The 57,671-nt window shown below is 34.2% G+C and carries 60 protein-coding genes, 4 tRNA genes, 2 other RNA genes and 1 pseudogene (2 of these 67 cut by a window edge); 23 read left to right on the top strand and 44 right to left on the bottom strand.

Translation table 11 applies throughout. The features are described 5' to 3' along the window. The 3 genes from carB to ABWU65_RS04875 all read right to left on the bottom strand — a co-directional run. Positions 1–2,107: the 5' portion of a carbamoyl-phosphate synthase large subunit gene (gene carB / locus ABWU65_RS04885; RefSeq protein ID WP_264684878.1), read on the bottom strand. The gene continues 1,169 nt to the left of window position 1, outside the view; only the first 2,107 of its 3,276 coding nucleotides appear in the window; its start codon is at positions 2,105–2,107; the stop codon falls past the left edge of the window. 116 nt (positions 2,108–2,223) lie between these two features. Further along, a complete protein-coding gene (locus ABWU65_RS04880) occupies positions 2,224–2,988 on the bottom strand; it encodes an SDR family oxidoreductase (RefSeq protein ID WP_006013430.1) in 765 nt (254 codons plus the stop codon). After that, positions 2,975–3,790 (bottom strand): YihY/virulence factor BrkB family protein, encoded by an 816-nt coding sequence (locus ABWU65_RS04875; RefSeq protein ID WP_254229992.1) that lies wholly within the window; start codon positions 3,788–3,790, stop codon positions 2,975–2,977. Before ABWU65_RS04875 ends, ABWU65_RS04880 begins: the two co-directional genes overlap by 14 nt. A gap of 128 nt (positions 3,791–3,918) precedes the next feature. On the opposite strand from ABWU65_RS04875, the gene ABWU65_RS04870 reads away from it, so the two are divergent. Further along, entirely contained in the window at positions 3,919–4,239 is a 321-nt protein-coding gene (locus tag ABWU65_RS04870; RefSeq protein ID WP_264684879.1) for a TrbC/VirB2 family protein, read from the top strand. Between the two features lie 20 nt (positions 4,240–4,259). Beyond that, entirely contained in the window at positions 4,260–4,613 is a 354-nt protein-coding gene (locus tag ABWU65_RS04865; protein ID WP_214303143.1) for a TrbC/VirB2 family protein, read from the top strand. 735 nt (positions 4,614–5,348) lie between these two features. Here the strand turns inward: ABWU65_RS04865 and purF are convergent. Further along, positions 5,349–6,734 carry an amidophosphoribosyltransferase gene (gene purF, locus ABWU65_RS04860; RefSeq protein WP_264684880.1) on the bottom strand — a complete coding sequence of 462 codons (1,386 nt, stop codon included), beginning with the start codon at positions 6,732–6,734 and terminating at the stop codon, positions 5,349–5,351. A 249-nt stretch (positions 6,735–6,983) separates the two neighbouring features. Here purF and ABWU65_RS04855 point away from each other — a divergent pair, with 249 nt between their 5' ends. Next, positions 6,984–8,216, top strand: a complete 1,233-nt coding sequence (locus ABWU65_RS04855; protein WP_064085594.1) for a hypothetical protein — start codon at positions 6,984–6,986, stop codon at positions 8,214–8,216. 131 nt (positions 8,217–8,347) lie between these two features. On the opposite strand, the gene ABWU65_RS04850 is transcribed toward ABWU65_RS04855, so the two are convergent. From ABWU65_RS04850 to def, 3 genes are all read right to left on the bottom strand, one after another. Continuing rightward, complete coding sequence (locus ABWU65_RS04850; RefSeq protein WP_179943898.1) at positions 8,348–8,887, bottom strand: demethoxyubiquinone hydroxylase family protein; 540 nt, start codon at positions 8,885–8,887, stop codon at positions 8,348–8,350. Between the two features lie 498 nt (positions 8,888–9,385). Further along, positions 9,386–10,159 carry a uracil-DNA glycosylase family protein gene (locus ABWU65_RS04845; protein ID WP_010403847.1) on the bottom strand — a complete coding sequence of 258 codons (774 nt, stop codon included), beginning with the start codon at positions 10,157–10,159 and terminating at the stop codon, positions 9,386–9,388. Further along, positions 10,149–10,688: a peptide deformylase gene (def, locus tag ABWU65_RS04840; RefSeq protein ID WP_007302315.1), complete on the bottom strand. Its 540-nt coding sequence runs from the start codon at positions 10,686–10,688 to the stop codon at positions 10,149–10,151. The genes ABWU65_RS04845 and def overlap by 11 nt, the downstream gene beginning before the upstream one ends. Before the next feature lie 137 nt (positions 10,689–10,825). On the opposite strand from def, the gene ftsA reads away from it, so the two are divergent. Together ftsA and map are read left to right on the top strand one after the other, a co-directional pair. Continuing rightward, entirely contained in the window at positions 10,826–12,064 is a 1,239-nt protein-coding gene (gene ftsA / locus ABWU65_RS04835; RefSeq protein ID WP_007302316.1) for a cell division protein FtsA, read from the top strand. 117 nt (positions 12,065–12,181) lie between these two features. Beyond that, entirely contained in the window at positions 12,182–12,964 is a 783-nt protein-coding gene (gene map / locus ABWU65_RS04830) for a type I methionyl aminopeptidase (RefSeq protein WP_007302317.1), read from the top strand. A 30-nt stretch (positions 12,965–12,994) separates the two neighbouring features. Here the strand turns inward: map and ABWU65_RS04825 are convergent, their stop codons facing one another. Continuing rightward, a complete protein-coding gene (locus ABWU65_RS04825; protein WP_353280383.1) occupies positions 12,995–14,206 on the bottom strand; it encodes an MFS transporter in 1,212 nt (403 codons plus the stop codon). 205 nt (positions 14,207–14,411) lie between these two features. Between ABWU65_RS04825 and rsmH the strand changes: the two genes are divergently transcribed. Continuing rightward, the gene (rsmH, locus tag ABWU65_RS04820) at positions 14,412–15,296 is read left to right on the top strand and encodes a 16S rRNA (cytosine(1402)-N(4))-methyltransferase RsmH (protein ID WP_007302319.1); all 885 of its coding nucleotides are present in this window, start codon (positions 14,412–14,414) and stop codon (positions 15,294–15,296) included. A 966-nt stretch (positions 15,297–16,262) separates the two neighbouring features. Here rsmH and ABWU65_RS04815 read toward each other — a convergent pair. Then, complete coding sequence (locus ABWU65_RS04815) at positions 16,263–16,562, bottom strand: ETC complex I subunit (RefSeq protein ID WP_007302320.1); 300 nt, start codon at positions 16,560–16,562, stop codon at positions 16,263–16,265. 142 nt (positions 16,563–16,704) lie between these two features. Here ABWU65_RS04815 and ABWU65_RS04810 point away from each other — a divergent pair, with 142 nt between their 5' ends. Beyond that, positions 16,705–17,316, top strand: a complete 612-nt coding sequence (locus ABWU65_RS04810; protein WP_007302321.1) for a 50S ribosomal protein L25/general stress protein Ctc — start codon at positions 16,705–16,707, stop codon at positions 17,314–17,316. Then, positions 17,316–17,879: an aminoacyl-tRNA hydrolase gene (pth, locus tag ABWU65_RS04805; RefSeq protein ID WP_007302322.1), complete on the top strand. Its 564-nt coding sequence runs from the start codon at positions 17,316–17,318 to the stop codon at positions 17,877–17,879. Before ABWU65_RS04810 ends, pth begins: the two co-directional genes overlap by 1 nt. Positions 17,880–17,913: 34 nt before the next feature. Here the strand turns inward: pth and recA are convergent, their stop codons facing one another. Further along, on the bottom strand, positions 17,914–18,981 hold the full coding sequence (recA, locus tag ABWU65_RS04800) for a recombinase RecA (RefSeq protein WP_019236843.1): 1,068 nt from the start codon (positions 18,979–18,981) through the stop codon (positions 17,914–17,916). Between the two features lie 114 nt (positions 18,982–19,095). Here recA and truA point away from each other — a divergent pair, with 114 nt between their 5' ends. Further along, positions 19,096–19,833: a tRNA pseudouridine(38-40) synthase TruA gene (gene truA / locus ABWU65_RS04795; protein WP_353280381.1), complete on the top strand. Its 738-nt coding sequence runs from the start codon at positions 19,096–19,098 to the stop codon at positions 19,831–19,833. Between the two features lies 1 nt (position 19,834). Here the strand turns inward: truA and dnaN are convergent, their stop codons facing one another. The 7 genes from dnaN to ffs all read right to left on the bottom strand — a co-directional run bounded on the left by dnaN (position 19,835) and on the right by ffs (position 25,822). After that, the gene (gene dnaN, locus ABWU65_RS04790) at positions 19,835–20,986 is read right to left on the bottom strand and encodes a DNA polymerase III subunit beta (protein ID WP_019236841.1); all 1,152 of its coding nucleotides are present in this window, start codon (positions 20,984–20,986) and stop codon (positions 19,835–19,837) included. A gap of 111 nt (positions 20,987–21,097) precedes the next feature. Continuing rightward, positions 21,098–21,595: an invasion associated locus B family protein gene (locus ABWU65_RS04785; protein WP_019078627.1), complete on the bottom strand. Its 498-nt coding sequence runs from the start codon at positions 21,593–21,595 to the stop codon at positions 21,098–21,100. Further along, positions 21,588–22,481, bottom strand: a complete 894-nt coding sequence (locus ABWU65_RS04780; RefSeq protein ID WP_012481951.1) for an RNA polymerase factor sigma-32 — start codon at positions 22,479–22,481, stop codon at positions 21,588–21,590. Before ABWU65_RS04780 ends, ABWU65_RS04785 begins: the two co-directional genes overlap by 8 nt. A 283-nt stretch (positions 22,482–22,764) precedes the next feature. Continuing rightward, positions 22,765–23,451: a P44/Msp2 family outer membrane protein gene (locus ABWU65_RS04775; RefSeq protein WP_007302328.1), complete on the bottom strand. Its 687-nt coding sequence runs from the start codon at positions 23,449–23,451 to the stop codon at positions 22,765–22,767. A gap of 336 nt (positions 23,452–23,787) precedes the next feature. After that, positions 23,788–24,102 carry a YbaB/EbfC family nucleoid-associated protein gene (locus ABWU65_RS04770; protein WP_006013488.1) on the bottom strand — a complete coding sequence of 105 codons (315 nt, stop codon included), beginning with the start codon at positions 24,100–24,102 and terminating at the stop codon, positions 23,788–23,790. Positions 24,103–24,123: 21 nt separating this feature from the next. Next, a complete protein-coding gene (gene dnaX, locus ABWU65_RS04765) occupies positions 24,124–25,707 on the bottom strand; it encodes a DNA polymerase III subunit gamma/tau (protein WP_007302330.1) in 1,584 nt (527 codons plus the stop codon). A gap of 16 nt (positions 25,708–25,723) precedes the next feature. Further along, positions 25,724–25,822: signal recognition particle sRNA small type (gene ffs, locus ABWU65_RS04760), an RNA gene on the bottom strand. 121 nt (positions 25,823–25,943) lie between these two features. On the opposite strand from ffs, the pseudogene ABWU65_RS08155 reads away from it, so the two are divergent. Further along, positions 25,944–26,051: pseudogene (locus ABWU65_RS08155) on the top strand (WPE palindromic element domain-containing protein); the annotation flags it as partial. Between the two features lie 206 nt (positions 26,052–26,257). Continuing rightward, the gene (locus ABWU65_RS04750) at positions 26,258–26,911 is read left to right on the top strand and encodes a glutathione S-transferase family protein (protein ID WP_007302332.1); all 654 of its coding nucleotides are present in this window, start codon (positions 26,258–26,260) and stop codon (positions 26,909–26,911) included. Here ABWU65_RS04750 and ABWU65_RS04745 read toward each other — a convergent pair. Further along, positions 26,883–27,560, bottom strand: a complete 678-nt coding sequence (locus ABWU65_RS04745) for an O-methyltransferase (RefSeq protein WP_006013497.1) — start codon at positions 27,558–27,560, stop codon at positions 26,883–26,885. The two genes, ABWU65_RS04750 and ABWU65_RS04745, sit on opposite strands and share 29 nt — an antisense overlap. A gap of 250 nt (positions 27,561–27,810) precedes the next feature. Between ABWU65_RS04745 and ABWU65_RS04740 the strand changes: the two genes are divergently transcribed. Then, positions 27,811–28,089: a DUF2671 domain-containing protein gene (locus tag ABWU65_RS04740; protein WP_010403908.1), complete on the top strand. Its 279-nt coding sequence runs from the start codon at positions 27,811–27,813 to the stop codon at positions 28,087–28,089. Between the two features lie 28 nt (positions 28,090–28,117). Here the strand turns inward: ABWU65_RS04740 and ABWU65_RS04735 are convergent, their stop codons facing one another. The 3 genes from ABWU65_RS04735 to ssrS form a co-directional block, all read right to left on the bottom strand. Beyond that, positions 28,118–28,849 carry a DsbA family protein gene (locus tag ABWU65_RS04735; RefSeq protein ID WP_264682779.1) on the bottom strand — a complete coding sequence of 244 codons (732 nt, stop codon included), beginning with the start codon at positions 28,847–28,849 and terminating at the stop codon, positions 28,118–28,120. A gap of 14 nt (positions 28,850–28,863) precedes the next feature. Further along, positions 28,864–29,325, bottom strand: coding sequence for a type II toxin-antitoxin system RatA family toxin (locus tag ABWU65_RS04730; protein WP_006013504.1), 462 nt, complete (start codon positions 29,323–29,325; stop codon positions 28,864–28,866). 17 nt (positions 29,326–29,342) lie between these two features. Next, positions 29,343–29,504: non-coding RNA, 6S RNA (gene ssrS / locus ABWU65_RS04725), on the bottom strand. Between the two features lie 117 nt (positions 29,505–29,621). Here ssrS and ABWU65_RS04720 point away from each other — a divergent pair. Further along, complete coding sequence (locus tag ABWU65_RS04720; RefSeq protein ID WP_007302336.1) at positions 29,622–30,206, top strand: phospholipid-binding protein MlaC; 585 nt, start codon at positions 29,622–29,624, stop codon at positions 30,204–30,206. Further along, a complete protein-coding gene (locus ABWU65_RS04715; protein ID WP_353280379.1) occupies positions 30,203–31,501 on the top strand; it encodes a bifunctional folylpolyglutamate synthase/dihydrofolate synthase in 1,299 nt (432 codons plus the stop codon). The genes ABWU65_RS04720 and ABWU65_RS04715 overlap by 4 nt, the downstream gene beginning before the upstream one ends. Here ABWU65_RS04715 and ABWU65_RS04710 read toward each other — a convergent pair. Then, positions 31,489–32,409: a molecular chaperone DnaJ gene (locus ABWU65_RS04710; RefSeq protein WP_254229974.1), complete on the bottom strand. Its 921-nt coding sequence runs from the start codon at positions 32,407–32,409 to the stop codon at positions 31,489–31,491. The genes ABWU65_RS04715 and ABWU65_RS04710 overlap by 13 nt on opposite strands. A 495-nt stretch (positions 32,410–32,904) precedes the next feature. Between ABWU65_RS04710 and ABWU65_RS04705 the strand changes: the two genes are divergently transcribed. Together ABWU65_RS04705 and ABWU65_RS04700 are read left to right on the top strand one after the other, a co-directional pair. Then, positions 32,905–33,381 (top strand): transposase, encoded by a 477-nt coding sequence (locus tag ABWU65_RS04705; RefSeq protein ID WP_019236989.1) that lies wholly within the window; start codon positions 32,905–32,907, stop codon positions 33,379–33,381. Positions 33,382–33,488: 107 nt separating this feature from the next. Then, positions 33,489–33,845, top strand: coding sequence for a transposase (locus ABWU65_RS04700; RefSeq protein ID WP_007301972.1), 357 nt, complete (start codon positions 33,489–33,491; stop codon positions 33,843–33,845). Between the two features lie 426 nt (positions 33,846–34,271). Here the strand turns inward: ABWU65_RS04700 and ABWU65_RS04695 are convergent, their stop codons facing one another. Next, positions 34,272–34,742: a hypothetical protein gene (locus ABWU65_RS04695; RefSeq protein WP_353280378.1), complete on the bottom strand. Its 471-nt coding sequence runs from the start codon at positions 34,740–34,742 to the stop codon at positions 34,272–34,274. A gap of 61 nt (positions 34,743–34,803) precedes the next feature. Next, a tRNA-Leu gene (locus ABWU65_RS04690) sits at positions 34,804–34,888 on the bottom strand. A gap of 62 nt (positions 34,889–34,950) precedes the next feature. On the opposite strand from ABWU65_RS04690, the gene tldD reads away from it, so the two are divergent. Then, on the top strand, positions 34,951–36,381 hold the full coding sequence (gene tldD, locus ABWU65_RS04685; protein WP_007302340.1) for a metalloprotease TldD: 1,431 nt from the start codon (positions 34,951–34,953) through the stop codon (positions 36,379–36,381). 450 nt (positions 36,382–36,831) lie between these two features. Here tldD and ABWU65_RS04680 read toward each other — a convergent pair whose 3' ends face one another. From ABWU65_RS04680 to ABWU65_RS04650, 7 genes are all read right to left on the bottom strand, one after another. Further along, positions 36,832–36,990, bottom strand: a complete 159-nt coding sequence (locus ABWU65_RS04680) for a hypothetical protein (RefSeq protein ID WP_353280377.1) — start codon at positions 36,988–36,990, stop codon at positions 36,832–36,834. A 366-nt stretch (positions 36,991–37,356) separates the two neighbouring features. Continuing rightward, positions 37,357–37,956 (bottom strand): ubiquinol-cytochrome c reductase iron-sulfur subunit, encoded by a 600-nt coding sequence (gene petA / locus ABWU65_RS04675; RefSeq protein ID WP_006014178.1) that lies wholly within the window; start codon positions 37,954–37,956, stop codon positions 37,357–37,359. Between the two features lie 94 nt (positions 37,957–38,050). After that, positions 38,051–40,753, bottom strand: a complete 2,703-nt coding sequence (gene gyrA, locus ABWU65_RS04670; RefSeq protein WP_007302341.1) for a DNA topoisomerase (ATP-hydrolyzing) subunit A — start codon at positions 40,751–40,753, stop codon at positions 38,051–38,053. 51 nt (positions 40,754–40,804) lie between these two features. Further along, positions 40,805–40,877 (bottom strand) — tRNA-Val (locus ABWU65_RS04665). Positions 40,878–40,941: 64 nt separating this feature from the next. Beyond that, complete coding sequence (locus ABWU65_RS04660; protein WP_012481956.1) at positions 40,942–41,808, bottom strand: tetratricopeptide repeat protein; 867 nt, start codon at positions 41,806–41,808, stop codon at positions 40,942–40,944. A gap of 68 nt (positions 41,809–41,876) precedes the next feature. Further along, the gene (locus ABWU65_RS04655) at positions 41,877–42,275 is read right to left on the bottom strand and encodes a DUF1284 domain-containing protein (protein WP_007302343.1); all 399 of its coding nucleotides are present in this window, start codon (positions 42,273–42,275) and stop codon (positions 41,877–41,879) included. Beyond that, positions 42,272–42,799, bottom strand: a complete 528-nt coding sequence (locus ABWU65_RS04650) for a biotin transporter BioY (RefSeq protein WP_264336415.1) — start codon at positions 42,797–42,799, stop codon at positions 42,272–42,274. The genes ABWU65_RS04655 and ABWU65_RS04650 overlap by 4 nt, the downstream gene beginning before the upstream one ends. 96 nt (positions 42,800–42,895) lie before the next feature. Here ABWU65_RS04650 and ABWU65_RS04645 point away from each other — a divergent pair, with 96 nt between their 5' ends. Then, positions 42,896–43,468, top strand: coding sequence for a nitroreductase family protein (locus ABWU65_RS04645; RefSeq protein ID WP_026097255.1), 573 nt, complete (start codon positions 42,896–42,898; stop codon positions 43,466–43,468). Here the strand turns inward: ABWU65_RS04645 and ABWU65_RS04640 are convergent. Further along, complete coding sequence (locus ABWU65_RS04640) at positions 43,444–44,589, bottom strand: glycoside hydrolase family 5 protein (protein WP_353280375.1); 1,146 nt, start codon at positions 44,587–44,589, stop codon at positions 43,444–43,446. The genes ABWU65_RS04645 and ABWU65_RS04640 overlap by 25 nt on opposite strands. Positions 44,590–44,661: 72 nt before the next feature. Here ABWU65_RS04640 and dapF point away from each other — a divergent pair, with 72 nt between their 5' ends. Further along, the gene (gene dapF, locus ABWU65_RS04635; RefSeq protein ID WP_012481958.1) at positions 44,662–45,456 is read left to right on the top strand and encodes a diaminopimelate epimerase; all 795 of its coding nucleotides are present in this window, start codon (positions 44,662–44,664) and stop codon (positions 45,454–45,456) included. A gap of 6 nt (positions 45,457–45,462) precedes the next feature. Here dapF and sucD read toward each other — a convergent pair whose 3' ends face one another. The 10 genes from sucD to hemF form a co-directional block, all read right to left on the bottom strand. Next, a complete protein-coding gene (gene sucD / locus ABWU65_RS04630) occupies positions 45,463–46,344 on the bottom strand; it encodes a succinate--CoA ligase subunit alpha (protein ID WP_007302348.1) in 882 nt (293 codons plus the stop codon). A 3-nt stretch (positions 46,345–46,347) separates the two neighbouring features. Next, positions 46,348–47,508, bottom strand: coding sequence for an ADP-forming succinate--CoA ligase subunit beta (gene sucC / locus ABWU65_RS04625; protein ID WP_254229962.1), 1,161 nt, complete (start codon positions 47,506–47,508; stop codon positions 46,348–46,350). Positions 47,509–47,538: 30 nt separating this feature from the next. After that, the gene (gene rpsU / locus ABWU65_RS04620; RefSeq protein ID WP_007302350.1) at positions 47,539–47,739 is read right to left on the bottom strand and encodes a 30S ribosomal protein S21; all 201 of its coding nucleotides are present in this window, start codon (positions 47,737–47,739) and stop codon (positions 47,539–47,541) included. A gap of 198 nt (positions 47,740–47,937) precedes the next feature. Continuing rightward, positions 47,938–48,011 (bottom strand) — tRNA-Pro (locus ABWU65_RS04615). Between the two features lie 122 nt (positions 48,012–48,133). Further along, on the bottom strand, positions 48,134–48,829 hold the full coding sequence (locus tag ABWU65_RS04610) for a 16S rRNA (uracil(1498)-N(3))-methyltransferase (RefSeq protein ID WP_007302351.1): 696 nt from the start codon (positions 48,827–48,829) through the stop codon (positions 48,134–48,136). A 32-nt stretch (positions 48,830–48,861) separates the two neighbouring features. Next, positions 48,862–48,933 (bottom strand) — tRNA-Glu (locus ABWU65_RS04605). 60 nt (positions 48,934–48,993) lie between these two features. Further along, positions 48,994–49,266 (bottom strand): hypothetical protein, encoded by a 273-nt coding sequence (locus ABWU65_RS04600; RefSeq protein ID WP_353280374.1) that lies wholly within the window; start codon positions 49,264–49,266, stop codon positions 48,994–48,996. Between the two features lie 122 nt (positions 49,267–49,388). Beyond that, positions 49,389–49,823, bottom strand: coding sequence for a hypothetical protein (locus ABWU65_RS04595; protein WP_353280372.1), 435 nt, complete (start codon positions 49,821–49,823; stop codon positions 49,389–49,391). 3 nt (positions 49,824–49,826) lie between these two features. Continuing rightward, positions 49,827–50,075, bottom strand: coding sequence for a hypothetical protein (locus ABWU65_RS04590; protein ID WP_353280371.1), 249 nt, complete (start codon positions 50,073–50,075; stop codon positions 49,827–49,829). Between the two features lie 141 nt (positions 50,076–50,216). Next, complete coding sequence (gene hemF / locus ABWU65_RS04585; RefSeq protein ID WP_353280369.1) at positions 50,217–51,041, bottom strand: oxygen-dependent coproporphyrinogen oxidase; 825 nt, start codon at positions 51,039–51,041, stop codon at positions 50,217–50,219. Positions 51,042–51,200: 159 nt separating this feature from the next. Between hemF and ABWU65_RS04580 the strand changes: the two genes are divergently transcribed. The 3 genes from ABWU65_RS04580 to ABWU65_RS04570 all read left to right on the top strand — a co-directional run bounded on the left by ABWU65_RS04580 (position 51,201) and on the right by ABWU65_RS04570 (position 55,473). Then, on the top strand, positions 51,201–53,681 hold the full coding sequence (locus tag ABWU65_RS04580; RefSeq protein ID WP_007302355.1) for a response regulator: 2,481 nt from the start codon (positions 51,201–51,203) through the stop codon (positions 53,679–53,681). 86 nt (positions 53,682–53,767) lie between these two features. After that, positions 53,768–54,610 (top strand): ParA family protein, encoded by an 843-nt coding sequence (locus tag ABWU65_RS04575; protein ID WP_006014513.1) that lies wholly within the window; start codon positions 53,768–53,770, stop codon positions 54,608–54,610. Then, positions 54,607–55,473, top strand: a complete 867-nt coding sequence (locus ABWU65_RS04570; RefSeq protein WP_007302356.1) for a ParB/RepB/Spo0J family partition protein — start codon at positions 54,607–54,609, stop codon at positions 55,471–55,473. The genes ABWU65_RS04575 and ABWU65_RS04570 overlap by 4 nt, the downstream gene beginning before the upstream one ends. A gap of 84 nt (positions 55,474–55,557) precedes the next feature. Here the strand turns inward: ABWU65_RS04570 and ispD are convergent, their stop codons facing one another. Continuing rightward, on the bottom strand, positions 55,558–56,763 hold the full coding sequence (gene ispD, locus ABWU65_RS04565) for a 2-C-methyl-D-erythritol 4-phosphate cytidylyltransferase (protein WP_264376683.1): 1,206 nt from the start codon (positions 56,761–56,763) through the stop codon (positions 55,558–55,560). A 277-nt stretch (positions 56,764–57,040) separates the two neighbouring features. Continuing rightward, on the bottom strand, positions 57,041–57,187 hold the full coding sequence (locus tag ABWU65_RS04560; RefSeq protein ID WP_019236829.1) for a hypothetical protein: 147 nt from the start codon (positions 57,185–57,187) through the stop codon (positions 57,041–57,043). On the opposite strand from ABWU65_RS04560, the gene ABWU65_RS04555 reads away from it, so the two are divergent. After that, a protein-coding gene (locus tag ABWU65_RS04555; RefSeq protein WP_052264976.1) for an alpha/beta hydrolase crosses the window boundary here: on the top strand, positions 57,186–57,671 show its 5' portion. The gene runs 81 nt beyond the window's last position; only the first 486 of its 567 coding nucleotides appear in the window; the start codon lies at positions 57,186–57,188; its stop codon lies beyond the right edge, outside the window. The two genes, ABWU65_RS04560 and ABWU65_RS04555, sit on opposite strands and share 2 nt — an antisense overlap.

Here is a 57,671-nt window from a genome sequence, read left to right as displayed (position 1 = left end):
GGTTTTTAAACCTCATGCGATCTTCTGCAAGGTCAATAGAATCAAACGAAGTTCCCAGAATTTTGAAACCTCTCTCGTTAAGCACTTTGGCTAACTTTAAAGGTGTTTGACCACCTATTTGAACTATTACACCAACCAGTGTGCCATTTTCTTGCTCTTTGCTTAGTATTTCAAGCACATCCTCTGCAATCAGTGGGGCGAAATATAAACGATCAGCGGTATCATAATCAGTTGAAACGGTTTCTGGATTACAGTTAATCATTATTGTTTCATACCCCATTTCTTTGGCGGCAGAAGCTGCATGTACGCATGCATAATCAAACTCAATACCTTGACCAATGCGATTTGGACCACTTCCTAAAATGACAACCTTTTCTCGGTCAGAAACATCTGCTTCGCACTCCATTCCCTCTGTCATCCGAGTAGCTGACACTGGGATCCATTCTTCCTTATCTCTAGTCACACGCTGGATTGTGTTACTCTCATAACAGCCATACATATAAGCAGTGCTCGATTCAAATTCAGCTGCACAGGTGTCTACACGCTTATAAACTGGATTAACATCAAATTTTTTCCTTATTGCTTCAATTTGTTCTACTTTCTTATTGCTTAATTTTGCCAATCTTGCATCTGAAAACCCCATTTTTTTCAGCTCTAACATTTCATATGCAGTTCCAGGAAGGCCGTTTTCCTTGATTTTTTGTTCAGCCAAGATGATTTGCTGTATATTTTGCAGAAACCATAAGTCATATCCTGTAATCGAATTTATTTCTTCTATGCTAATTCCGTGACGCATTGCGTCAGCAGCAATCAGTAATCTGTTTGGCAGCAATTTTGCTAATTGAGATTTAACATCTGTGTCTTCAGAAAACACTTCATCAAGTCCCGTGAGCCCTGTTTCAAGTGAGCGAAAAGCTTTCTGTAGTGACTCATTAAAAGTGCGGCCTATAGACATTACTTCTCCCACTGATTTCATGGAGGTTGATAGTTCACAATTCGTCCCCTTAAATTTCTCAAACTCAAATCGAGGAATTTTAGTGACGATATAATCAATCACTGGTTCGAATGCAGCAGGTATAACTGGAGCACAGTCGTTACATATTTCATCGAGCGAATAGCCAATAGCAAGTTTAGTTACAACTTTTGCAATAGGATAGCCTGTTGCTTTCGAAGCAAGTGCAGAGGAGCGAGAAACCCTTGGATTCATTTCAATTACAACGAGGCTTCCATCTTCTTTAGGATTCACTGCAAACTGAACATTTGCACCACCGGCGCTAACATCAATTTCTCTCAACACTGCTATAGATGCATTTCTCATTTGTTGATATTCAGCATCACGCAGAGTCAAAGCAGGAGCAACTGTGATACTATCTCCGGTGTGCACTCCCATTGGATCAATATTTTCTATTGAACACACTATTATACAGTTATCCTTGCAGTCACGGATAACTTCCATTTCATATTCCTTCCAGCCCATAATTGATTCATCTATCTGAACTTCATTTATTGGTGAAATTTTTAGAGCACTTTCTGCAATATTGAAAAACTCCTCTTTATTGTATGCTATGCCGCTACCTGCGCCACCAAGAGTGAATGATGAACGGATGATTGCTGGTAATCCAATGTAATCCAAAGCCTTTTTTATTTGTTCTTGATTTTTTATAATGATACTTTTGGGGTATTTTAGACCTATTTTATCCATGGATTGGCGAAATAATTCTCTATCTTCCGCTTTTTTTATTGCTTCTCTATTTACTCCTATTAATTCTACGTTGTATTTGTCTAACACTCCATCATCTGCAAGTTTTATTGCGCAATTGAGTGCTGTTTGCCCGCCCATTGTTGGCAATATTGCATCTGGCATCTCCTTAATTATAATTTTCTCTATGATTTCAGGTAGCACCGGCTCAATATAAGTTGCATCAGAGAATTCAGGATCTGTCATTATAGTTGCGGGGTTGGAGTTAACTAAAATGACTTTATAACCTTCACTTTTTAATACTTTACAGCTTTGCGTTCCAGAATAATCAAACTCGCATGCCTGACCTATAACTATTGGGCCTGCTCCTATTACTAATATAGATTCTATATCTGTGCGTTTTGGCATAATTACAATAATAGTCTCGACTCAAATAATGTTACCAATCTTTCCTGTGTATGTGAATTTTTATTAAACCTAACTACCTTTAGGCTTAACAGTATCTTTGCAGATACTATGGTAATTTACTCGGGAGATTTGCTAAGTGGTAAGATTTGTCCTGATATGCTACAATCTTCAGAAGCAAGTTCTACAAATTTGTCTGTCAGTTTATCAGGTGGCACCAATTCAGATATATCTTTTCCCGAAAATGCTTGCTTATACATTTCACTATCGATAGGCCCTTCCGAATACACGGCATTTATGCATAAGTTCGTATGTTTTGTCTCAGATGCATATATCTTCACCATTGCTTCTAGTGCAGCCTTACTTGCAGCATATGGTACCCAATATGGATAAGAGGAAGGAGAAAGTGTTATCTCTGAGGTCATGAATATCGCTCTTCCAGCATTAGACTTTTTTAGTATTGGACCCAAATTTTTTAGCAAGTACCAACTGGCAGTAAAATTTGTATTCATTACGTTCTGTAGATCTTCAAGCTCACAATCATGAACAGAGCTCAACTTACCTAAAATTTCAGTGCATGCAATCAGTATATCAAGTGTTCCAGATTCTGATAATTTTGGGCTTTCTATCATATTTGCCAGTTTTTCTACGTTTTCAAAGTCTAAAAGGTCAAGCTGAATTAGTTTCACAGAGCCTTCTTTCAGCTCTTCAATTTCGTTATACAATGGCTTGAGATTATCAAGAGATCTGGAAATCAGAATTACACATGCACCTTCTTTTACAAATCTTTTTGCAACAGAAGAGCCTATTCCACCTGAAGCTCCGGTAATTAAAGCTATTTTACCTTCTAAGTCACCCATTTCTTTCTCCTTAGCAAGATCCATTGAAATATTTTAGCTGAAAATTAAATTTTGCTCCATATATAAAAATCAAACTTAGCACATAAAAAAATAGTAACGATACTATCACACCACCTAAACTTCCATATATCAAATTCAGTTGGTCAAAGGAAGCTTTTAAGTATTGCTTGAAAGCTGAAGCAGAGATCGTCCAAAGAATAACAGCTACACAAGATCCGGGAAATACGTCTGATAAGTTTTGTTTTATGTTTGGCAATGTAAAATATAGCCAAGATACTATAGTAAAAAGCAAAAACTCAATAAGTAAATATCTAGTATAACTTAGCCCTTGGTAAGAAAAATCAATTAACATTGGCACTAATGTAAAAAATACTATAGTCAGAGTTGTAACAAGCGTAATTGCTAAAAATTGTAATATACTGAGCACCCTTCTCCATATATAAGGCGATGAAACCGGAACTTTATAGGCCTTATTCAATATCGTTCTAAATCCTTCAATTGTCGATGAGGCAGTCCAAACAGCGCCTACAATTGCCAAGGTTAATAAGCTTTGCGGAGGGCCTGATATTATCTCCCTAATACGTGGCATCAAAGATGATAAAATATCCTGTGGCATGTTATCAATAATAAATGCCCAGCCGACATTGTATTGATCTAAGAAATTTGCGAACGTTGATGCCATGGCTATTAAAACAATAAGAAAAGGAAATATTGATAACAGGATTAAAAATGATAGATACCCTGCATGCTCCACTCCATCATTATAAATTGTGTCAATTAAAGCACGATAAAGGCAATAAACGATACTATAAAATTTCTGTAGCACTTGTAATATAAATAAACTAAGAAAAGTATTCTAAATGAAATAAAGCATACTTTTAAGCAAAAAATCCTCACCGTTTACTTAAATTTAATCAAAATGATAGATAATCCAGCGTTAAATACGGAGGCATAATGAAAAATTTTCTTCTACTTGTAGCTTTAATTCTTTCCTTTGCATTTGATGCAAATGCTAAAAATACTTTTGTTGATAAAAATGATACAACATCATCAGTGATATGCAAGATAATAGGCTATACTCACGGCATAGGTGGACCGATGATCACAATAGTGATAATTGGTGCAGCTTTGCTTGCGATATTCGGCAGAATGCCATGGCCAGCGCTTTTTGCACTCGGTGCGTTCACTGCTGTGTTTTTTGGCGCTCCTGTAGTCGTTTCAAAAATAACACCAGAAGGTGTGATTTGTAAAAACGGTGCAGTAGCGGATAAGTAATAGAAATTACTGGAGGCATAATGAAAAATTTTCTTCTACTTGTAGCTTTAATTCTTTCCTTTGCATTTGATAATGCTTTTGCTGCTGCTGTTACTGATGATGCAACAACCAATACAATATGCAAAATAGTAGGCTATACTCACGGTATAGGCGGGCCTATGATTACAATAGTGATAATAGGTGCAGCATTGCTGGCAATATTTGGCAGAATGCCATGGCCAGCGCTTTTTGCACTTGGTGCATTTACTGCTGTGTTTTTTGGTGCACCTGTAGTTGTTTCAAAAATAGTACCAGGTGGTGTGATTTGTAAAGATGGTGCAACTGCTTGCCCTGATGGTAAAAGATGGGATGCAACAAAAAATACATGCGTATAATAAGCATTAAAGCTTCAAAACATTAGCAAATGGTGCTTCTTAAAGAAGCACCATCATTGCACGAACTTGTGATTTAAGAGCAATTTTTGCCAGTTCATCCAAGTACTGGTTTACTTTATGACGGTGTCATCCCAGTGCTTGACACTGGGATCCAGGAAATTTGATTGGATATTAAGTTTATGAGCATAAAAGCAGTTAATTTTATGTTAAAACACAACATTTTTGATGAGGCTGTATTAAGAGATGGATCCCAGTATCAGCTACTCGGATGACACCATTTGCTACGCAATTTACTTTCAAAAATGAATGCTCGTACAGCTGTGTGTCAGCTACTTACATAACACCTCTCGAAAATTACTTTAGTTGCAAATATTAAGAAATTTACCAAATGAAGAAAAAAGGCAAAAGAATCCCCGTGTGACAAGTTTTATAATGTAAATTGATAATGTGCTAACAAGCGCGTTTTGGCTGAATGTAGAAAAAATAAAAAAAGCCGCTATAATTTTTGTGTAATTTGCCAATAAATATTTGAGTTTTTTACTGATTTTGTAATTGAGCCTGCAGGTCAAAAATAAGGATAAATATTCTTGGTATCATAGTAAAGGGAATGACGAAATTTGTAAAGTAGTTTTCACTCAAATGACGCCCAGGCAAAAACTATATGGTTATGCAAAAAATCTATTTTTAAAACTGTTAATATAACATAGAAAAAACCTCACCTTTATTAATAATAGATTACTTACCAATTGGGTAGTCACCAGTGAAACAAGCATCACAATATTGCGGTGTAGCGTTGTTACGTTTTTCTTCTTTAACAGCCCTGTATAGGCCATCAATACTCAAGAAGGCTAGGCTATCTATTCCTATAACTTCCTTAATTTCCTCTACAGATTTATTTGCAGCAATTAAATCTTTGCACTCTGGCGTATCTATTCCATAAAAACAAGAGTGCTTAATTGGTGGACATGAAATCTTTAGGTGAATTTCTTTTACTCCTGCATCTTTTAACATAACTATTATACTTCTGAGCGTGCTACCACGCACTATACTATCGTCTATTAAAATTATGTTTTTACCCTTTAAAATATGCTTATTAGCATTGAATTTTAATTTTATTCTAACCTTACGTATTTCAGGGGTTGGCTGTATAAATGTTCTTCCTATATAATGATTACGAATTATCCCCAGTTCCATAGGTAATCCTGAATGCTTTGCATATCCAATAGCTGCAGGTATTCCAGAATCAGGTATTGGTACAACCATATCTACATTGTTTTTTGGTGGGCTCTCTTCTGCAAGTATTCTTCCTATTTCTTTTCTTATATCATATATGGACCTATTCTCCATTATGCTGTCTGGTCTCGAGAAGTAAACGTATTCAAAAATACAAAAACTTGATTTTTGCTTTGGGAAAGGAAACATTGAGGCTAGCTTACTATCCGAACTGATGGTAACTAATTCGCCTGGTTCTATTTCTCTAATAAACTCTGCATTTATTATATCAAGAGCACAAGTTTCAGATGCAAGAACGTAAGAACCGTTTAACTTTCCTAAAACAAGAGGCCTGATTCCAGATGGATCACGTACTCCAATAACTACTTCTTGATTGATTGCCACAAAAGAATAAGCACCTTGTATTTGCTTTAATGCATATATAAAACTCTCTAAAAAGCTATCTTTTTCACCGCTTGCTGTCAGATGCACTACTACTTCTGTATCAATATCTGACTGAAAAACACACTCTTGTTTAATTAATTGTTCGCGTATCGGAGAAATATTAATTAAATTACCATTATGTGCTATGGCGAAATCTCCAAATTTGCCACTTTTGCCAAACATGGGCTGCACTCCAAATTTACTACCACTGGTTGAGTATCGAACATGACCTATTGCACAATCTCCAGGTAAGGATTTCTTTATTTCATCTATATCATCAAATACGCTGCTCACTTGACCTTGAAAGTGATAAGAGAGCAGCTTATCGTTGTTACTGGTTACTACACCAAAAGACTCTTGACCTCTATGCTGCAAAGCGTGGAGAGCAAGTATAGAGTTAAAAGCAGCACTTTGGTTGCAACTTATGCCAAATACCCCACACTCCTCATGTACTTCATCAAGCATGAAAAATATTAAATAAAGCCTGATTGTACTTTAGTAGAGGTAAAGTACAAGAATTTTATTTGTTAATCCCTTTCAAAGTTGAAGCTTTCTACGGTAGTTTTGATGTATACCAGAAAGTAGATTATATGCAATTAACCAATTTTGAGATTTTTGACAATTTTTTAGCACTGAAGAGAAAAAGATATTTTTATTGACTTATCTATGTATTGAAGTAATCACTAAAAAGTTTTATTGGTTATGGTATATAATATGTCTAAGCAAGTAGGTAAACAAGGTGAAAGTAATCTTATTTTAGAGCCTGAACAGTTCTCTAACAGCTTCTTCAATAGTCAACAGAGTAGTTCATCAAATCCAAAATTACCGACTATAAGTCGTAAAGATAGGCATATGGATTTAATCAAGAAAAGGTACGCAAAAAACAAAGATGTTGCAGAATATCTAAGAAGTTATGACTTTATTAAAAGAGCAGAAGAATTGTCAATAATTTATCTTTTTGAGCGAGACTCATCTTCTACGAAATTGCAAATACCATTGACTACAGATGAACAAATTCTAGTTAAAAAATTTTGTGATGAGATGATAAAAGGTATAACAGAACACGATGAGCAAGAAAGCGTTTTAAAGTACATGGAACGCATAATAGAGGGTTATTTAAATCAAGGAATAAGATTAAACTCATATTACGGTAAGGATAATAAGACTGTAACAAATTTTATATTTGAAAAAATGGAAGAATTAATTAATCGCTTTCATGCAAATCCACACAATTCAACTACAAAAAATATCATACAAAAGATCACTCGTAATTTAGTGTTAAAAGGTGGGGTAGAAAAAGGATTATCTTTTTATAGCGATATTGAAGGAGGATATTACGGCTCTAATTATTTAAATGATCTTAACGAACAATGTAAGAGTAAGAAAAAAATGCTAGAGGGTCTAGCATATGAAGGTATTGTGAAAGAAAATAACAAGCAAATTGATAAATATGATCTTGAAGTAGAAGTAGATAATAAATATTTTTATATTAAGTATCCACAAGGTAGTATTGTTGAAACTGCGAGAACTTTAAATAATGAAAAAGCTAAGGATTTAGAAGTTGGCATATTTCAGATTGAGGAAAGTATAGTAAAAGTTGAAATTACAGAAGATGGAAAAAGAAATTACACAGATATCTTAAAAGGTGGTATTGAAATATTTTTTACTACTAAAATAGGAGAGATTAGTATTTATCTACGGAAAGATGGTAACAAAATGGTAGTAGAAATTGATGAGAAAAGCAAAATAAGGTTTAGCAAGTTAGAAAACAAATCAAGCTTTGGAGGGAATTGTCTTATACAGGGGAAAAGTGTTTTAGAAGTTATGGGCAAGAGTTTTGAAAATATTCCTGAGGAGTTAACTCAGACTATTAAAAACGTTCCATCTACTAGTCTTATGCAAACATGTTTACAACAACAAGAAAACTCTAATAGGGAATTAAATTAATGTATTTTTAAGATAATAATTAAGAAATTAATTATAAACATTCATACGCATTCGATTGTAGTAGAGGATATGGGGCAGCAATTAGCACAAGAACTAAAGGCAAATGTGGTTGGTTGTCAAATAGTGATTGATTAAATCAATTTAGAGAGGTAAATAGCAGCTTTGCAGCTTGTTTTTATGAACAAAGATAAAACGTTGTAGCCAAGTGCGCTTTCGGCATTGTGCTGAATTGCAATATCTCTGTGCTCTAATTCCTCATCGCGAAATTTACTTATAGTTTCTCTTAATTCCCCATCTTCTAAATGTAAGACTTGCTCCTTGTAGTGCTCTCCGATCACTTCTTCAACTGCAGCAGTGCAAGCCATAGCGGCTTTTTTACCCATCATGGCAGTTACAACACCAAGTGATACCCCTAAAGCACCCCAAACTGGCAACAAAACAGTAGGACGAACTCTTTGCTCCTTGATTTTCTCATTAAAATAGTGGAAATGTTTTTTTTCCTGCTCCTCCATTTCAATTATTTTGTCAATTATGGAAGATTTTTTAAGAATAAATTTTTGACCAGAATAAATGCAAATGGCTCCATATTCGCCAGCATGATTTACTCTAATTGCTTGTTCTAAAAAATTTCCTTTCAATTTTTTTATATTGCTTTCCAATGTTTCCTCCATTTATTTCTGCATTAGTACTACTATAAACCAACATATTATAGAGTAAATAAAATTCCATGCATACATTGCACCAACATTGTGATTACAGGAACTCAAGTAGCAATAGCAAAAGTTACTTGACAGACTCTCCCACTTTCCCTTATCATATCAATAAGAGTATTTATCCTTGTTTTTAATCTCTGCAGATTTAACAACAAAATTCAGTAAAAAACTCAGGTATATATTGGCAGATTACATAAAATTATAGCGGCTGCATGTCTTTTTTATTTTTTCTACATTCAGCCAAAACACGCTTTAAATAAGCGTTAGCACATTATTACAATGCCAATTTACATTATTATAGGGTCAAAACTCACTACTGGGGGATTCTTTTGCCTTTTTTTTGTTTAGTAAATTTCTTAATATCTATAACTAACATGAACTAGGCAGTGTGTCAATAGGGTGTCATTCTAGTCTGGAATGATAGGAGAAGGTACTGCGATGACAACAAGTAGTAAGCTAAACGTCCGTGTGGTTATTGGTATTATCAAGATATTCTCTAATCTTCTTTAAATCTTCCCAAGCTAAGCGTTTTTGTGCTGGTTGACGAAGTAGATAGGCTGGATGAAATATAGCGGCTGTGGTAATTGCATGAGATAAATATTGGTTAGTATAAGTATGAAATTTGCCACGCAAGTTCGATATAGTCTTTGTGTTATCAAGAAGGCTATAACATGCGATTCCTCCAACAAAAATCAGAATCTGCGGTAAAACAAGAGCAATATGCTTCTCAACAAATGGTCTGCACATATCAAGCTCTAGATCAGTTGGTTTTCTATTACCTGGTGGACGCCAAAACACGGTGTTGCTTATATATACCTTAGTGCGGTCCAGATTAATTGCACCGAGCATCTTATCGAGCAGCATTCCGCTTGCACCACAAAATGGTATGCCTTTCAGGTCTTCATTTGCTCCTGGTGCTTCACCAACAAGCATGATTTTTGCATTTGGATTACCATCGGAAAAAACAGTATTAGTTGCAGTTTTTTTTATTTCACAACCCTCAAATGACTTAACTGCACTTCTTAGTTCATCTACACTACCACATTCACTTGCAAGCTTCCTTGCTTCAATGATCCAATCACTTGGGAACATGGCTTTTTTCTGCTCGATGACAGAAGACTGTGCAGCTCTCTCATTTTCCACTTTTTTTTCCTCTTCACCTTCAGTTAGCGTGCAGTCAACACCCACTTCATGATAGAACTTCAACAATTCTAGATCTTCATTGTTCATAGTGCCTCTTAACCTTTTGAGCTTTTTTCATAGCCATATCGTACTTCAATTTAGACAAATGTCTAACGTATAATATACCATTTAAATGATCTAACTCATGCTGAATACACCTTGCAAGCCAACCACTAGCTTTTAGCGTCTGTTCTTCGTTATTTAAATTTTTATATTTCACAGTTAAATATTTTGGACGCTTAATTTCATGGCTTTGCTCTGGAATTGAAAGGCACCCTTCTTTGAGAATTACTTGTTCACCCGATAATTCTGTAATTTCAGGGTTAATCATGCAAAATTTGCCAGTTGATTCATATCCTGCTGGCCCATCTTCAGCCTTCTCTGGCTGAACGTCCATGATAAAAATTCTCTTCAGCACTCCAACTTGTACTGCAGCAAGACCAAGACCTTCTGCATAGTACATAGTTTCGAACATGTCGTTTACTAATTCTTTAATTTTATCGGTTATATCTATTACTTCACTGGCACGTGTAGTTAACCTTTCATCAGGGGCAATTACAATTGGCAATTTAGACATAAAATTAAAATTTTATGTTTTATTTTTTCCTTTGTACAGTATTTTGGGTATATTAAAATGTTGCTGTATTTTTAATAGAAATATAAATTATTAAAGGAAGCTACAATTTGAATGGAATTGTGTCATAAGGTCAACTAATGTACTCTGCAGTAATAATAAAACCAAAGCGAAATGTTTTTGCCGTTTTAGACGTAGGTACAACAAAAATTATCTGTCTCATTGTTAAGATCAATAGCAACTTCAGCTATAAAATAATAGGAACGGGTTATAAAAGTGCAGAAGGTATAAGCGGTGGATCAATAACTGATGCAAAGCATGCAAGTTACTCTATTTCATCAACTATAGGTTTAGCTGAGCAAGTATCAGAAGAGACTATAGACCAGATATATGTGAATGTAGCCGGATGTGGAGTCTCATCTTTTAACGTATATAACGAAATTATTGCAGCTAATCACGAAATTTCAGACCGAGACATAAAACGTGTAGTCTTTCAGACATTTGAGAAATATATCGAAGAAAATGTCATCATTCACAATATACCACTGAAATATCACTTAGATGATATGACTGACATAAAGGAAGTCAGTGGATTATATGGAAAAAGATTATCTGCTGATGTTAATGTTGTCACTGCTTCGCGTCCAGCGCTTACCAATATCGAAAATTGTATAACTAATAATAGTGGGATAAGTATGTCTGGTTGTGTTGCTTCTGCATATTCTGCAGGCCTTGCCTGTCTAAGTAAAGATGAAAAAGAGCTAGGAACTGCCGTTGTTGACATAGGAGGTGGATGCACTGCAATTGGAATTTTTAAGAGAGGAAAACTTGTGTACACAAGCAGCATTCCAATTGGTGGCATTCACATTACCCGAGATATAGCTTATGGACTATGCACAAGTATAGAGCATGCTGAACGCATAAAAATACTATACGGTAGCACTATTGTAACTTCAATAGATGAGAATGAATGTATTGCAGTGCAAAGTAATGAAAGCGATGAACCAACTCAAGTGTTTAAGTCTGAACTTGTTAACATCATAAGACCAAGGGTTGAGGAAATACTTGAGCTGATAAGAGAACAATTTCAAGAACAGAAAGATCCAATTAATAAAGTAGTGATCACAGGTGGAACCAGTCAACTCACAAGCATGAAAGAAATTGCAAGCTATATATTCAATAAACAAGTCCGTATCGGATGCCCTGAATCTTGTAGCGGTCTTGATGGCGAATACGACAAAAATCCTGTATTTTCTGCTGCTTTAGGCTCTATAAAGCTAATAGTTGACACCTTTTATAGAAATAATTCTGGAATGCTTGGTCACGATGGCAAAATAAGTAAGTTATACCATTGGGTTAAATCAAAAGTCACAGTCTAGATTTTTGTCTTTATCTCTTAATATACAAATGGCTTGATCTAAGAGCTTATTTTTATAGTATTATTACACTGATGTATCCGTAAGAGAAGCAGAAAATTACAATAAAACGTAAGAAACATGAACATAACTATACATTCACAAGAAGATTTTGACTTTATGCGTAAAGCTGGCAGGCTTGCAGCTGAAACCCTTGATTTTATTGCACCACACGTCAAAGTAGGCGTAACAACTAATGAATTAAATGATCTATGTCATGATTTTATAATCAATGCAGGTGCAATTCCAGCACCACTGAATTATAAGGGATATCCGAAATCAATTTGTACTTCGAAAAATGCTGTTGTATGTCATGGTATTCCTGATGATAAACCTCTTAAAGATGGAGATATTTTAAATATTGACGTTACAGTGATTTTAAATGGCTGGTATGGTGACACAAGTCGCATGTTTTGGGCTGGTAAACCCTCAATAAAAGCAAAGCGTTTGTGTAATGCTACTTATAATGCGCTAATGGAAGCAATAAAACAAGTCAGGCCAGGCAATAAGTTAAATAAAATAGGACTTACTATAGAAAAATATATTGAAGATTTTGGATATTCTATCGTACGCAATTATTGTGGACATGGCATAGGAAAGGTTTTTCATGCTCCACCAAATGTTGTACATTTTTATGATGAAGGTGAGGATCTTATCTTAAAAGAAGGCATGTTTTTTACGGTAGAACCAATGATCAATGCTGGAAAACATGAAACTCTGCTCAGCAAGCTAGATGGCTGGACAGTGACAACACGTGATCTTTCACTTTCTGCACAGTTTGAGCATACGCTTGGAGTCACAAAAGATGGAGTTGAAATATTTACACTATCACCTAAAAATTGGCATTTTCCACCTTATGATTAGATTTTTTAAACACTTGGTTTTTGAAAAAATCTAACTCTTAACTTGTGATATAGCAACTAACCCAATTAATGCACAGAAAATCATGTAAAAACTTGCTAAAGTTCCTTGTCCTGTAACTTTGATAATAGTTGTGCATATAAATGGTGCAAGACCACCAAAAAATCCCGAAGCTATATTTCTTGATAAACCAAATCCACTGTATCGTACCTTTATTGGGAATAATTCACACATAAACGCGCTAACAGGACCAAGAGAAGCAGCTATTGGGATTATAAAAAGAACGTGCGCCATTATGGTGAGCAAATTATTACCACTTAGTATCATTGAAAAAACTGGATAACTTACTACTATAAAAGTCACAAATGCAAATTTCATGACTCTTTCTCTCCCTACCTTATCAGAAAGTATTGCAAATAGTATAGTCAATCCTCCAAGTGCAACCTGATTCAATATTTCTACTGCGTGATTAAAGTGAGTGTTTATTGTTGATGCAAGTAGATTAAAAAACACTAAATATATGTAAAGAGATGCATTCTCAACTATGTCAACTCCAATTGATATTAGAAAAGGTTTTTTATAGCCATTTAACAGTTCTTTTAACGGTAATTCATGTGGCTTTTCCTGCTTTTTATATTCTGGGCTTTCATCGAGTATATATCTCATATATATACTGATTAATCCTATTACAAAACTGAAAATAAAAGGCAATCTCCATCCCCAAGATTCAAAATCGGATACTTTTTTGCATATAAGCACCACTATAAGACTTAATATTGAGCCAAGAATTGCGCTCAATACTTCAATACTGCCAAAGAATCCTCTTTTATTTTTAGGAGCATGCTCTATTAAAAATGGGGCATTTCCTGCCTCTCCTCCAAGAGATATACCCTGCAATAATCTTAAACATACCACCAGTACTGATGCGAGTACCCCAATGTTCTGATAGCCTGGAACAAATGCAATAAGTACGGTTGATAGAGTCATCAATATGATAGAGAGAAATAGAGCAATCCTTCTTCCATATTTATCGCCAATGTGGCCAAATATAGCAGCACCAATTGGTCTTATTAAGAAACCCACTGCAAACACTCCAAAAGCTTTAAGTATGCTGACTAATTTGTCGTCTGATGGAAAAAACACATCTCCGATTATGCTTATTAGATGGCTGAAAAGCATGTGATCATACCACAACAAAGTGTTACAAATTAAACCTGATAGTATTACTTTTGTTATTTGTTGCACGAAATCTTCCGTAATTTGTTTGATATTATAGTAATATTACTTACTTTTTCAAACGTGAATTATGTAAATGTTATATTAATAATATTATCTTATTAAATTTTTATATCGTTGATTATATTTAAATATTCTTATACTATACCTATATATTTCCATATATTTTTTGGCGAGAAAGTTATTTTAATTTAAGTGCACAAAGTCTCTTGATATGACACATATTCCAGTTTTGTTGAAAGAGATGCTACTGCAATTGTCACCACACAGTGGTGGTATATATGTGGATGCCACGTTTGGAGCTGGAGGATATAGCAAAGCAATATTGGAATCCGCTGATTGCAAAGTGTATGCAGTTGATAGAGATGAAACAGTTACTAAATTTTATGATGATCTAAATGTTAAATACCCTAATAGAATAAAGTTATTTATTGAAAAGTTTAGTAATATCAAAAATTTATTAGATAGTAATAATATTAAAGGTATCAATGGAATAGTTTTCGACGTTGGAGTTTCATCTATGCAGCTTGATAATGGAGATAGAGGATTCTCATTTCTACGTGATGGCCCACTTAACATGAGCATGGATAACTATTCTCATATGAATGCTTCGACGTTTGTTAACGCTTTACGTGAAGAAGAGATTGCGAACACTATATATAATTATGGGGGTGAGCGTCATTCCCGCAGAATCGCAAGAGCGATAGTAAATGCGCGGAAGAAGAAAATTATCAAAACTACATTTGAACTTGCGGATATTGTACGTTCTGTAGTGTTTCGTGGAAAAAGCAAGATTGACCCTGCAACTAGGACATTTCAGGCAATCAGAATATGGGTAAATGATGAGCTAGGAGAGCTTGAAAAGGGTATTAAAGCTGCATCTGAGATTTTAAGTGAGAACGGCAAATTAATTGTAGTTACTTTTCATTCTTTAGAAGATCGTATAGTCAAAACTGTTTTTAAAGATTTATGTGAACCAGGATCTACTAAAACATTCTCCCTTTTAAATAAAAAAGTGATCAAAGCAAGTTCAGAAGAAATAAATGTAAATCCACGCGCGCGTTCAGCAAAACTGAGAGCTATACAAAGGTTATCATGAGGACCTTTCATGCCATTTCAATAATTATATTTTTATTGTAGGGTTATTTAAGGTAAAATTACACGTTCAATCACTAAATAGAGAACTAGCATGAATAAAGCATAAAATTAATTTAGTGCAAAGCGACATAAAAGTCCTGCAAGCAGAATGGAGTTATTTGAGTAATCTAAAAAAACTTGCAGTCTTACGGAGAAATACCTAAAAAATAACCCTTTGATACTAGCTAGCCAGATTCGACTCTCTGTAGTGTGTTAGCACAACTTAAAACCCAGAATAACAATTAGAACCTATCTTGAAAGGGAAAAAAATAAGATGAGGTAAGCAAAAAATAGGAGGGTAACGAGTGATAAGGCCAAATGTTGCACAAGGGGCGATAACAATTATTAATGCAATGAAATATATAATGAGGGAGTTTAATATAGTTATGCAAGAGGCCTAATTTGAAATATTAACATGAAAAATTGCTTGCGCATATTTCAAATCTGATTATAATTACAATTAGAGATATTTTAAGAGCTCAAAATCTATCTTTGTCTGCAGACTTTTTCTATTAAACAATCAAACTCATTAAATGTAGTGTGTCTTCTTCAGTGTATACACGTATACTTAATCTCTGTCGTATGTGCACTGCATTTTTTTCTAATCTTTTTTACACAGGAGGATTTTATGTCCAGAATTCCAGATATTTGACTTTTACTTTAGCTAAAAACCAATAGGCGCCTATTGTTTAACGCTAATTAAAATAAAAATTTTTCTAATATATAGAAGAATCACTGTTTACTGAAAATGGGATACGATTGCCAAGAAAGCTGCGAATGTCAAAGAATTTTAGGTAAACATTATTTGCTTGACGTATGAGCGTGCTCTCCTTACTGCAAGAACTCTTTAATATATGCTTAACCACTTAAGTCCTTTCAAGATATGTTCTTAGATTTAAGCTTTTAGGTAAACATACTACAATAAAATTTACTTTAGTATAAAATTATTTGCATAAGATTTTGGCAGTCTTTTAACATCTTTTGGCATTTCAATTGTGTACTTTGTGTTGTGTTTCTTTGCGTAAGATATTGCTTTTTCAAGAGAATCAAACTTTAATACAATCTGTTTTTGGGGATCTTTTGAGCCAACCCATCCCATCAAAGGTTCAATATAGTAAGAACAAGGCTCAATTTTTAGGTACCAGAATTTTGTATTACCTAAGCCAGATTGTGTTGCAGTTTTTGTTGGCTTATAAATCTTAAAAACTACTTGATCGTTAATACTCATAGTCCTTACTACGTAATCTTAAGTATATATCTAAATAAATTTTTCCACAAAGAATTAGTGTGAAAGAATGAAGTTTGAAATAAATATTTTTATGTTATATTATTAAATTATATAAAAAGGATTAGCTGAATAGGAGTAATCGATGGCACAGCAAGAAATGGTAACAATTAATGCAGAGTTACGTGATGTAAAAAAAAAGAAAGCGATGCAGGCTCTGAGGGAGAAGGGAAGTATACCTGCAGTTATATATGGTAAAGGGCATGATAACGTAAATTTGACATTGTCTGCAAAGGAATTTACTAAACAATATAAATCAGGTGCTCTTTCTGCACATTTAATAGAACTAGATATTTCAGGGAAAAAAGAATATGCTCTTGTTCGTGATATTCAATGGCATGTAGTAAAGGATACTGTGCAACATGTTGATTTTCAGTTTGTTGATAAAGGTAGTGAAATTAAAATAGATATACCTTTATCATTCATCAATGAAAGTAAATCACCAGGAATCAAATTAGGTGGAGTGCTTAATGTTCTGTGTCGTTCTATTACTGTCAAATGCTCTCCTGAGAAAATACCTCAAGTCATAGAAATTGATTTGTCTGGCAAAATGATTGGTCAGTCTATACATATCAATGATGTAAAATTGCCAGAAGGTGTTAAATTTGTAGCTCATGAGGAAGAAAATTTCACCATTGTAACAATCTCTGCTGCCGATAGTGATGTTGAAGAGACTCAAACAAAAACAGAGGAGTAGTGCATTTAATAGCTGGGCTTGGTAATCCTGGTAGTCAATATGAGTTAACTCATCATAATATTGGTTTTATCGTTATTGACGCAATCTACAAATATTGGAATTTTCAGTCATTTTCTAAGAAAGCCGATTACTTGATAACCTCTGGCATAATTAACAATAATAAAGTTATGCTAATAAAGCCTTATTCGTTTATGAATAATTCAGGTATTCCTGTTGCAAAAATAAAAAATTTTTACAAATTATCGCTAGACAATATTGTTGTCATACATGATGATGCTGACTTGAAATTTGGAAGAATAAAAGTAAAAAAAGGTGGTAGTTCTGCTGGACATAATGGACTTAAGTCTATAGATAGCTTTATTGGTAATGATTATTGGCGTTTAAGATTTGGAGTAGGCAGGCCTGAAGGTCAGAAAAGCTTAGCAGACTATGTGTTATCAAAATTTGAAAATTTTGATAACGTTATCCTCTTAGTGGAAAAAATAGCAAAAAATATACACCTAATGCTGCAAGGAGATACCACAGCTTTTATCAACTCGGTTGAGAGTGAAACTTTAGTATAGCAAACGAATACTGCCCAATACAAACTAATTTAGATTAGAATACTGATTCTTCTAGAAGTTGTTCGCGTTCCTCTTCTATTGCAATGGAATTATCATGATTTTTAAATAAATCTCTGATTTTTGTTTCTATTTCACTTGCAATTTCTTTGTTTGCCTTGAGGTAACTTTTTACATTTTCTCTTCCTTGGCCAAGACGCGTATTGTTATATGAATAATAAGCACCTGCCTTTTCAAGTACACCAAGTTTTGCTCCTATATCTATTATTTCTCCAAGTTTTGATATGCCTTCATTGTACATTATATCAAATTTTGCCTCTCTAAACGGAGGAGCAACTTTATTTTTTACAACTTTAACTCTCGTTTCATTACCCGTAATATTCTCTTTATCCTTTATCGCACCAACTTTTCTTATATCAAGTCTTATAGAAGTATAGAATTTTAACGCATTTCCACCAGTGGTAGTTTCAGGATTTCCATATACTACTCCTATTTTCATACGAATTTGGTTGATAAATATCAATATACAGTTTGCTTTTGAAACTGCAGAGGTGAGCTTTCGTAGCCCATGACTTAGAAGTCTTGCTTGTAGTCCCATGTGCTGGTCGCCCATATCTCCTTCAATTTCAGCTCTTGGAGTTAGTGCTGCAACAGAGTCAATAACTATTACATCAACTGCACCAGAACATACTAAATACTCAACAATATGCAACGCTTGTTCTCCAGTGTCTGGTTGTGAAATCACTAAATCATCGGTGTTTACTCCAAGTTTACGAGCATATATAACATCCAGTGCGTGCTCCGCATCGATAAATGCACATAAACCTCCTTTTTTCTGTGCTTCAGCAATTACATGCAAAGCAAGGGTAGTTTTACCAGAACTCTCAGGGCCAAATATCTCAATTATACGTCCTTTTGGCAATCCCCCAACACCCAGAGCTGAATCAAGTGCAATCGACCCTGTAGATATCGTGTCTATTTTTTCTACAGGGTTTTGCTTTAGCTTCATTATTGCACCTTTACCGAATGCTTTTTCAATTTGACTTATTGCATTATCTAGTGCTTTTTGCTTATCATTATTTCTTTCTTCTGGATTATGTGCCATGGATCATTTATTAACTTGTATAGTCTCCATGGTAATTGAACGCAACCAATCTGCCAAGGGTTTTTTAATAACGAAGAACGTTAGTTACCTAAAATTAGATAGATAGACTTTGTAGTGCGATACAAAATAACGATAGAATACAATGGTAGTAGTTTCTCTGGCTGGCAAAAGCAACAACACTCTGCTAACTCAATTCAGGAAACCATAGAAAACGCTATATTTAATTTCAGTGGCGAGAGAGTCTCTTTGCATTGTGGTGGCAGAACTGACACAGGGGTTCATGCTTTAGAGCAAGTTGCTCATTTCAATATGGAAAGGCAATTTGAGCTTTACAGAATAAGAAATGGAATAAACTATCACTTAAAAGCGATTCCTATAGTTGTGCTTAGTGCAGAAGCTGTAGATGATGCATTTCATGCACGATTTTCAGCAAAAAAAAGATATTATGAATATAGAATAATTAATCGCTACGCTCCTGCAGCTCTAGAAATCGGTTATGTGTGGCAAGTATTTAACCCACTTGACGTAAACATCATGCGTGAAGCTGCTAGACACCTGCTTGGAAAACATAATCTTTCAAGCTTTCGCTCAAAAGATTGTCAAGCTACAAATCCGGTCAGAACAATCGATGATATTGATATAGTACAAAACGGAAGTCACATATACATCAAAATATCTGCGATTTCCTTTTTACATAACCAGGTGAGGATTATTGTTGGTACTTTAGTTGAATTTGGAAAAAATAGAACTAATCCACAAGAAATGCTAAACATATTAAGTCAATGTAAAAGAAACGCCGCTGGGGTCACTGCGCCGTCTCACGGCTTATACTTAGTAAAGATAGATTACTAGCTTAAGTCCTCATTGGCATTACTATATATAGTGCACTTGGATCATCTTCATCAGTGATAATTGTAGCGCTATTACCATCTGATAGGCTGACCTTACATTTGTTTTTTATACAAGATAAAGCATCAAGCAAATAACGAGAATTAAATCCTACTTCCATAAGAGCTCCATCGTAATCCACCTCTATAGACTCAGTCGCATCACTGCACTCTTGGGAATTTGAATGTAGAGTTAATAAATTCTCTTGCAATGAAAATTTAATTGATTTTATTTTATCGGACACAACAACGGAAACTCGGTCTATAACACTAGCAAGTTTGCTACTCTCAACAATCATTTGTTTATCTTGAGACGTTGGAATAACGGCTTTGTAATCTGGAAAAGTTCCATCTATCAATTTTGATATTAGAATATACTCACCACATGTAAATTTGATTTTTCTATCTGAAAGTTTTATATTTATCTCATTACAATCATCCAATACTTTCAACAGTTCCATGATAGTTTTACGTGGAATGATCACCCCAAATTCTCCGTTGATATCTTCAGGTTTAGGCCTTTTTATACATGATAAACGGTGGCCATCAGTTGCAACGCAGTACAGAAATTGCTCATCTGTATGCAGATATATCCCATTCAAATTATACCTTGTATCATCTAGCGACACAGCAAACTTCGTTTTAGTCAACAAGTCTACCAAATCTGCACTTAGTAGAGTGAAATCGTATTGATGATCACCTTCTTCAAGAACAGGGAAGTTATTTGAAACTACGTTCGGTAAAGAAAAATTTGCATTTCCACAGGATATCAATAATTTTCCTTGATTATTCATTTCGAAATTGACATCCAAATTAGTTGGCAATTTTTTCACTATATCATGTAAAGTATGTGCTGAGATTTTCACTTCTCCTTCTGCTGATACATTTGCAGTAAGTGAGGCAAATATTGAAATGTCAAGATCAGTAGCCTTCAATTTTATGCTACCATATTGTGCTTTGATATTTATACACGCTAAAACATCTATCGCGTTGCGCCTTTCAACCACTCCACTTACCCTGGATAGCGTATTTAAAAGGCTTGCACGACTTACACTAAAACGCATTTGTTCACACACAGAACTTTGTTCTTTGATTCCTATATCTACAATTTTTGACATATTAATTCTCAAAAATATATTTTAAATGATATTCATATTCTATGTAAAGTGATATCCATATTTTTGTCTGAGAGACAAAACAGCCTATCTTATACTTTAGTGATCAATAATTTACTTTGTATGGCATAAGTCATGCATTTTTTGGTACGCTTTTTGAAAGCCAAGCAAGGAATAAGTATCATCAACATTTGCTGTTTTTACTTTTCCATTAACTACCATTGATAATCCCTGCTTCATTTTTAGAATCAAATCTTGGTCCATTTTTGTATCATCTGTCCACGCAAGACTTCCCTGTATTATTGGCAATTGATATTTAATTTTTTTATCGATATTGAGAACTACAGGCTCATTATTATACTGAAAGCCAGAAGTGACGCTCACCTCATCTGCTTTTTTATCAACGTAACTGACCATTACATACGGCTTGCGATCGGCTGTATAATGTTCACTTTTTTTCTTAGGATGAGATACAATATAACACACTTTTTCACCATCTTCCAATGCAGTATACACAAACCAGTCTTTATATTTTTCGCTCAGTTGTACATTACTAACCGATGCAAGAGTGTCTATTGAAAGAAATATTAGAAATACGAAAAGACTACGCATGTAAACCGAATTTCAAACTCTCTGATTTTATATGTTGTTTTACCTTACTCATCGCTTGCTCAGCCAGCTGTCTTATTCTTTCTCTTGAAACACAATATTTTTTGCTAAGCTCATCCAAAGTCTGAGTATTCTCAGATAAATATCTGCTAATGAAAATGTCTCTTGATCTTTCATTAAGACTTGCCAGCGCATTGCTTAAAATTGTTTCTTTTAATGCCTTTTCTTCATGATTCTGGTAAGCTACTTCTTGACTAACTAAATTACACGGAATCATATCTTGTAACTCCTTTTTAGAGTCATCACCTATTTTTATACAATTATTTAACGACTGATCCTTACAAGCCAGACGATAGCTCATCTGTACAACATCTTCTTCAGATACAGAAAGCTCATTTGATATTGCTTTTATTTCTTCTTTACTCAAAGTTTCTCTGTTTGTGTATTGTAAAATTCTTTTTTTTATTTTACGTAAACTAAAAAACAATCTCCTTTGTGCTTGCGTTGTACCTATTTTTACAAGTGACCAAGATTTTAATATAAAGTCTTTCATTGAAGCTTCAATCCACCATACTGCATAAGTTGAAAAACGAAATCCCAAGTCAGGATTGAACTTTTTCACTGCATGCATTAAACCCATATTTCCTTCCATGACCAGGTCCATCAACAATAGACCGTAATTCTTAAATTTCATTGCAATTTTTACTACCAAATTCAAATGGCTAGTAATCAACCTGTGAGCAGAAGAAATATCCTGGTATTCTTGCCAATTTTTTGCTAATCGCACTTCCTCTTCTTGGGAAAGCATAGGAAATTTTCGCACTTCAGCAATATATTGCATGAGATTAGTGCTACTATTAACACATAAATTTGCTACTGGGGTCAACATAATAACTTAAATTAAAACTCTATACATATAATATATTGATTTTCAGTGAAAAATTCAAGCTTTAATTAAAAAAGCATAACTTTATATCTAGTTGAGATCTTAACAACAGCTACCTAAATGTAGAATTAAAATTGCCAGCGTGTAACGATAAAAACTACATTAAATAAATAATGTGTTATTCCAGTGCTCAAACACTGGAATTCACATTTCTTTTTTCTAGATCCCAGTGTCATGCTACTTGAATGACAAGAAAAACCCACTGGGATAATAAGACAAAGATAGACTAGAAATTAAACGCTACTCCAGCTTCTGCACCAACAGCGCTGTAAAGGACATTGATCTCTTTAGTAGCTGATACTGCTTCTTTATTAAAACTAGCACCATAAGAACCAAAATAACGAGCACCAGCAAAGAGTTTGATTTCTGGGGTTACATCATAACTAACACCAGCTTTTGCTTGATAAGCAAAACCAAATCCTTTTTGATCTTTAACTGCACTAGCTTCTGAAGGATTGCTGATATATGCTGCACCAACACCAACACCAACGTATGGAGTGATAGGCATATCTTCAATCGCTATATCGTAATAAACGTTAACCAATCCTGAAAATGCTGCCACACTGTTTGCAACAGTTGTTGGAGTAAATGTTGCACCACTAACGTCGTTTTTGTTTAGTTGTGAGTAAAGTCCCTCAACATCAACCCTGATATCGTCCATTTTATAACCAAATGCAGCACCACCAGCCATAAAAGATGCTTTTAAAGGATCATGAACTTCGGTTCCTTTTTTATATTCAATGCCGTCAATTCTTGTTTTAAAAGGTAAAACTTCACCATTATATTGCAAACGAACATAGTAGCTAGTTTCTTCATCACTTATTGGACCAATAGGGTCTGATGAAAAAGCAGAGTTTGATAGGCTTAGCAACGTCACTAAAGCAGCTGCCGAAAAAAACTTTTTATAATGCATAATTGCCCTCGTTAAAAAAATTAAAATTCCACTTTAGCAGTCTAAATAATAACTAAAGTTAAGTCAAGTGCTAACTTAATAACATAAAACCTTCTGTATCTTAACTAACTTTTAGGAAAATACAAAGATTTTATTAATTAATAAATAGAGTTACTCTACTTTTTTTACTCTTGATCTTCTGACACCTATTTCACTAATGTCTTTTTATCTTCTGATCTGCATTCATCATTGTGAATTGCTGCATATTCATGCAGTAATATGAATGTACTTCATGGAAGTACTAGTATAAAAGGAAAACACTTAGTTACTGCATTAAGTCAAACTTCAGTAGTAAATTTAAAAAGGAAGTTTAAATCCAGGTGGTAACCCCATCATACCTGCAAGATCAGAGGTTGCATTTGCCATATCTTCTTCTGCTTTTTTAATGGCATCATTAAACGCTGCTGTCACTAAATCTTCTACTATGTCTTTTTCTTCATTTCTCATAAGCTCTAAGTCTATGTTTACCTTTTTAGCTTTATAGCCACCTATTTTTATAACTTCCACTAATACAGAAACTTTGCCACCACCAGAAATACCTTGAAACTCTTTTCCAATATATTTTTCTTGGGCTTCCGCAAGCTTTTTTTGCATTTCTTGCGCTTGCTTCATTATTTGACTGAAATCCACAACCTACTCCTTATTTTCTATATTAACTACCTTTGCACCTTTAAACGTATTTAATATATCCTTAACTACAGGTGCATAATTTAAATTACTCACTTCCCTATTCATATAACTCGTATCAACTATAATAACCCACTCCTGATTAGTAGCTTGATTTAAGTAACTTTTCAAGTCATTACAAAAATTACTGTTCAAGTTAGATACAGCTTTTAATTTTAAATACCCAAATTTACAATCTATTAATTTTAGATTACTACACAGTTGTTTGTAAAGATAAATTTGGTTACTCCGCCTTAATAGTTGCAAAATCTTATCAAAATCGTAATTTTGTTGTTTATTTTTCACATGGATCCCAGTGTCACGCACTGGGATGACAGAGTGGGGTTTTTCCACATATTTTTTTGGATCCGAGTAGTCAGTTACTTGGATGACAGAGGGGGAAGGTGCAACAGGTCTGCCCTGTCTATTTCCTTGCTCTACATTCTGTGAAAGAATTTTTTTGATCACCTGTTCCGGAGAAGGCAAATCAGAAAGATAACAAAGGCTAATTAACATCATTTCAGCAGCAACCTCATTGCATGTTGAAATTTTTATATCTTGAATACCCTTAAGCAGCACCTTCCACAATCTCGAAAAAAATATTAAAGACTTTTTTGCACTCAAATCTTTTACTCTGCTCTTCTCATATTCTGTATCAATCTCTTTTGTAATTAAAAAACGGCATATTAACTGGATTGTTTGCAGCAGATCTTCAAAAATATTGAGCGGATTTGCTGTTTTTACCACATTGTCGAATACTAACAAAGCCTTCTGTAAATCACTATCTAATACTGCTTCCAGTAGATCAAATATAACGTTTCTATCTACTAGACCAAGTATGTCTGTAACACTTTGAGTGGATATTGTACCATCTTTGCTATATAGCAATGCTTGATTCATCAAAAATAAAGCGTTACGCATTGAATTGCTACAGTGGTGAGCAATTAATTCCGATGCTTCTTTTTCAATAAAATAATTTTCTTTTTGTGCAATATCATTTAAACGCTCCATTATCTTAGCTGAAGGAATGTTATGTAAGTCAAACCTTTGACAACGTGCAATAACAGTTATTGGTATCTTTTTTATTTCTGTAGTTGCTAGAATAAACTTTACGCTAGATGGTGGTTCTTCTAGAGTTTTAAGTAATGCATTAAATGCATTACTGGATAACATGTGTACTTCATCTATAATGTAAACTTTAAATTTAGAACTTATTGGTAAATAGCAAATATCTCCCAAGATCGCTCTAACATCCTCAACACTAGTGTGACTTGCCGCATCGATTTCAACTACATCTGGATGGCTTGAATTTTTTATTGCCAGACAACTTGTACATGATCCACAAGGTTCAAAAGTTGGCCCCAATGAGCAATTCAAACATAAAGCTATTATTCTTGCAGTGGTGGTTTTACCAATTCCACTGCTACCAGAAAGCAGTATAGATTGTGGAATTTTGTTGAGAGTAAAAGCATTTTCTAGTATACGCACCAATATATCTTGACCTACTAAATCTTTAAAGCTACTAGGACGATATTTTAATGCTATGTTCATAGCCTAGAATAAAACAAATAGTACAAATAGGTATGCAACCCAAAAAGATTCTGATATGGTTGCTTCATTTCTGACCTGACCAAGTTACAGAATTTTTGCCTGCATACCTTATCAAAGGTTATACTTTTTTTTTTTTTTAGCAAGGTATATTCTATATTAGTCTTATAATTTATATGTTAGACCTTTTGCAACATTACTTTGGAGTAAACAGCCGTTACCTAAAATACTCTTCTTCTGTCATCCCAGTGTCCAGACACTGGGATCCAGAAAACTTAATTTTAAATGAATACATTAGGCTGTTGTATAATAAGAACTGGATTCCAGTGTCAATCACTGAAATGACACCCTTCCGGTGGGGATTGCTCTCAAACTACAATGTTCGTACAGTTGTACTGGGATTCAAGTATAAAAATATTTGGAAATTATACAATGGACAATGGATTCTAGGAATATATGTTAAAAGTAATGTCCATAATGAAATAAGCTGGATTCCAATGTCACGTACTGGAATGACAACATATAGGTATTGGAATAACAAAAGAGGAATATTATGATTTTATATCATTTTCCTCTTTGTCCATTTTCACGAAAAGTTAGAGCTCTTCTCAAGGAAAAAAAGCTGAGTTGTGATTTGGTATATGAAAATCCATGGGAAAAGCGGAATGAATTCATGGAGATCAATCCAATCGGACAAGTACCAGTATTAATAGATAATAACTTTGTAATAGCGGATAGTAATGCCATTTGTGAATATATAGAAGAGATTTACAATAGTAACGTCAAATTACTTGGTTCATCAACTATTATTAAGTCTAAAATACGCGCTTTAATCAATTGGTTCGATAGCAAATTTTACAATGAAGTTACTAAGTATATTATGAATGAAAAAGTAATTACTAACCGCAGCCCTGACTCTAGATTTCTTCATGCAGCTCAGCATAACCTGCCTTACCATATGGAATACATCGAACACTTAATTAACAAGAACGTTTGGCTTGCAACCGATAAGTTCACTTTAGCCGATATTACTTTAGCATCACATATTTCTATAATAGACTACGTAAATAGTTTTCCCTGGGAAAAAAGTAAGATTTTAAAAGAATGGTACTCCATTGTTAAATCAAGGCCTTGTTTTCGCGAAATATTATTAGAGAGAGTTTTTGGCTTAACTCCCCCTAGACATTACGCTGACCTTGATTTTTAACTTGCGTTAGTTTTAAAGCTACAGTCATTCCTTCGTCAGTAGGAATCAATATGGAGAAATATTTTTTTTCATCTGACAATCTATCGTTAAACTCTCTCATAGCATGCCATGACTTTTCTGATACTTCTTTTGGAGGAGATTCTAAAAATACTGTATCAAATAATAGAGTGTTATCTGCAACGATTAGCCCATCTTGTTTAATGTATGACTCTGCCCAATCTAAATACTTAGGATAACTACTTTTGTCAGCATCGATGAATATCATGTCAAATGGTGCCTTTGCTGATAATTCATTAATTTTTTCCAGTGCATCACCTTCTATTAGAGTAATTTTATCACTTAGATTAAAAGCACTAAAATTTTTTTTTGCTATTCTTGAGTGTTGAGGATTATTTTCTATTGTATATATATGACCATCTTTCGGTAAAGCTTTTACCATACAAATTGACGAATAACCATATAAAGTGCCAATTTCAACTATGCTTTTAACTTTATGGATTTTGATAAATAAATTTAATAATTTTCCTTCTTCAGGAGTGATTTGAATACGTTGTTTCTTATCAAGAGTACAATGTTCTTCTATTTTTTTATACTCTTTTGCAAATAAGCTTCTTATGTACAACGATTTTCTGCTAAAGTTATGACGCATTAAGTTTTATAATATAAACTAAGGAGGTTTAATCTATATAAGATTTATAGATATAACAATAGAGTTAAGAATAATAAAATTTTTTATTTTAAGTTGTTATTTTATAAAGTAAAATTTTAAGTGACAAAGATTATTATATATTTTACTATGGTTAACTAGTATAATAACCAGTTGTTATACTAGAATTAAGGGATCGTTTATTTACATCTCTCTTAAAATGTAATTTTTATAATCAATTAGAGGGGGTTATATGTCTTATAACATTGCTAACGAAGTTGAAACGTTAAGCAAGAAATCTAATAATAATGAAGGAGTGAAATTACTGCACAATCCAGCTTATCGCGAGAAGTACAAAGAACGCTTTAACGAAGCTCAGAAAAAAGTTATGGATATGGTCCAATTTTATGATGGAACGATAGTATTAATAGAGAATAAAATTGCTATGTATTATTATGCTTGGCACAGTAAAAAAAGAGAGTTTGAGCGTAAAAAGCAACAAACAGTATCAAAAAATACTGATTCAGCATAGGGTTTTTATATGGTAAGCTAAAGTGTTATTACTTCACTATAGCTTTTCCATATAACTCATCTATTACATTAGTGAAATATTCCAGCTCTCTATATCCTTCATGTTTGATTTTACCATTCTCTACGTATGATTTGTCATCGTTAATCTTGATGATGAATACAGGAGTAGCTGTGATATCAAGTTTATTAATTGCAAGTGATTTATCATTTATAATTTTGTCCATCATCTTTTTATCATTAATGCATTGGTTAAATACATCTTGCTTCAAATTGCTTAGTGCAGCAATTTTTTGTAGTATAGTTAAATCACTAAAATTAGAGTAGTTCCACGAGTCTATTGCATTAAACACAGCTTTGTTAAAATTAAAATAGTCTTCTTCTTTTTCATAGCAATAACTTAGCATTGCAGCTTTTAATCCTCTGTAATCTAGAGGAAAATGACGGAATATGTATAACATCTTACCTGTATCTATGTACTTTTCTTTGATTTTAGGAAAAACTTTCTTATGAAAAAGAGAACAGTGATAACAAGTGAGCGAAGCATATTCTATCATTAAAATTGGTGCTTTTGGATCACCTAATAATTTATCATCAGGCAGTAGTGACAGTAGTTCTTTTGATGTTATTTCATCAGTTTTTTGAGTGTTGGGTAAGTTTTGTTCAATAGCTGCATAAGAACTAACACTTATAAAAATAAGTAAGAACAATAATCTAAAAATCATTACAATGGAAACACTTAACTTATTAAAGAATTTATGCATTTATATAAATGATGTCAAGATAACTTTTTCTCGGCAACACTTTCTACTCTGTCTTTAAATGCAGCAATTATTTTACTTTGTGTGTATTTATAAACTGAGTTTAATAAGGCGGAAAACAAATTGGATTTAAATTCAAACTTTATATAGAACTCTACCATAGTTTTACTTTCATCTATAGGAGTGAATTTCCATTCGTTGTATAAATGTTTAAATATTCCATTTGACGACACAGCTTTTATCCAACTTTTATTTGCTCCATTTGGAGAAAGAAAGGTCACTTCTGATGTGTAACTTCCTTTAATGCCATGAAAAGCTGCAAGGAGGTCCACAATCATTTGGCTATCAGTTTTTTCTTTTATATAAACAGCTTTGCACCAAGGAACAAAATCAGGATACTTCTCAACGTCAATTACAACTTGAAATATCTCATGAGATGAACAGAAAAAAACACCTTGTTCTTTATATTGGTGTAACATAAACCTAAATAATGGAAAAGGGATCCATATCTACCGTCAGTCTTAGTAGATTCCTGAGACCTAAAGTTAAGGTGGGCATCACGTACTAATTTCAATGAAATTAACAGAGGCAATTCCCTTGATCAGAAATTATCGCTCGGGAAATTTAACTTAACTCATAACGCATAGCACAGACCCCTAAATTAATTATAGATTATTTATATAGAGTATGTCTATAGATATATTAAAACTAGCGATCATTATTTTGCCTTTGTTAAATTTTGCATTTTAAGTATCATAGCTAATAAATATATCTTATGAATCTTATTAAGTTCTTAACCATTTTTATTGTAATCTCCTCAAGTGCTTACGCGAATTGTATAGGGCACAAAACTTTTGTGCTTGCCATGAAGCAGCAAGTAGACAACACGTCTATGAAAGGGAATAGAAAAAATCTAGAACATGTACAAGAAGAACTTCTGAAAATTATTCAGAATAATGTTGACCTCAAAGGAATATCTCGATTTGTCATAGGGAAATATTGGAATTTATCTACTCAGAAAGAAAAAGAAGAGTTTCTAAAAGAATATGAAGTATATCTCGCGCGCTTGTGCGCTAAAATTTTGTATAAATACATAAATAATAGTGAAATGATCATAATGAGTACAAAAGCAGTTGACGATGAAACTTGTCTGATAGGAACAAGATTTTCTTATGGTGATGAGGAATTTACAAACATTGACTTTAAAGTGACTAAAAATGACAATTCTTTCTTAATAAACGATGTTGTAATGAGTGGGATAAGTATTGCTATTAATCAACGTTCTCAATTTAGTGAAAAAATCGACACGCACGGCATGGCAAGTGTAATAGATGAATTAAAACGTAACAATAATTTATGATATACATGCCTCATTGGCCTAAGCCGATTGGCAGTAGGCCAAAGGATTTTTCTCTTGATCGCATAAAAAGTTTTCTAAATAAACTGGGTAATCCCGAGAAAAAAATACCGCCAATAATTCACATAGCTGGCACTAATGGCAAAGGATCAACACTATCCTTTATAAGATATATAATGCAAGCAGCAGGGTATAAAGTTCATACGTACACTTCTCCACATTTAGTGAATTTTAATGAGAGAATAGTTGTTGCAGGCAATGATATCGATGATAGTGAATTACATAACTCACTAGAAGAATGCCGTATAGCAGTCGCAGAACAACCCATCACTCTATTTGAAGCCGCAACGACTGCAGCCTTCTTAGCTTTTTCTCGTCATAAAGCTGATATTACTTTAGTTGAAGTGGGTCTGGGTGGAAGGCTTGATGCAACAAATGTTATAGATAATCCAATTCTAACGATCATCACTTCAATTGCCCTTGACCATACAGAATATCTTGGTCCTACTGTAGAAATTATAGCAGGTGAAAAGGCTGGAATAATGAAACCTAATGTTCCTTGCGTAATAGCACCACAAGAAAAATCTATAATGAACACGCTAGAGCATCATGCAATAAATCAGAAATCTCCTCTGTACAGAGGAGGACTTGAATGGAATTGCGAAAAACAGAATAACAGAATGGTCTTTCAATCGGCTATTCAATCAATAGAATTTTCTTTGCCATCTTTAAAGGGTGAACACCAAATAATCAATGCAGGAAACGCCATTGCAGCATGTAGCATTTTGAGTGGGAAGTATGGATTTAATATTGGAGAAGAGGACATTGCTTCAGGTTTACAGAGCACTTATTGGCCTGCGCGGCTAGAGTCTATAAAAGAAGGTAATTTAATTTCTTTATTACCAAAAGATTGGCAATTATTTCTAGATGGCGCGCACAACAATGATGGTGCCAGAGTGTTAGCTAAGTGGGTAAGAGACAATTTTGCTGAAGGTATCTATATGATCTTTGGTGTTACTCGTAACAGAAACGTCGCAGGGTTCTTAGAGCACTTAAAGCCATATATCAAACTACTATGCGCGATTTGTGTTAAATCTGAACCTAAAGCAACAAGTACAGATTTAATTAGAGAAGGAGCTCATAATATAGGAATCAATGCTATCGAATGTGAATCAATCAGAGATGCTATATCAAATCACATACTAAAAGCTTCTATACAAAACGTCAAAACCATACTAATTTGTGGCTCGTTATTTTTAGCCAGAGATTTGAGTATGGAGAATAATCAACCTACTTGATGAGCCGAGACGTTAAAAGCACCATCAGGATTTACAATGCTGCTTGGCTTTTCGGTTGATGCTCCTATAGGTACATTTTGTTCATCACCTCTTCCTTCAGTTTTTACAAGATTTACAACTTTTCTCTCGTAGATCTCACTTGCTAAGTGTAGTAATAAACTACAACCTAGTAATGCAGCAAATCCGATGAGTATTTTACTGTTTAAGCAACTAGATTGGTACTGTAACACCAAACCTGCTACTAATAAAATAGGAGGAAGATAATTTGAAATTTGGGAAGTAAGAATTAGATATTTAAATGCTTTACTTTTGGATATTTCATCTTCTAGCTCTTCTTGATCTAAATTTTTACCTTGTTCCCGTTGAGGATTTTGCAAATCCATAGCTTTTTTAAATAAAGAAGACATCAAATAAACAGATAAGAAAAAAGTTGCAACAGATGTTATTAGAGTCGCACTAAACAAAATGCCAGGTGCATCAGTAAAATTAGCAGCCTTATATAGCTTAAACCCCAAGTAAATATACGACACTAATGACGAGATGAGCAGTAGGATATTTACCCGAGTAAAAACAGCATAATACTCTGCACGCTTATCATTCTGACCTTGCTGAATTGATTGTAAATACCTTTTCAATTCCTCAGGAATGATTAATCCCTGATTCTTTCCACTTAGTGGTTTAATATATTGCAAAAGTGCTGCTTTATTTCTGTTAAGGGCCTGTATTTTTTCATCGCTACCTCCTGGTTTATCTGGGTGACACTTTATTGATAACCTTCTATAATTTTTTGCTATTATATTAGATATTTCTAAGAAGTTACGACCTTCTACTTCTTGCACTTGAATGCCTATCTCTTTAAATAAACTTTCATTATAATCATATTCTCTTTTTCTTAGCTTATAGCCCATGTCTCCACCTCATAAATTAACTAACTATTAATACTTTATAATATATAAATTTCCAAATCATGTCAATTCTTTCATTCATGCTTATTGTATGAATTATTTCTTTCACGACTACCATGACAAGTGTATGAAAGTTATTATTTAGTGCATAATAGTGCTTCAATGTTTAGGGTTACAGTTTTCATTGGTCATTTGAGTAACTCAAATCCAATTCATGCCAGTTCTATCTATCTTGTCATTCAAGTAGCTTACACTGGCTTTCCGTAATTTCAAAACGTTGTGTTTTAGCATAATTTTGTGCTCAATATGCTTAATTTATAGTAAAGATTTCTGGATTTCAGCATCAAATGCTGGAATATGGGTATCATTCAAGCAGCCCTTTGTTGTCATCCCAGTGCTCCGACACTGGGATGGCTTTGTTGCACCACTCAAGGAAAGAACAGGCAGTTACTGATGGAATTTGTTATAAAATAGATATTTAGCCGACAAAGGAAAAATATGCCAATAAGAATGAAAGTCAGTAACTGCAATGAATATAACAAATTTCTTCAAGAAAGGGGAAATGTTTTTCATTATATCAACGATGCCATTGAAAATTGGTACGAAAATAGTCCAAAAGTAGCAGGTGGCAACAATGTCTACAGCGACAAAGTAGTGATTCTAATTCACATAATAACCTATCTATTCAGGATTGGTCTTAGGCAAACAGTGGGATTTATAGAGAAATATCTTGAGCAAATAGGGAAAATTTTGCAAATTATCAGCTATTCGCAGGCTTCAAGAAGGTTTAAAAAGCTTAATATCAAAATCAACGACTGCAGAGTTGATAAGAACGATATGGAAGATATTGAAATTGCTATAGATAGTACAGGTATCAGCATCTACAATAATATTCCAGGCCATAGTAAGGCAAATGGTACAGATAGAAAGTATCGCCGCTATGAGCAAACAAGATGTAATGCTAGAGATAGGTAGTAAAAAAGTTATAGCTGCAAAATACAGTAGTGGAGTTTATTCCGACCACTATGGAGCCTGTGATCTTATTGAAAGAGTGGATACCAAGTATAACATAAGCACGATATATGCAGATAGATCGAAAGAAGTTATACAAACTGTGCGATGAGCTTGACATAAAGACAAGGATTCCTCCGCAAAATAATGCAGTAGAGCATCCAAAGTTGGATTATATGAATGAGAGAAATTCTACAATCAAGCTCATAAAGTCATATGATGAAGATGGTATGAAGAGGTGGAAAAAAGAGATAAATTATTGGAAGAGATCTTATATAGAAAGTTTTTTCTCGCGACTGAAGCAAATATTTGGATTTAGTTTTAGGAATAAATCTGAGATTAATCGTGAGAAGGAACTGCTACTCAAGTGTTATTTGCTTAACAAATTTACTGAAATAGGCATGGCTAAGTTTGATATAGCTTCATGAATTTATTATACATTACCCACTATCCGAAGAGCTGTGCAACAAAGCCCACTGGGATCCAGGAACCAGCGTCACGCGCTGGCTCTTTTAAATTACTTTAGCTACAAATATTAAGAAATTTACTAAATAAAAAAAAGACAAAAGAACCCCCGTATAGAGAGTTTTAATAATTTAAATTGATAATGTACTAACAAGCGCGATTTGGCTGAATGTAGAAAAAATAAAAAAGACATGCAGCCGCTATAATTTTTATGTAATTTGCCAATAAATATTTGAGTTTTTTACTGAATTTTGCTGTTAAATCCGCGGAGATTAAAAACAAGGGTAAATACTCTTGCTATCATAGTAAGGGAGATGGCGTAATTTGTCAAGTTAAATAAGCTAAGTTATTAACATGTAATAATTAGGCAGCTATTGCAGATTGAATGTTCAAATGATCACTAACTTTGAGGTTTTGGTTTCATCTATTTGCGGCTGACTAATCATAGTTCGAATGAAATTGGTTGCCATAAAGGTACAACCTAGAATAAAAAAAGCAACGGAAATAAAGGGAATAATAGGAAATTCAAGAGGTAATATAGATGTAATTCCTCCTATTAAAAATGAAACGCTAGATGCAATATCAAGACAGATCTTCATTAGTTTCTCTTGCCGAGGAACGAGTTGCTTATTAAGGTCACGCTGACTGAAATGATCAGTTAATGACCATACATTTAAGACAAGAGAAAGTGCACTTAGCATAGTGCTGACAATAGTAAAATACAAGCTTAAGGAAGAAATATTTAGGGCTAATGCTGCTATGTACCCACTCAAAGAAGCAATAGATAGTGCAGTAACCAAGCGTTTTGAATAAGTTCGTATTTTTTTCCTGTAAATAAGCCTCTCTTTCTCATAACTCATAAACTTAGCAGTAAATGCATATTATATCATAACATTAATTGATTTGAAAATCAATACAGAGTGCCCGGGAGAAGACTTGAACTTCCACAACTTGAAAAGTTACTAGCACCTGAAGCTAGCGCGTCTACCAATTCCGCCACCCGGGCTTTTTGTGATTTACTATGTTAAAATAAAATAATATACTCAAGTAGTTTTTAGCTCAAAGGTAATGCCAAATCTAGATCAAATATTTTTTGCTCAGAACAATGTTAATATTAATAATGTATATAAAATAGTCAACAACGCTTTGAGCAATAGTGATGGTGGTGAGCTATTTTTAGAGTTTTGCCAATCAGAATCCCTGATTTTTGATGATAATATATTAAAACATATGGATTTAAATATCAGAAGAGGATTTGGTCTCAGGTCTTTTTGTGAAGATAGTACGTCTTTTGTTTGCTCTTCTGAGATTAGCGAAAAAGAAATTAGTAAAGCTGCTTCTATGGTAAAAAGTTCAGCATCTTTAAGCAAAACAAATTCAGTAAACTTAAATGAGGAGGCAAAAAGCCTGTATTCAAAGATTAATCCCATAAATGAAATGGATCTGAGCTCAAAAATTAAACTACTCAATGAGATTAATGAGTATGTAAGGTCGAAGAATAACTGCGTGAAGCAGGTAAAAATAACTCTAAATGGAGAATGGCAAGTTGTACAAATAATAAAAGATGATCACAGGTTAAGCGATATCAGGCCTTTGGTACGTTTTAATGTACTAGTCATCGTAGAGAAAAATGGCCGAGCAGAGAGAGGTTCTGCAGGGCACGGTGGAAGAGACTCTTATAGTAAATTTGTTTCTGAGAAGAAGTGGAAAAAAGTTGCAAACCAAGCGTTAGAACAAGCGCTAGTAAATCTTGAGGCAATTCCAGCTCCGGCTGGAGAGATGACAGTTGTTTTAGGTTCAGGTTGGCCAGGAATATTATTGCATGAAGCTGTAGGTCATGGACTTGAAGGTGATTTTAACCGTAAAGGAATCTCGGCATTTTCAAATTCTATGGGTAAACAAGTGGCAGCCAGTAACATTACTGTAATTGATGATGGAACTCTACCTAATTTGCGTGGTTCTATTAGCATAGACGATGAGGGTACTTTACCTGGCTATAATGTGCTTATAGAAGATGGAATTCTAAAAGGATATATGCAAGATCATATGAACGCTAAACTTATGGGTGTAAATCCAACTGGTAATGGTAGAAGAGAAAGTTACAAAGAAGTTACTATGCCACGCATGACAAACACCTATATGTTGGCAGGAAAATATGCACCAGAAGAAATAATATCCAGTGTAAAAAGAGGCCTATATGCAGTAAATTTTGGTGGTGGACAAGTTGATATAACATCAGGAAAATTTGTTTTCTCATCTTCAGAAGCTTACCTAATAGAAAATGGTAAAATTACACAGCCAGTGAAAGGAGCAACACTAATTGGTGATGGGCCAACAGTGCTAAAAAAAGTATCAATGATTGGTAATGATCTAAAGTTAGATCCTGGTGTTGGTACGTGCTCAAAAGACGGGCAAAATGTGCCTGTTGGAGTTGGTCAGCCAACACTCAAGGTCGATGCAATAACTGTTGGTGGAACTGAATATGTAGATAAGGGCTAAGCGAACTCAGCTCATGCTGTACAATTGTACAAATATTGTAACCATTATTCAAGTAGCTCATATAGATGCAAAAACTACTTAACAAATCTCTCTGCCTTCCTTGCCATAACGTGTATAACAATCTCACAAAAAATAATATCATAGAATTCAATAGGTGGTCTTTAAAAAATCCTTAAGGAAAGTAAAATCTGTTTAAATAGGCCGATATAGATGGTTTTACGATATAATAAAATTATTATAAACAAGAACTTATAAACTCTAGCAAATGAATTTGTGAGTTTAGTGGTGTTAGGAATACCTGGCTCTTTTATGTGGATTGACATTCTCAATAACCTGCTCTAGAGATAGATTATATAATTTTGACAAGGTTCTTGGCATGTGATATTTTTCTCGAATATAGGTAATGGCATAAATGACTTTATATCTATATCCAGCTCTAGGGGAAGATCTTCAATGTTTACGTCCATCCCTGACAAAGGATATTCTATGTCCATGTGCAGCTTTGGGGGATAGTTCTACTTTGAAGATTTCTTTCACTTTTACTATTACGACTCCCAATTCCACTGAAATCACTCTTTCCCTTAATTCATATTGATATGGTGACTCCATTTATTCCCTCACTTTCAGCTTTTTCTTGCTTTACCATATCTCTTCCCCTCTTGTCTCTATCTTTATGTATTAAGCTATATAACTCAAAATCTTGATAAAATGCAGAAAAGTTTTTTTAATTTCAGCTCCATCCTCGAAGAGTTAGAAAATAACTTTAAGCAAGTTAGTCAGAATTTTTCTGACGCAAAGGAACAAGTTTTAAATTTAGCTGTCAACTCTGAAAATTTGGCAGGCAAGTTTCTTAATTATCACCCGAATATGTGCATAGTATAAAATTAGCTTGATAGACTTCAAGAGCTTTGCCTATGAAGTCAGTGTGCTTCTTGAAATGCAATATACTTTTATTACTTTAATTATGAAAATCCGTTAAGCCTTCTTGCCAATTACTACAATATTTTCACTTGGAAAAAAGTAGTCAGGTATAGCCATGTTCTTTGGTGCAGGACCGCCAATTACTCGGCCTGATGTGTCATAATATGAACCGTGACAAGGGCAGAACCAACCGTTGCCGTCTTTTGTAGCGTGATCAACTGGTACACATCCAAGATGGGTGCATATTCCAATCATAATTAACCATTCATCTTTTCCTTTGTATACTCTTTTTTCATCTGATTCAGGATCTCTCAAATTTTCTGCATTTATGGCTCTTGCAGCCTCAATCTCTTGTTTTGTGCGCTTGCGGATAAATACTGGCTTACCTTGCCATTTTACCTTTTTTCCTTGTCCTTCTTGAATATCAGATAGATTAACTTCAACCGTAGACATCGCTAAAACCTCAGCAGAAGGATTCATAGACTTAACCAATGGCCAAAGACCGCTTGCAGCTCCTATACCTGCCATGGCACACGTAGTTAATGTGATAAAATCTCTTCTACTCTTATTTTTGGCAAAATCTTTAACAAGAGATGTTTTTTTATTCTTCTCATTCGTCAATGATTTTTTATTTTTAGTTAACTTCTTATCCATCAATCTCTACTTGAACATAGACACATATTTTAATTTAAATATTATAGATTAATCAATAGAAATTTGCACTATTTGTTTAACCTTTGCTATACAGTTAAGAAGAAACAGAGTTGTCAATTTCGGAAATACTATCTTCAGTGGAATCGGGATCCTCAATTTTCGCTACTGACACCACCTTTTCTCTACTCTCTGTTTTAAACAGAGTGACTCCTTGAGTGCTACGTCCTGCAATTCTGATATCATTTACTGAAATACGAATTAACTTTCCTTTATCTGTAATAAGCATGATATTATCACCCTGTTCAACTGGAAAGCTAGCAACAACATTACCGTTTCTGTCGGTAGTCAGGATATTTGTAATACCAACACCACCTCTATTTGTTACCCTATACTCGTACGCAGAAGTTCTTTTACCAAAGCCATTTTCAGTAATAGTTAATATGAACTCCTCATTCATTGCAAGTTTTAAGAACAGTTTGTTATCTATTCCTAAATCATTCAAAGTCTTTTCCAATTTAGAATCAATGAAGTTATTAATTGCAGTCCCCAGTCTTTTTGCAAGTGGAACTTTTAAGTAAAGTTCTTTTGTTTCTGTTGCTACACCTATCCCATTTAATATGGTCATAGATATCACGCTGTCATTCTTTGCAAGTTTGATACCTCTTACGCCATCTGAATTGCGACTTTTAAATTGACGCACATCACTTACAACAAATCTGATGCTTTTTCCAAGTGTTGTTGAAAGTAGAACATGATCAATTTCGCTACATACTTTAACTGATATTAACCTATCCCCTTCGTCGAGCTTTATTGCTATTTTTCCATTGCTTGGAATATAGTGAAAATCTGCTAAGGAGTTACGCCTTATGTTCCCATGAGCAGTAACAAAAACTATATTTTGATTTTCGTCATTCTCACTTGGAAGCGGCATGATGTTAGTTATAGTTTCACCATCGCTAAGCGGGAATATATTAACAAGCGCTCTTCCACGTGCAGTTGGCTCTGCAAGAGGCAGTTTATAAACCTTTAATCTGTAAACTCGACCAGTATTAGAAAAGAATAAAAGGCTAGTATGAGTATTTCCAACAAATAATTTTGTGATTACGTCCTCCTCTTTTAACCCCTGTCCTAGCTTTCCTTTTCCACCACGATGCTGGGTTCTATAGTGAGAGAGCTTCACACGTTTGATGTAACCATTCATAGTTACGGTCACTACCATATCTTCTTGTGGAATTAGATCTTCAGCTTCAATGTCCGTATCTGATTCCTCTATTGAAGTTTTTCGCGGCACAGCAAATCTGTTCTTTATTTCTTGTAGATTGTTTTTTATTTCTTTCATCAACTTCTCTCCTGAGCCAAGAAAAGCGATATATTCTTTTATCAGGTTGATCATTGAACTTAGCTCAGCTTCTAATTTGTCTTTTTCAAGGCCTGTTAAACGTTGCAATTTCATGTCAAGAATAGCTTTCGTTTGCAGCTCAGTTAATCTATACACTCCGTCTTTCAAAAAGCTCATGCTGTCTGAGATTAATCCAATAATTGTGTTTATCTCAGCTGAAGTTTTCCATTCTTTATTTAAAAGTTCTCTACTTGCTTCCGCAGGATCTTTTGCACCACGGATGATTTTTATCACTTCACCTATGCTCAAGACCGCAATGTAGAGCCCTATATATATATGAGCTTTTTCCCTCGTTTTTCTTAGACGAAATTCTGTTCTCCTGATTAATACTTCTTTTCTAAAATCAACAAAAGCAGCTATGATTTCTTTTAATGACATCAAAGCAGGCCTGTTATTGTTGAGGACTAGAGTGTTAACACTAAAACTACTTCTTAGTGGAGTTAGTCCTAATATTTGATTAAGTATAAAACTTGCTTCAGCATTTCTTCTGAGGTCAATTACTACCCTAATACCAGACTTATCAGACTCATCCCTAATTTCTGTTATGCCATCAATTCTTTTTTCTTTTACAAGCTCACCTATCTTCTCAATTAATTTTACTTTATTTACCTGGTAAGGTATTTCATTAATCACTATTGCTTGCCTATCTTGTGGCAGGTCTTCTATGTGAGTCTTGCCTTGCACAACAATTGAGCCACGACCAGTTGCAAATGCTGATCTTATTCCAGACCTTCCAAGAATCATTCCCCCAGTTGGGAAATCCGGCCCTGGCATCACTTCAAGTAACTCATCCAAAGTAACTTCAGGATTATCTATATATAACATACAAGCATCTATTATTTCTCCAAGGTTGTGAGAAGGAATATTGGTTGCCATACCAACTGCAACACCGCTTGCACCATTTACCAATAGATTCGGAAATTCTGCAGGCAGTACAACAGGCTCTGTTTCATTTCCATCATAGTTTGGCCTAAAATCAACTGTATCTTCGTCAATATCATTTAGTAAAAAATGCGACACTCTGTGGAGCCTTGCTTCTGTATATCGCATTGAAGCTGGCGGATCTCCATCTATCGAACCAAAGTTACCTTGCCCATCAATCAGTGGTAAAAGAAGAGAAAAATCTTGAGCCATCCTGACCAAGGAGTCATAGATAGCCATGTCACCATGTGGGTGATATTTTCCCATTACATCCCCGACTATACGAGCTGCTTTTTTATACGGTTTACCGGCATCGAACCCAGCCCTCGACATTGCGTATAATATGCGCCTATGAACAGGTTTAAATCCATCTCGCACATCAGGTATAGCTCGACTTATGATCACACTCATTGCGTAGGAGAGATAAGAATCCTCTAGCTCTTTCACTATTGAAACTGGTACTATGTTGTCTTGCATTTTCTATACTTTGATTGAAATAATTGTAATATTAATATTCAACTAGGCTAATGGGCAATGACAGACTTGAACTGCCGACCTCCTCGGTGTAAACGAGATGCTCTACCAGCTGAGCTAATTGCCCCTCTAGATATAATTCTATAGTTCAATGTTGTTGTTGTAAACAAAAATAGCGATACAAGCAACTCTTATGGAATCGCTGAGTGCGCACTATGGAGTTGTATAAATTTTAGCCTTGCTGCTACCTTGTATAAAGGTATTCTTTCACTTGCATTTTTTGACATGTTCAACAACTTTGAATAACATGCTGTGGCATTTTTAAAATCTGAGAGCTTATCTAGAATAACAGCTAAATTATAGGTATAAAAAATATTGTTTTGATCTAAAGAAATTGCTGCTTTCATATATTCTTTAGCTTTTATGTAATCCCCTTTTTTCATATAGATCAAACCTAAATTTGCTGATAAAGGGGCGCTATTTCTGAGTGTATCATACAATTTCAACATTTCACTCAATGCTAAATTAGGATCATATTGTGAAATTATCGTCAGAAAATTCTTTAATACATAAGGGTTGCTAGGATATTCTTTTAACAGTCTTGTGTAAATCTCTACAGCTTTTTTAAATTCTTTGTTAGCGTAATAGATATTCCCTAGTCCAATTAAAGCACTTTCATGATAAGGAAATTTTGCGATAATCTGATTGAGGAGAGAAGTAGCTGTTTCACTATCTCCTAACTCAAAGGAATCTTTTGCTTTTTTTAAAATAGAGTATATGTCAAAATTCTTGCCAGAATTCTGCGAAATTTTGATATTAAATTTGTCACTTTTTCTCTCGATAACATCAAGATCTTTATATTTTTTATCAGCTTTTATATGCTTGACAACACTATCAAAGACCTTCTGTATCTCCAAATTTTCACTAGCATAGGTAACAGAAGACCTCCATAAAATCACAACGCAAATTAACATGCAGACAAACATAGATCCTAGTGTTGTGGCATTGGCTGCAGCGCGTAACCAGTAAATCTTATTTCTTTGAACTATACGCAACACATTACAAATTCATAAATGCTACATTACTTATCTAATATAATAATAAAGATATTATTAATTGGCAGATACTATTTAGAATGAGTTAAAAGAGCACTTCTACACATTCCATATGGTTGCCAATTACACTCCTCACATGCGTAGTCAAATTTCTCTAAAGACATTTTCTTTCTAATTCTTTTTACTGCTTCATTCCAGGTTAAAATCTCTCCTATTTTCATTCCTAAAATTTCCATATGCCTTCTATCTAGCTCTAAAACTTTAGCTTGTGTGGTACATTTACCTTGTTTAGTCTGGTTTGGGCAAACACTGCAAATAGTGTCAAGATTATCAACTACTTCGATTTTAGTATTAGGATCATTAATTACTTTACTTGCTATCTTTTTGTAATTTTCTACAAAACCCTGAGAATACCCATATCCTTGAAATGCAAGAGTGCACATGAAATGATGAGGACGAAATTTTATCATTTTTTCAAATATTGCAAAGCTGCTACAAGTAGAAAAATTTTTACCAAACCAGGAAGGATAAATGGTAAAACACCTACCATTATTGCTCGTTCCAGACCAAAGTAAACAGAAAGCCAACTAACACCACAAATAAAGATTACAGCTGTACCGGCCAGACAACTTAAAGAATTACACACAAATGATTTATATTTAGAGTTCAGTAATTCATTTACTTTGTTCATTACCATAACAGCAGCTAAACAGCCAATTAAATATCCACCTGTTGGTCCAAGAAAAATGTGATAACCACTAGAAAAATTCGCAAAAACAGGAAATCCTGCTGCACCAAGTGATAGATATGTAAGCACAGAATAGAATGCTGTTCTGCGGTTAAATTTAAGCCCAATGAGCATTACTCCTAAAGTTTGCAATGTGATAGGCACAGGCTGCAACGGTACGCTTATTTGAGCCATCAAGAATAAAAGTAAAACGCAAGACAATATTTCAACCAGTGTTGACCTACTGCTTGATTGTGTTATAAACATATCTTCCCAATAGAAATAACTTACTAAATGTAATATATGTGTATAAGAGGTTTTGCAATTTAAATTTTGCTCATATTGCGCTACAATGAATTATTTATGCACTATTTAAAAATGATGAGTAAACAAGATCTATTATCGTTGATGAAAGCAAGACACAGTGGACGTTCATACGATCCTACAAAAGCAATATCTCAAAAAGAAATGGATATTTTAATAGAAGCTGTAAGGCTAACACCCTCGTGTTTTGGTGATGAACCTTGGCGATATGTGATATGCAACAAACAGAACAATCAAAGCGCATGGAAAAAATTGTTCGATTGCCTTGATGAATCTAATCAAAAGTGGGCAAAAGATGCACAAGTGTTAATCATATCTTTAAGTGCTAAAAACTTCCGAAAGCCAGACAAAGGGGGAAATTTTTGGGCTAAGCATGATACTGGTGCAGCAAATTACGCACTTATGCTACAGGCTACAGCTATAGGCTTAATGGCTCATCAGATGGGCGGATTTGACAAAGACAAAATAATAGAGAGGTTTAATGTACCTGATGATTTTAATGTAATGTCAGTGATAGCGGTTGGTTACGAGGAAGAAGGTGCCGAAGTTAAAGAAAAGAACAGAAAGCCAATAGAAGAAATATTTTTTTATGACGAATGGCCAGCGAGCTGACTTGACCATTCTTTTTTTAATATCTTAAAAATTGGATTATCTGGCAAATAATTTTTTTTCATCCTACCCTCTTCAATTGCTTGCCAATCTTTCCATGAAAGCTTTTTACCTCCCAATTCATAATCCATTCCATCCCACATATCTTCTCGAAAGCCATAAACAGCAAAGTGCCAATTATATTCATTAAAAATAGAAGTAAGATCTCGAAAATAGTGCTCTAATCCTTTTGAACAGCGATGTCCGCCAAACTCTCCAGCAAGGATCTGATAATCTTGTATATTATACTTCTCTTGGAAAATTTTTACAGGTTCTATATATAATTTTAACTTATCTTTATTCCAATACTCTACTTTTTTTCCATCAAAAGATTGAACATGTCCAGGGTAGGCAAAGTTATCCTGGTTTAATTTTAAATTTGTATAAGCAAAGGGCTCATACATGTGAAAAGAATAAAGAATATTAGAATCATCAACTGGTTTGAATTTATCAAAAGTATTAGAGTCAGCATAACTGCTGCTATCAAGTATTATTGGGGTCTCTGAGTCAACTTGGCGGACACTGTTTACCACGCTGCTATAAAAGCCAAATAGATTCTTCTGAACTTTGCTTTGTTCTACGTTATAAATAGCCGAATCTGCAGTATTATAAAGCCTTTCTGGATGTGGTTCATTTAAGATATTATATCCAACAATAGCAGGATGATCTTTAAGCTCTTTCGCAAGATCTTGCCAAAATTTTGCTGCTTGTTTTTGAAAAGCTTGATCTGACCATAAACGTAAATCATCTTTATCGTTATTATTTTGCTTCCATCTAGATCCAGGTAAGCTAAGCATCGTTAACACTACTGGTATTTTTTGTTGATGAAAAGCATCTAAAACATCTTTCAGAACTTTCAGGTCTTTGGGAATTAGGCCCTGATAACTGTCTGCATTACCTAAGAGGAAGTCACGTTGCGTAGTTTCAAATTTGTCAGGAGCAAGACGAATAAAACCAATTTTGTATTCCTTTGCTGCTTTGATTAAGTCACTATCAACTTTTCTATTGAAAACATTTGCTCCCTTTCTAACTCCAGTTTGCCAAAAGAGCATTTTGCTGTTCTCCGGTATTGACTTAGCACTCACATTACAGAAAACTATAGAATACAAAACAGCTGTAATTAGAAGAAAAATTTTCACTTATATAATTTTGCTATAATGGTAAGTAACCTAACAGACAAGATCCCGTTTGTAAAGATGCATGGTACTGGCAATAGTTTTGTTATCATAGACTCACGTTCAGCAAATAATTTAGACTGGAATTATAGACAAATTGCTGATCAAGGCAGTTGTGATCAAGTGATAATTATAACAATGTCTAATGCTGCAAACTGCTTTATGCATATCTACAATGCTGACGGTAGTCGAGCTGAAATGTGTGGAAACGCAGCACGCTGTGTTGGGTATTTGATAATGTTAGAAAAAGGTACTGAATATATCACTATTGAGCTGATAAATAATCGTATCTTAGAATGTTTTAAAGTAGGTGATAAATCAATAAAGGTCAATATGGGTAAACCACTGCTTAAATGGAATGAAATTCCTCTTTCTTGTGAATGCGATCCCCTTTATCTACCTATAGAGCTTGAAATGCTGAAAGAGCCAGTTGCAGTAAATATTGGTAACCCTCATATAGTTTTTTTTGTTGATAACATAAGCGAAATACCATTGCAGAATTTAGGACCAAAGCTAGAAAATCACGAATTATTTCCTCAGAAAACAAATGTTAGTATTGCACAAATAGAAAAATCTGGAGAAATAAACTTAAGAGTTTGGGAAAGAGGAACAGGTATTACTGCTTCATGTGGTAGTGCGGCTTGTGCAGCATTTGTTGCATCTATACTTCGTAAGTGTTTGGCTACTAAACAAACTTCAGTACATTTACCAGGAGGTCATTTACTGATTGAGTGGTCAAAAAATATACTGATGACTGGGGATATAGGGTTTTTATGACCTAGGCTAGGCACTGACACTCATTACTTCTAACACCTTTTTACCAATCACAGCAGGGGTTTCTGCAATCGCAATCCCAGCACTGCGCATAACCTCTAACTTTGCACCAGCACTTCCACCGCTGGAAGAGATGATTGCTCCAGCGTGTCCCATACGTCTTCCTGGAGGTGCCGTTTGGCCTGCTACAAAACCAACGATTGGCTTTTTAGTTTTTTCTGTTTTCACAAAATGTGATACATCTTCTTCTTCGTTTCCACCTATTTCACCAATAACTACAATACCATGAGTATCGTCATCTTTTAAAAAGAGCTCCATACAGTCAACAAATGTCATACCATGAACTGGATCCCCCCCAATTCCGATACACGTGGATTGACCAAGACCAACAGCAGTTGTTTGTGCTACCGCTTCATAAGTTAAAGTTCCAGAGCGAGACATAATTCCTATATGTCCACGTTTGTGAATATGTCCTGGCATAATTCCTATTTTGCATTCTTCAGGTGTAATAACCCCTGGACAGTTTGGGCCAATCAATCGACTGTTTGAACCAGCGAGAGCATGCTTTACCTTTACCATGTCAAGTATAGGAATGCCCTCTGTAATACAAATTATCAATTCTATTTTTGCATCTATTGCTTCAAGTATTGCAGCAGCAGCAAATTTAGCAGGTACATATATAACTGTAGCATTTGCACAGGTTTTTTCTTTGGCTTCTGCTACAGTATTAAAAACCGGTAAATTAAGGTGAGTGCTACCACCCTTTCCAGGAGTTACACCTCCCACCATTTTCGTTCCGTAATCAATTGCTTGCTCTGAATGAAATGTGCCTTGTGCACCAGTAAAACCCTGGCATATTAATCTTGTATCTTTGTTTACTAAAACGGACATGCTTTATTTTACCTCTTTTACTATCTTTTGCGCAGCATCACCCAGTTCATCTGCAGCAATAATATTTAATCCTGACTCTTCTAAGATTTTTTTTCCTTCTTCAAAATTAGTACCTGATAATCTAACCACTAGAGGAACTTTAATGCTCATTTCTTTTGCAGCCGCAACAATTCCACTTGCGATAATATCGCAACGCATTATACCACCAAATATGTTAACCAGAATTCCTTTTACGTTGCTATCAGACAATATGATTTTAAATGCTTCAGTTACAGTTTCTTTACTCGCTCCACCACCAACATCCAAAAAGTTAGCAGGCTCTGCTCCATAGTACTTTATTATATCCATTGTTGCCATAGCAAGACCTGCACCGTTCACCATGCAACCAATATTGCCATCCATTTTGATGTAACTAAGTCCATGTTTTGAAGCTTCTATCTCTTCTTTAACTTCTTCATCATAATCACGAAGCTGCACGATTTCTGGATGACGATATAAAGCGTTGTCATCAAAATTAATTTTAGCATCAAGTGCAACAAAATCCCCAGAATTTGTTTCAACTAGTGGGTTAATTTCTATTTGGCTTGCATCAGTTGTAATAAACGCATCATATATATTTTTTGCAATATTTGTTATTCTTTCTATTTGTTCTGAATTCAAATTAAAATTATTGGCAAGTTTACTGTTATCAAGATTTGTAAAACCAGTAGCAGGGTCAATATCAAATTTCACAATTTTTGTAGGAGAATTTTTTGCTACCTCTTCAATATCCATACCACCTTCTGAGGAAAATATAAATACTAACCTACTGAGCTTTGGATCAACTACTAGACTCAAATAGTACTCTTTTTTAATGCTTGAACCTTCCTCAATGTATACTCTTCTTACCTGCTGTCCACTAGGCCCTGTTTGATGAGTAACTAAAGTTATGCCGAGCATGTTCTTTACAAACTGTTGAGCTTCTTCAACTGACTTTGCTAGCTTTACACCACCAGCCTTACCCCTACCACCTGCATGAATCTGAGCTTTAACCACAAACACGTCAGATTTTAGTTGATTTATTTGAGTTTCTACTCCTTCTGCAGATGTAGCAACAAAACCCTTTGGTACCGGGACATTAAACTTGTGTAAAATTTCCTTTGCTTGATATTCATGAATATTCATAAGATAACTAATTATTAACCTTAGTAAAAACTACCAACCATAACGCTGTCTTCTGCATTCTTGCTGATACCTCTTTTTCCTTGCTTCAGCTTTTTTTTTAGCTGTTTTCTCTGATTTCTTTTCGTGATATTTTTTTTTCATTTTGAGCCCTCTTCCTTCCTTTTGAATTATTTTTCTCAACACTGGAAGAGCTCTATCTACATCACCATAATGGACTGATACTTCAATCAAACTCTATACCTCCTTCGGTAATCACTTCAAAATCCATTTATAAATTAGAAAATTAACATTGTCAATTATTTTATAAACTTGAGCGATAGAATATGATATGCAGTGATTTATATGAAAAAAGCTTCATTCTGCTGTCAATCATTTACTTGCTGATAAAAATTGCTCTTAGGTTACAGTGCTCTTGTAATTTTTCTAATCTCGGGGCGGAGAGATTTGAACTCCCGACCCTTTGGTCCCAAACCAAATGCGCTACCAGGCTGCGCTACGCCCCGACTTCTTTACTAAGAGTATCGATAGTTCGGAAAAATGCAAGTTTCATTTATTTCTTTTAGGAAAAATATAATGCAGATTTCTTTATATAGAGTGTCAAGTTGCACTAGCCATATTAAAAAATCTAGCTATACCAATTGGTGAAGGTTAATGCAGCAACTACAGCAGTATCAACTCTCAAAATTCTTTTTCCTAGACTCAGTTTCTGACAAAATTTATTGGCAGAATCAAGTTCGCAAGATGAAAAACCACCTTCGGGGCCAACAATAATAGCAACGTTTTTCTTGCCTTTTAGAACTTTATTAGGAGGTTGTCCTTCACCTGTTTCATCACACAAAACAAAATTTTTATTCTGGGAATCGGATAATTCACAAAAATTAATAGGAAGAAAAATCTGTGGTATACTTGTCCTACCGGATTGTTCCGCAGCTTCAATTGCCTGTAATTTCGCTCTACTTAGGTTAATGTTTTTTACTACTGTACGTTCTGTTGAAATAAATTGAATGCAGGTTACTCCCATTTCAGTTGCTTGTCTTACTATGTTGCTTAAGGCGCCGCTTTTTACCAGAGCACAATACAAATATAGATTTTTTTCATGTTGTTGTTGTTTAGTGCGTTCTTTTATTATAATTTTTGTCGATTTACTTGATATATTCACTACTTCTCCTAACCATTCTCCATCCTTTCCATTAAAAAGATAGATGTTATCATGCTTCTTAAGCCGCATTACATTGTAAATATAGTGACTTTGTCGTGGATGAAGCGCCAAACTTACATTTTGTGATAAAGCTTCTTCAACATAAAGCCTAATTTTTTTCATTCAAAACTTTAGTTATTTGCATTCTGTTTGAGTGACTCTTACGGGATTTGAACCCGTGTTACCACCGTGAAAGGGTGGTGTCCTAACCACTAGACGAAAGAGTCGACTTGAATCTAACTGAGTTATATCGATTATACATATAAAGTCAATTCAATTATTTTGAATCACACAGTTAGAGTAGTGATTTTATATCGACAGCCTCCTATTACCCCATGTTCAATGCTTACTGAACCTATCTCAGATTTAGGAGCTTTAGATCCTAATTCTAATTTTTGTTCAACTTTTGTATCTGAATCATAGCCAGAATCGTATCCAGAATCTCTACGCTCAAAATTTTGCCTTATTTCTTTTACGTTAAAGCCAGCCTTGGTCTTGATTTGCTGACTCGCTGGCTTATTAGCACTTTGCTCATTTAGTTTTACTTGCAAATTATTCACTTTATCCTTCACTAATCCATGATAAGTCCCAGAATTATCTTTTATATGTTTTGCTTGTCTTTCTGATCTCTTTTTCGATAAATCTACTTTAGCATAAATAGGCTCTGGTTGCTCTTTATGATTTAAGCTAGGGGCTTTTTTTGCTCTGAGAAATCATCTACATCTTCATAAATAGGTTCTCCTGATATACTAGAATAACCACTATCTTTCAATGATAAATTTTCAGTAGATCTTTTATGCAAATCATATACTTCAGCATAAATGGATTCTTCCGATACGCTCAACTCTTCTAATGAGTTACTAACCTTAGCGTCATATACCTCATCATAAATGGGCTCTTTTAAAAGTAAAATATCATCATGCTCAAAAATCCTAGGAGGTTTTTTAGGTGAGTTGGCCTTAAATTTTATCTCTACTTCCTCTTTAAGCTTGTCACAACTTTCCGTTTGTTTCAAAATCTCCAATATTTCTTTTCTTTCTTTTTTTATTAGCTCACCAAGCACTAAACAACATTTTTCTTTATGATCTTTGAGACTGTCCTTATCTCCGTACTGCATAGCTTATGATGCTATTTTGTATTGAAGGATTACATTTCCTATACTATTATTTATCTCATTAATATTTGCTCCAGCACTAATAAGTAACGTCATTACATTATAATCAAGATTTGTTACTGCATACTCTAAAGGTCGATTTAAAGTTTGATCATTATTCAAGTCAAATGACCCCTTGTTCCTAAAAGGATTAATTCTAGAAAAGAGTTTTTCAAAGCTGTTTACTATATTATGAAGACTTAAAGCTAGCCTCACGCCTCTTATATTGCTATTTCTAGCGGATTTAATTAAAAAACTATCTACTTATACCCATGATTGTACCCCTCTATACAAAAGCTCACCATATGTGGTACAATCTTAAACTATAACGATTTATTTTATATTAATAATCGCTTTTCACACCCACTTAACAAGAGGAGGCATCGACATCATAATTGCATCGGGGTTACCATTAGTCATTAAACCAAACCTTGTACCACGATCATAAAGAAGATTGAACTCCACATATCTGCCACGTTTTATCAATTGTTCTTCTCTTTGTTCTTTTGTCCAAGATTTTTGCATATGTTTGTGTATGATGTGTAAGTAAATTTCTAAAAAGGCTTCACCTACTGCTTTTGTGAACTCAAAATCGTTTTTCCAGTTGCCAGAAGTTAGATTGTCATAAAAAATTCCACCAATACCACGTGGCTCTTTTCTATGTTGTAAAAAAAAGTAATCATCACATTGCTTTTTAAATTTCGGATAATATTCGATGTTGAACTCATCGCAAGTTGCTTTAATTGATTCGTGAATATACTTGCAATCTCCCTCATCCTTATAAATTGGAGTAAAGTCCATTCCTCCACCAAACCATTGTTTTGAGGTATATATCAATCTTGTGTTCATATGTGCTGCAGGGATAAGGGGAGATTGCATGTGAGACACTAAAGATATACCGCTTGCCCAAAACTCTCCATTGCTTTCACTTGCACCAGGAATTTCATTAATGGCTGAGTCTTCGAGCTTTCCGTATACTCTTGAAACGTTTACTCCAACTTTTTCAAAAATATTACCAAAGATAATTGTAGATTCACCACTTCCTCCACCTGGTCGGTTCCACTTTCTTTTTTCGATTTTTGGTTGTGTGAATGACTGTACCTCAATTGATAAGAAAGATTCGGTGATCTTGTTTCTCAGTGCGCAGAACCATTCAAATGCTTGTGTGTTTTGTTTTTCCATAATGCCTTCTGTTGGCTTATTAATATTATTGTACTCTATATTTACAGGACTTAATTAGATTGGGATAGTAACTACTCATCAAGGATGTTAATAAATCTATAATAATTAAATCAATATAGTAGAATATTTTTATATGTGCAAGGATGCCAAGCAATAATAATGAGTAAAAGATACATAGATAACAAAAAAGAGAACAGAGTTGACTTCATACTAAGAAATTATGGGATGTCAATTATTGTGATGGCAGTTATTATGTTCTTACCTCCAATAGCAATATCAGTACTCTATTTTTCTAATGTATATAGTCAGCATGTTAATATAGAGATTAATTTATTAATTAGCATTCTAATGACTCTCTTTGTGGTATATAATATAAAACGTTACAAGTATCTACTTAATATCATAGAGTTTCAAAATGCAATATTTGCAAATGCGCTGAATCATAATACAGAGTTTTGTCTCATTTTACATAAAGATGAGGGTATTATTTATGCTGATGCGAGGTTCTACGAAAGGTTCAAAGATCACATAAACGATGATGTTACGCTAGATAAAATTCTTGAAGCAGGAGATGTGTCAGAAAAAGACAGAAAATCACTCTATCATGCGTTAAGAAATAACACTTCTGTAAAAGTATGCATTTCCTTAAGCAAGAAGAGTAGAATATCTAACTTTCTTTTGCTCTCTGAACCAATACCGGATAATCCACAAATTGCTATAAATAGTAATAAGACTTTAAATTTATCATTAGCCCCAATAGCAAGACCGAATGGGTATTTTGTACTGAAGGCAACACAGGTAAACAAAGAGCAGGTATATGAAGAGTTGATAGAGAAACACAATATAGCAACTTACGTTGCAAATACAAAAGGAGGTATCTTATCTGTAAATAAAAGATTTTTAGACATGTTTGAACTAAAAAAATTGGAAAAAGGTAGCTCAATCAATGATTTTATATCTCAATCTAAGTATGACGATACAATAACCAAAAATGAAATTATGTTTTTTACTATAAGCGGTGCTCCATTTAAGGCTTATATGAGTACTGCTATATTTTGTGATAAATACAATCATAGCTATATACACGGCTTTATAACACCAACTGAATCAAATATTGTTGATTATCAACTACACCCTTGTTTTACAAATTCGTCAATTGCTATTGCACAATGCGATATAAATGGCAATTTTATAAAGAAAAATATAGCATTAGTAAAACTTGCGGGGTCAAGTAATGATTCTATCTTTGCATTGATATCAGATGGTTATCATATGAAAGTGCGTGAATATTTTTCAAGTAATAGGATAAATAATGCGTCCTTTGATGTGCAGCTCAATGGCGGTAATAACATGAAAATATATTTTAATAAGTTTCTTCATAATAAAGTGATGTTCATACTTTGTTATTTTATTGATAATACTGAACGTAAAAAACTAGAGATAAAACTTGAGCATTATCAAAAGGTGCAAGCTATAGGGCAATTAGCAGGTGGTATTGCACATGATTTCAATAATATATTAACCGGAATAATAGGATTTTGTGATTTGCTTTTACTCCAGCACTCAGCTAGCGATCCATCTTTTGGAGATATAATACAGATACAGCAAAATGCAAAACGTGGGTCAAATTTAGTAAGACAACTGCTTGCTTTTTCAAGAAGACAGACTTTGCAGCCAAAGATTATTAATGTAAATGGTACGATAGCTAATCTTTATGAAATGATCAAAAGATTAATAGGTGAAAATATAAAATTTAATATTTATTATGGTAGCGATTTGGGTGCTGTTAGGGCTGACCAAGGACAATTAGAGCAAGTTATGCTTAACTTAGCAGTTAATGCTGGTGCTGCTATGGAAAAGGGGGGAGAGTTAACTATACGAACCTTTAATCAAAAGGTTGATTCATTAAATTCTACACCTCAGGATATGTTTTCTCCAGATAAGGAAACGATTGAACATGGGAATTATGTTGTGATTGAAGTGATTGATACTGGATGTGGAATGACGAGTGATATAATTGAAAAGGCATTTGATCCATTTTTTTCTACCAAAGATATTACTTCTGGTACAGGTCTTGGCCTCTCTACTGTATATGGCATTATTAAACAAACCGAAGGATACATCTATGTTGCTAGCAAAGTGAATCATGGAACTAAATTTAGCATATTTTTGCCCATAGTTTACATATCGGATGAAAATGATAAAGAGGAAGATAGTAAAGAAATAGAGAAACCGGTAGAGATTAAAGGTAATGGTATAATTTTATTAATTGAAGATGAAGATTCAGTAAGGGAATTTACTGCTAAGGCTCTTACAAGAAAAGGATTTAATGTAATAGAAGCGAGTATAGGCAGCGAGGCACTAGAGATCATTAGAAAAAAAAATCAACACATAGATCTAATAATCACTGATGTAATCATGCCAGAGGTGAGTGGTCCAGAAATAGTTAAAGAAACATTGATACATAGGCCAAACATCAAAGTTATTTTTATTTCTGGGTATACAGAGGATGCTTTTTTAAAGAGCGATGAAATCAATATAGAAGACTTCCATTTTTTACCAAAACCATTTACTCTGAATGAGTTAGGAAATAAGGTTCAAAGTGTGTTACACAAGACAAAAAAAGGCAGTTTACTTTGAGCATGATTGGCAACAAAAAAAATTTTCTAATGCAAAAATTTCTTGCATATATACAATAGAGTTATTTTATACATAAGATAAAAGGCGTGAGCAAGATCATTGCAATAGTAAATCAAAAGGGTGGAGTTGGTAAAACTACAACTAGTATAAATTTATCAACAGCCTTTGCTGCTGTGGGAAAAAGTACTTTACTGGTAGATCTTGACCCTCAAGGAAATGCTAGTACAGGACTTGGGATTTCTTATCGTAGCAGGGAAGAAAAAAATATATATAAAATACTGCTGAGCAGCGAAAGTGAATTGGTGGAATCGGCAATTTTCAATATAAAGGAAATTCCAAATCTATCGCTGATTTCATCAGTGGTTGACTTATCAGCTGCAGAAATTGAGCTATCACAACTTGAGCAGGGAAAATTCGTACTAAAAGATACGCTAGAGAAAGTACGTAATAATTATGAGTACATAATTATCGATTGTCCTCCATCACTTGGTCTGCTTACTATCAATGCTCTGACCGCTGCTGACTCGATTATTGTTCCTCTTCAGTGTGAATTTTTCGCTCTGGAAGGATTGAGCCATTTAGTTAAGACTGTAGAGCTGATAAAAAGAAATAACCTAAACCCTTTCCTGTTAATAGAAGGAATATTGCTCACAATGTATGACAGACGCAACAAACTTAGTGAGCAGATTAAAAATGATATTTGCCAATATTTAAATGATAAAGTATATAAAACTATTATCCCCTTGTATGAGACCATTATTCCACGTAATGTACGGTTATCAGAAGCGCCTTCTCATGGAAAACCTGCTATTGTATATGATCTTAAGTGTCCTGGTGCACAAGCATATATAAGTTTGGCAAAAGAAATTTTAAAGAAACACATGAGCATCTGTAAAGAGAAAAAGCTGATAAGTGAGGGTGCAGCGTGAAGGACAATAGGCGCTTAGGTAGAGGTCTTGCTGGCCTCATAGGCGATAATTATGGTAATAAAGAAGATCGGTTACCTATTTCATTACTACACCCGAGCAAATTTCAGCCGAGAAAATATTTTGATGAGGAGTCATTAAAAGAACTTGCAGGTTCGATAGAGAAAAATGGTATAATACAACCTGTTGTGGTGCGCAAAGATCCAAGTAATGAAGGTTATGAAATAGTAGCAGGGGAACGTCGTTGGCGAGCAAGTAAGGTCATAAATCTTGATAGTGTGCCGGTTATCATAAAAGATTTAAATGACAAGGAATGCTTAGAAGTATCGATAATTGAAAACATACAGAGGCAAGATATTAATCCAATAGAAGAAGGTGAGGCGTACAGAAAACTAATAGATGAATTCTCCTATACACACGAAGAATTAGCCTTAACTTTAGGTAAAAGCCGCAGTCATATAACCAATATGATACGAATGCTGTCACTCCCTAATGGAGTAAAAACAATGATCAACGAGAAAAAATTGTCTATGGGTCATGCAAGAGCATTGATTAATGTTGAAAATGCGGAAAGTATTGCAGAAAGAATAGTTTCTCAGGGCCTGAGCGTTAGGCGAACTGAAAAATTGATAAAAGACTTACAACAAAATAACGACCGAAAAGAGCATAAGTTTACTAAAAATCAAGATATGGCAGTATTAGAAGGAGCTATATCTTCTCAGCTTGGTTTAAAGGTCAAAATTAATGACAGTAATTCTAAGGGTAAAGTCATGATACGTTATAACAACTCAAATGAATTGGATTTTATATTGAAAATTTTGAATAGAAGACTTGAATCAGCTATTAATGTCGAAAGTAGCCCATAGAAATTTCTTGACAAACCTTCCCACTTTCCTTGCAATGGAAGTGAAATGGTGGAGTTTGTCAAGTAAGTTATTTCGTTTCTACCTTCAATAAAAATTTGCACGCAATAGCACAGAAGCATACGTTGCTATTCCCTCATTTCTTCCAATAGAACCTAATTTTTCCGCTGTGGTTGCTTTGATATTTACGAATTCACCATTAATTTCTAATATTTTTGATATGAATTCCTTCATTCCTGCTTTGTAAGGCGATATTTTAGGCTCTTCACAAACTATAGTAATATCTAAATTAGACACGCTATATCCTTTTTCCTGTGCTTTTTTAGCAGCAAAATCAAGAAAATGAGATGAATTGCAATCCTTCCATTTAGAGGAATTAGGAGGAAAATGTTCTCCTATATCGCCACATCCTAGTGCTCCGAGTATTGCATCAACGATTGCATGTATTGCAACATCACCATCGGAATGTGCCTCTATTGCCATATTATGCTCAATTTCCACACCGCAAATTTTTATAAAGCTCTTAGCATCATTTTGAATTTTAACAAATTTATGTATATCATAACCGGTTCCGACACGGAATTTTGGCTCTCCAAAGAGAAGTTTTGCCATATTGATATCCTCTTTTGTAGTTAACTTAAAATTCTTTTTCTCACCTTCAATAATCGCAACATGTTTTTTATGCTCTACCATTAGTGATGAATCATCAGTAAATTCTTTGACTGATTGATGGCACGATAATAATTCTCTGAAATTAAAAATTTGAGGAGTTTGCATGGCTCTAAGTTTTTCTCTTGAAATCGTAGATTCAATGAAATTATTACTCACCAACGATATAGTATCCTCGACTTCTATTGCTGGAACTACTCCTGTATATTGACCATTAATCATAGATTCAATCAAGTTGTTTATTAGAATATTTGATACAAAAGGCCTACAAGCGTCATGTATAATAACAAAATCTGGATTGATCTTTTGCAAACTCTCCAGTCCAAGTTTAACTGAACTCTGCCTGCTTTTTCCTCCACATACTGGACTCAGCAATTTAGTATCTATAGTTGATGACGTAACTTCTTTATAGAAATCTTTTTGACTTTCATTCACTACCACTCTTATGTAACTTATGTACTGATTAGCTAAGAATTTCCTAATTGTGTGAAATAAAACAGACTTACCTGCCAATTTTATATACTGTTTAGGGATTTTGGCATTGCATCTACTGCCTACTCCTGCTGCAACTATTAATGCTGCTATCTTGTATTCCTCAAGTCTGTTAGTGTACATGCTTACCATTTTCGGTGTTAATACAAGTTATCTAGCATTTTAAAAAAGTTGATCCAATTCTCAAAAAAGAATATTCTTTTACTAGGTGTAATATATGCTAGAGGAAAATAATACACGTTGCTAAGTATAATAAAGAAAATGAGATACATCTTATATTTTTTCATGGAATAGGTGATAATTATAAGAATGCGGCCAGGTATATACAAGATAGATCTACATATCTCCATAGGTCTAATTTTCACACTCATGCACATAAATACCCAATTGCATTTCAAAACTATATAACTTACGCAATAGCTAGTTTCTTGTTTTTAGGAACATCAATACTATTACCAACTTTAATATTACTTACTAATCCAATGACATCTAGTACAGCAAGTTTAGCCATCTTAGCAGCTTTAACTTGTACCTTTTTATCTGTACCACCACTCATGATTCCATTTATAAATAAGAATCAAAGCTTATCTAAGTCTTCAATAGAAAAAATCAATGAATTAATGGAGAAGGGTGTGAAATCGGAAAATATAATACTTTTCGGCCATTCTTTTGGGGGAGCAGTTGCATCAGAAGTATTAAAATATTTTACAGACAAAAATATTAAACTTGGAGGCGTTATTTTTACTAGCACTTTCAGCTCTTTTCATAATGCAATAAAGCATTTTCCAATTCCTCAAGCAAAAATTTTAAGTGTACTGCCCTCATGCTTATTGAAAAAGATGCTTAAGGTCCTAAATTTAGATTTTGATATAGTAAGCAATATACAAAAGCTACAAAATGATAATATACCAATAGTAGTCATTAATCATGAAAGAGACACCTTAATACCATATCCTGCACAATTGGCAAAGGCAGTAGATGATCTATTGTTAAATAGAAATTCGATTAAGATCGTTAATCTGAGAGGCTTTACAGATAAC

Origin of the sequence: Wolbachia endosymbiont (group B) of Silvanus unidentatus (assembly GCF_964028615.1) — a bacterium.
GTDB lineage: Bacteria > Pseudomonadota > Alphaproteobacteria > Rickettsiales > Anaplasmataceae > Wolbachia.
Note: the sequence above shows the minus strand (reverse complement) of the source record. Positions and strands in the feature narration are given on the sequence as shown.

What these genes read in the sequence shown, in the direction of transcription:
- ABWU65_RS04880 (WP_006013430.1), bottom strand. Translation starts at nt 2,988, where the DNA reads ATGGATCTTGCTAAGGAGAAAGAAATGGGTGACTTAGAAGGTAAAATA.
- ABWU65_RS04870 (WP_264684879.1), top strand. Translation starts at nt 3,919, where the DNA reads ATGAAAAATTTTCTTCTACTTGTAGCTTTAATTCTTTCCTTTGCATTT.
- ABWU65_RS04865 (WP_214303143.1), top strand. Translation starts at nt 4,260, where the DNA reads ATGAAAAATTTTCTTCTACTTGTAGCTTTAATTCTTTCCTTTGCATTT.
- purF (WP_264684880.1), bottom strand. Translation starts at nt 6,734, where the DNA reads ATGCTTGATGAAGTACATGAGGAGTGTGGGGTATTTGGCATAAGTTGC.
- ABWU65_RS04855 (WP_064085594.1), top strand. Translation starts at nt 6,984, where the DNA reads ATGTCTAAGCAAGTAGGTAAACAAGGTGAAAGTAATCTTATTTTAGAG.
- ABWU65_RS04850 (WP_179943898.1), bottom strand. Translation starts at nt 8,887, where the DNA reads ATGGAGGAAACATTGGAAAGCAATATAAAAAAATTGAAAGGAAATTTT.
- ABWU65_RS04845 (WP_010403847.1), bottom strand. Translation starts at nt 10,159, where the DNA reads ATGAACAATGAAGATCTAGAATTGTTGAAGTTCTATCATGAAGTGGGT.
- def (WP_007302315.1), bottom strand. Translation starts at nt 10,688, where the DNA reads ATGTCTAAATTGCCAATTGTAATTGCCCCTGATGAAAGGTTAACTACA.
- ftsA (WP_007302316.1), top strand. Translation starts at nt 10,826, where the DNA reads ATGTACTCTGCAGTAATAATAAAACCAAAGCGAAATGTTTTTGCCGTT.
- map (WP_007302317.1), top strand. Translation starts at nt 12,182, where the DNA reads ATGAACATAACTATACATTCACAAGAAGATTTTGACTTTATGCGTAAA.
- rsmH (WP_007302319.1), top strand. Translation starts at nt 14,412, where the DNA reads ATGACACATATTCCAGTTTTGTTGAAAGAGATGCTACTGCAATTGTCA.
- ABWU65_RS04815 (WP_007302320.1), bottom strand. Translation starts at nt 16,562, where the DNA reads ATGAGTATTAACGATCAAGTAGTTTTTAAGATTTATAAGCCAACAAAA.
- ABWU65_RS04810 (WP_007302321.1), top strand. Translation starts at nt 16,705, where the DNA reads ATGGCACAGCAAGAAATGGTAACAATTAATGCAGAGTTACGTGATGTA.
- recA (WP_019236843.1), bottom strand. Translation starts at nt 18,981, where the DNA reads ATGGCACATAATCCAGAAGAAAGAAATAATGATAAGCAAAAAGCACTA.
- dnaN (WP_019236841.1), bottom strand. Translation starts at nt 20,986, where the DNA reads ATGTCAAAAATTGTAGATATAGGAATCAAAGAACAAAGTTCTGTGTGT.
- ABWU65_RS04785 (WP_019078627.1), bottom strand. Translation starts at nt 21,595, where the DNA reads ATGCGTAGTCTTTTCGTATTTCTAATATTTCTTTCAATAGACACTCTT.
- ABWU65_RS04780 (WP_012481951.1), bottom strand. Translation starts at nt 22,481, where the DNA reads ATGTTGACCCCAGTAGCAAATTTATGTGTTAATAGTAGCACTAATCTC.
- ABWU65_RS04775 (WP_007302328.1), bottom strand. Translation starts at nt 23,451, where the DNA reads ATGCATTATAAAAAGTTTTTTTCGGCAGCTGCTTTAGTGACGTTGCTA.
- ABWU65_RS04770 (WP_006013488.1), bottom strand. Translation starts at nt 24,102, where the DNA reads ATGAAGCAAGCGCAAGAAATGCAAAAAAAGCTTGCGGAAGCCCAAGAA.
- dnaX (WP_007302330.1), bottom strand. Translation starts at nt 25,707, where the DNA reads ATGAACATAGCATTAAAATATCGTCCTAGTAGCTTTAAAGATTTAGTA.
- ABWU65_RS04750 (WP_007302332.1), top strand. Translation starts at nt 26,258, where the DNA reads ATGATTTTATATCATTTTCCTCTTTGTCCATTTTCACGAAAAGTTAGA.
- ABWU65_RS04745 (WP_006013497.1), bottom strand. Translation starts at nt 27,560, where the DNA reads ATGCGTCATAACTTTAGCAGAAAATCGTTGTACATAAGAAGCTTATTT.
- ABWU65_RS04740 (WP_010403908.1), top strand. Translation starts at nt 27,811, where the DNA reads ATGTCTTATAACATTGCTAACGAAGTTGAAACGTTAAGCAAGAAATCT.
- ABWU65_RS04735 (WP_264682779.1), bottom strand. Translation starts at nt 28,849, where the DNA reads ATGCATAAATTCTTTAATAAGTTAAGTGTTTCCATTGTAATGATTTTT.
- ABWU65_RS04730 (WP_006013504.1), bottom strand. Translation starts at nt 29,325, where the DNA reads ATGTTACACCAATATAAAGAACAAGGTGTTTTTTTCTGTTCATCTCAT.
- ABWU65_RS04720 (WP_007302336.1), top strand. Translation starts at nt 29,622, where the DNA reads ATGAATCTTATTAAGTTCTTAACCATTTTTATTGTAATCTCCTCAAGT.
- ABWU65_RS04715 (WP_353280379.1), top strand. Translation starts at nt 30,203, where the DNA reads ATGATATACATGCCTCATTGGCCTAAGCCGATTGGCAGTAGGCCAAAG.
- ABWU65_RS04710 (WP_254229974.1), bottom strand. Translation starts at nt 32,409, where the DNA reads ATGGGCTATAAGCTAAGAAAAAGAGAATATGATTATAATGAAAGTTTA.
- ABWU65_RS04705 (WP_019236989.1), top strand. Translation starts at nt 32,905, where the DNA reads ATGCCAATAAGAATGAAAGTCAGTAACTGCAATGAATATAACAAATTT.
- ABWU65_RS04700 (WP_007301972.1), top strand. Translation starts at nt 33,489, where the DNA reads ATGCAGATAGATCGAAAGAAGTTATACAAACTGTGCGATGAGCTTGAC.
- ABWU65_RS04695 (WP_353280378.1), bottom strand. Translation starts at nt 34,742, where the DNA reads ATGAGTTATGAGAAAGAGAGGCTTATTTACAGGAAAAAAATACGAACT.
- tldD (WP_007302340.1), top strand. Translation starts at nt 34,951, where the DNA reads ATGCCAAATCTAGATCAAATATTTTTTGCTCAGAACAATGTTAATATT.
- ABWU65_RS04680 (WP_353280377.1), bottom strand. Translation starts at nt 36,990, where the DNA reads ATGGAGTCACCATATCAATATGAATTAAGGGAAAGAGTGATTTCAGTG.
- petA (WP_006014178.1), bottom strand. Translation starts at nt 37,956, where the DNA reads ATGGATAAGAAGTTAACTAAAAATAAAAAATCATTGACGAATGAGAAG.
- gyrA (WP_007302341.1), bottom strand. Translation starts at nt 40,753, where the DNA reads ATGCAAGACAACATAGTACCAGTTTCAATAGTGAAAGAGCTAGAGGAT.
- ABWU65_RS04655 (WP_007302343.1), bottom strand. Translation starts at nt 42,275, where the DNA reads ATGATAAAATTTCGTCCTCATCATTTCATGTGCACTCTTGCATTTCAA.
- ABWU65_RS04650 (WP_264336415.1), bottom strand. Translation starts at nt 42,799, where the DNA reads ATGTTTATAACACAATCAAGCAGTAGGTCAACACTGGTTGAAATATTG.
- ABWU65_RS04645 (WP_026097255.1), top strand. Translation starts at nt 42,896, where the DNA reads ATGCACTATTTAAAAATGATGAGTAAACAAGATCTATTATCGTTGATG.
- dapF (WP_012481958.1), top strand. Translation starts at nt 44,662, where the DNA reads ATGGTAAGTAACCTAACAGACAAGATCCCGTTTGTAAAGATGCATGGT.
- sucD (WP_007302348.1), bottom strand. Translation starts at nt 46,344, where the DNA reads ATGTCCGTTTTAGTAAACAAAGATACAAGATTAATATGCCAGGGTTTT.
- sucC (WP_254229962.1), bottom strand. Translation starts at nt 47,508, where the DNA reads ATGAATATTCATGAATATCAAGCAAAGGAAATTTTACACAAGTTTAAT.
- ABWU65_RS04610 (WP_007302351.1), bottom strand. Translation starts at nt 48,829, where the DNA reads ATGAAAAAAATTAGGCTTTATGTTGAAGAAGCTTTATCACAAAATGTA.
- ABWU65_RS04595 (WP_353280372.1), bottom strand. Translation starts at nt 49,823, where the DNA reads ATGCAGTACGGAGATAAGGACAGTCTCAAAGATCATAAAGAAAAATGT.
- hemF (WP_353280369.1), bottom strand. Translation starts at nt 51,041, where the DNA reads ATGGAAAAACAAAACACACAAGCATTTGAATGGTTCTGCGCACTGAGA.
- ABWU65_RS04580 (WP_007302355.1), top strand. Translation starts at nt 51,201, where the DNA reads ATGAGTAAAAGATACATAGATAACAAAAAAGAGAACAGAGTTGACTTC.
- ispD (WP_264376683.1), bottom strand. Translation starts at nt 56,763, where the DNA reads ATGGTAAGCATGTACACTAACAGACTTGAGGAATACAAGATAGCAGCA.
- ABWU65_RS04560 (WP_019236829.1), bottom strand. Translation starts at nt 57,187, where the DNA reads ATGAGTGGTGGTACAGATAAAAAGGTACAAGTTAAAGCTGCTAAGATG.